Source organism: Ramlibacter sp., from assembly GCF_029866045.1.
In the GTDB taxonomy this organism is placed as follows: domain Bacteria; phylum Pseudomonadota; class Gammaproteobacteria; order Burkholderiales; family Burkholderiaceae_C; genus Ramlibacter.
Genome location: NZ_JARXAB010000180.1, coordinates 1 through 51,426, shown reverse-complemented (window position 1 = coordinate 51,426; position 51,426 = coordinate 1). Strand labels below are relative to the sequence as shown.

Genomic DNA, 51,426 nt, shown 5'->3' with positions numbered 1-51,426 from the left:
ACCGTAGACGGTTTGCATGTTGAACAGCACCTCCAGGATGCTGGCGCCGCCCCATCGGTCGCCCATGGCCAAGGGGCCCAGCGGATAGCCCAGGCCCAGCGTGACCGCGGTCTCCAGATCGGCAGGTGTGCAGATGCCCTGCTGGCAGATGTCACTGGCGAGGTTGACGATGCTGGCGACCACCCGCTGGGTCACAAAGCCGCCGGAGTCACGGATCACGCTCACCGGCTTGCCGTCGCGTGCGAAGAGGGCGTGGGCCGCATCGCGCATGTCCAGCCGCGTCGCCGGGTTGGTGGCCAGTACCCGGCGCCGTGTGGCGGCGTCTTCGATCAGCAGGTCGATGCCGACGGTACGTGCGGGGTCGTGCCGGTCGACGACCGCGACCGTGGTGACGTCAAAGCCGAGGGGCGCCACCAGGGTCAGGGCCTGGGGCGAGGGCGAGGCGCCGGTTTCGATGCGGGCGCCCAGGTCCTTGAGCAGTTGCAGCAGCTCGGCGCGCCGGGCTGCGCGCGGCGACACCCAGACGGGCGGGATTTCCGCCATCTGCGGCGTAGCCGGCTCGGGCGATACCTCGGCCTGGTTGTTTGTGTACCGATAGAAGCCTGCCCCTGTCTTGCGACCCACGATGCCGCCTGCCACGCGTTGGGCAGCGATCGCGCTGGGGCGGTAGCGGGGCTCCTCGTAGTACTGGTGGTAGATCGACTCCATCACCGGATGCGACACGTCCAGACCGGTCAGGTCCATCAGCTCGAAGGGACCGAGCCGGAAGCCGACCTGGTCGCGCAGGATGCGGTCGATGGTGGCGAAGTCGGCGATGCCCTCCGAGACGATCCGCAGGGCCTCGGTGTTGTAGGCCCGCCCGGCGTGGTTCACGATGAAGCCGGGCGTGTCATGGGCCTGCACAGGCGTGTGGCCCATCGCCCGCACCAGGGCCGCCAGGCGCTGGCAGACCTGCGGGTTGGTACGCAGCCCGGGGATGACCTCGACCACCTTCATCAGCGGCACCGGATTGAAAAAATGCAGGCCAACCAGGCGCTCAGGCCGCTGGACCCCTGCACCCAGGGCGGTGATTGACAGGGAGGAGGTGTTGCTGGCCAGCACTGCGTCTGGCGCAAGCAGCGTTTCCAGCGTCGCGAACAACTGGCGCTTGGCATCGAGGCGCTCGACGATCGCCTCGATGGCGAGGTCGCAGCCGGCCAAGCCCTCCAAGGCGTCGACGCCCTGCAGCTTGCCGCTGAGGCCCTCGACCTGGGCCGAATCGAGTTTGCCCTTCTCGCGCAGGCGCTCCCATTGGCCCTGTATGTAATGCCTGGCCGCGTCCGCCGCGCCGGCTTGCTGGTCAAAAAGACGTACCTGGCAGCCCGCTTGGGCAGCCATCTGGGCGATGCCCCGGCCCATTGCCCCGGTACCGATCACGGCGACTGTGAGGAAGTTGTGTTCCATACAGCGAATTATCGGGTGGGGTCGGGGCCATTTGGGCGGGGGCGCGTGGGGCCCGGTCGCGGAGGCGACCGGCCAGCCTTTCGGACTGCACGGCCGCTTCTGGGTGCAGGGGGCTAACAGTCAAAAAGATAAGTAAAGAATCGTTGCTTATTGGCTCATCTGTGTAAAAATAGCTACACAGATGAGCATTAATAACGTCTTACGTAGTCTTGCCCTCGCAGCGCTGCTGGGGGGCGCAGTGGCCAGTTCGGCACTGACCATCGGTCGGCACCAAGGGGCGGCGGTTCTGGGCCGTCCCCTCGAGGTTCTGGTGCCGATCGGTCTGGATGCCGGGATGGATCCAGCCGACCTCTGCGCGGAGGCTGAGGTGAGCTACGGAGACCTGCGGCTGGGATCCCGCCTGGTCGATGTACAGGTCTTGGGTGTCGGGGATGGCCTGCGTCTTCGGGTTCGGGCGGCGCAGCCGCTCGACGAGCCGTTTGCTACGGTTCAGGTACGGATCGGGTGCGCCCAGAAACTGACCCGACGTTTCATCCTGCTGGCCGAGGAGCCTGCCGCGGAAAGTCTGGCAGGGCCTGCCACGCCTGCGACTGTTGCGCCCGTTGCGACTCTTCCGGTTGATGCGGCACAGCACAGCCCGGCACCGAGTGCGAATGCGAATGCGGCTGCCGTCACGCCGCTTTCCCAGGATGCGGCCCAGCCCGCTCGAACCGCTGCGAGTGCGGCGGCACTTGCGCAACGGCCTGCGCCGATGCGCTCGGCGACGGCTGATCGTCCTCGACTCCAGTTAGACCCCCTTGCCATCGCACCCCTGACCGGTACTTCTGGGGCCAGTCCTGCCCCCGCTGCCCGGCCCTTGGGATCAGCCAGTGCCGCCAGTGCCGCCAGTGCGGCGCTAGGTGCGTCAAGCCCCGCGGAGGGCAACCGGGTGATGGCCCTCGAAGACGAGGTCCGCAAGCTACAGGACGCGCTGGCTCGCAGCCAGGCCAGCACCTCAGACTTGCGTGCCCAACTCGTTGAGAGCGAGCGCGGGCGTATGGCGAACCCGATGGTGTACGGCCTGGCGCTGGCCTGCCTGTTGTCATTGGGGTTGGCCGCGCTGGCGTGGCGGCGGGGGACGGCTGGCCGAGCCGCCGTTTGGTGGCAAGAGCCGGCAGGGCCCATCGGCGGCGCAGAGGACCCTGTCGCCCAGAGTGAGCCCAGCCCTGTTTCGCCAGGGCGGACTTCGGGCGTGAATTCAAACGGGTTCATGTCTCCCTCCGGCGGTGCTCCTGAGCCGCTGCGTCCGTCCTCTCTGATCGCCACCGGCCGGTTGCCGGGGATTGGTTCTGGGCCGAGCGCCGTGGCGCCAGCGCCCGACGAATTCGACCAGCGGCAGCCAGAGTCGCTGGCGGTCAGCACTTTGGAGCTGAGTGACATCCAGCAGGAGGCGGAGTTCTTTATTGCCTTGGGCGAGGACGACCGTGCCATCGAGGTGCTGCGTACACACATCGAAACCCATCCGAAGACCAGTGCCATGGCTTGGCTCGACCTTCTGGCACTCCACCACAAACTGGGGCGCCAGGAGGACTATGACAAGCTGCGGCATGACTTCGAGTGGCTGTTCAAGATTCGTTTGCCGAATTTCGACGCCTTCGATGATGACCCCCGCGGCCTTGAGGATCACCCGGTTTTACTCGCGCGCATTGAGGCCTTGTGGCCGGATCCGGCGGTGGTCGACCTGATCAATGACGGAATTGTCGAAGTGACAGGCGACGGCGCCTCCGGTCGTTCGCTGGGCTTGCAGGCCTACCGGGACTTGCTGTTCCTGCATCAAATTGCCCAGCAGCTTGGCTCTGCGAGCGGGGGCGCTCCCACCTCATCAGCCCTTCCCTGGACTTCTGTCGATAGGCCCTCCGCAGCAGCAATGTCGTCGCGGCTTGGCGCTGGCGGCAGTCGGCGGGCTTTGGATATCGACCTCGACGAGGTGCTGGCACAGCCTTCATCGGCTCCGGATCCGCGCCGAGACAGAAGGCCAGGGTCACCGCTCGGACCGGATCCGGACGAACTGATCAACTTTGATCTGGACACCGGTCCGGATGCCGCCAAGACGTTCGGTCGCGGCGGCGGGCGTGGCGGCGCCTGATCAAACCAGTGAGGGTCCGCGCCGTAGGGTGGGGTGCAGAGCGCGCCCCGCCCTGCACCAGGTTCAGCGGCGGACTTGGAGCGCCGCAGGGTTGACCACCTGGGTGGGTTGCCCTTGGATGAAATTCACCACGTTTTCGAAGGCAGCCCCAAAGTAGAGCTCGTAGGACTCCTGCTCCACATAGCCGATATGCGGTGTGCAGATGCAGTTCTCCAGGCGCAGAAGCGCATGCCCTTGCAGGATCGGCTCGCTCTCGAAGACGTCGATCGCCGCCATGCCTGGGCGGCCCCGGTTAAGGCCGGCGATGAGTGCATCCGGCTCGACCAACTCGGCCCGTGATGTGTTGACAAAAAGCGCGGTGGGCTTCATCCGGCTCAGATCCTCGAGGGTGACGATCCCCTGCGTCTCTTCGTTCAGGCGCAAATGGATACTGAGCACATCGGACACTGAAAAGAACTCGTCCCGGCTGGCTGCCGCGCTGTACCCGTCTGCTTCTGCCCGGCTGCGTGAGGCGTGACTGCCCCAGACCAAGACCTTCATCCCGAAGGCCTTGCCATAACCAGCGACCAACTGCCCGATCCGACCATAGCCCCAGATGCCCAATGTTTTGCCGCGCGAGACCTGCCCGAGACCGAAATTGGCGGGCATGGACGCCGCTTTCATGCCCGACTGCTGCCAAGCGCCATGCTTGAGCGTGGCAATGTACTGGGGCAGCCTGCGCATGGCGGCCATCACGAGCGCCCAGGTGAGTTCGGCTGGCGCGACCGGCGAGCCCACGCCCTCGGTGACGACAATGCCTCGATCCGTGCACGCCGCGACGTCGACATGGGGACCCAGGCGCCCAGTCTGGGAGATGAGTTTGAGCCGGGGCAGTTTTTCCAGCAGTTGTCGGCTGATATGGGTGCGCTCTCGAATGAGCACGATCACATCTGCATCGCGCAGCCGCACCGACAATTGGCCAATTCCCTTGACCGTGTTGGTATAAACCTTGGCCGGATAGGACTCAAGTTTGGCGGCGCAACGCAGCTTGCGCACCGCATCCTGATAGTCGTCAAGGATCACGATATTCATACGGGCAATTGTGCCCTGATCGCTTGTCCTCCGGCCGTCGCGGCCTGCTTACCCGAGGGTTCATCGAGCGAAATTCGCCCGATGACCGGTCGATCATCGAGCGCCAGCCTTCCAGCCAAGCGTCTGGACTCGGACGGCGGGCGTGGGGAAAGCGGTGACGCTTCCCTGGACCGAGTCAGCGAACGCCGGGCGCCGCTGGCCGCCAGCCCTTGCGGGCCGGGTGCAGCCGCAGCGGCCCGATCGGCCCACGCCAATGGCGGGCCGCAGGTGCAGGGGTGGTATGGGGCAGGCACCGAGCGAGTGCGTGATGGGGCTGGCGCACACGGCGGATCTCGCCAGAACCGCTCCCGTCTTCGGGGTGGCCGGTACAGCCCGGGTCCTGGTGGTCAGGCGCTGCGCTGCTGCCAGAAAGCCACTGAACTGCACGGTCGAGACCATGAAAGAGTTCGATGATGAGAGGAAGTGCGATTGCCATGTGAAGTCCTCGAACGAATCAAGAAGGGTGAGACACAGGCAGGATTGGCCGGAAAGGCGTCGCACAGGGTGATGGCCTCAAGGGACCATACGCCCGCCACCTGCGGAACGCCAAGAAACTGGGGGTCCTACATCAGCATGGTGTTGCGGATGAGACCGACTGCAAGCCCTTCGATTTCAAAGGGCTCACCGGGCTCCACCACGATCGTGGGGTAGTCGGGGTTCTCGGGATGAAGCTCAATCTGGTCACGGTTGCGCTTGAACCGCTTGACGGTGACCTCGTCACCCAAGCGGGCCACGACGATCTGGCCGTTCTTGGCGTCTTTGGTGGCCTGCACGGCCAAGAGGTCGCCGTCCATGATGCCTGCGTCGCGCATTGACATGCCTCGGACCTTGAGCAGGTAGTCGGGGCGGCGCTGAAACAGGCTGCTCTCTACATAGTAGGTTTGGTCCACATGCTCCTGCGCCAGAATCGGTGAGCCCGCCGCAACGCGGCCGATGAGGGGCAGCGCTAGCTGGGCGAGGCTTTGTAGGGGCAAGGAGAACTGCTTGATCCGGGACTCGTTGATGGCGCGCAGGGCTTCGCCGCGCAGGCGGATGCCACGGGAGGTACCACTCACAAGCTCAATCACGCCCTTGCGGGCCAATGCCTGAAGGTGTTCTTCTGCCGCGTTGGCGGATTTGAATCCGAGTTCAGCGGCGATTTCAGCCCGCGTGGGTGGCGCGCCTGTTCGAGCAATGGCGCTCTGGATCAGGTCCAGAATCTGCTGCTGGCGAGCGGTGAGCTTGGGCGTGTCGATCATGCGTGGCGCTCCTTAATTCTCAAGGGCCTGGCTGTGTGGACAATCTCTAGAACGGCTGGACAGTGACCGAGGCGAGTCTGCGTGTACGAGACACTCAAGACATGCTTGACACTGTTTTGATATCCAGTGCCTGTATTTTTAACCAGTTTTTCGGGAAGTGCAAGTGGCCAGCAAAAAAATCGTAGTTCTGGGCACCGGCGGCACCATTGCAGGCCTCGCGCCCGATCCGGGCCAGACGGGCGATGGCCAGCCGACCTATCGGGCTGGCCAGGTGGGTGTCGAACGGCTGCTGGCAAATATCCCAGCGCTCAAGGGCTTGCCACTGCTGGCTGAACAGGTGGCACAGGTCGATAGCAAGGACATGGGCCCTACGGTCTGGCAGACACTGGCTACCCGATGCGCTCATTGGCTAAGCGACGACGACGTCCAAGGCCTGGTAATCACCCACGGCACCGACACCCTGGAGGAGACTGCCTATTTTCTGCATCGGGTTTTGGCGCCGGAAAAGCCAGTTGTTTTGACTTGCGCCATGCGGCCGGCGGATGCGCTGGCGCCCGACGGACCGCAGAATCTTGTTGACGCGGTAGCGGTTGCCCGCAGTAGTGGCGCGCAGGGAGTTGTGGCCGTCTGTGCCGGGCAAGTCCATGGCGCCATGGACGTCGCAAAGGTGCACCCCTACCGCCTTGACGCCTTCAGCAGCGGTGATGCAGGTCCGATCGCTTGGGTTGAGGAGGGGCAGCTCCGCCGGTTGCGCCCTTGGCCGGTGGCGGCAGACAGACGCGCTGGCCAGCTCGCCGCTGCGGTGGCCCAGCATTCGCCGACCACCTGGCCTTTCGTGGAGATTGTGATCAATCACGCGGGTGCCGATGGCCGGCTCGTCGATGCGCTGGTGGGCGCCGGCGCACGCGGTCTGGTGGCTGCAGGAACCGGCAATGGCACCCTCTCGCAGGCGCTGGAGGCCGCGCTGTTACGGGCCCGCGAGTTGGGTGTGGAGGTGGTGCGGTCGACCCGATGCGCGTCGGGTCAGGTGGTTCCGCACCGTGGTGACGCTATCGCTGCCACTCCAGGACTTTCTCCGGTCAAGGCTAGGGTTGCGCTTTTGCTCGACCTTCTCGCGCGTTTGAGCGGAGCCCCCGCGCTCTGAAACCCGACGGCCAGGACCGTCCGGGACTCAGCCCGCCAATGCAGTCAGCGCGCGGGTGGTGATCTCTTCGACGCTGCCCATGCCACTGATGGCGCGATAGCGCGGCGCGCCCGTAGCGTCGGACTTGGCCCAATTGGAGTAGTAGTCGACCAGCGGCCGCGTTTGCGAAGCATAGACATCCAGCCGCTTCTTGACGGTGTCCTCTTTGTCATCGTCGCGCTGGACCAGAGGCTCACCCGTGATGTCGTCGACGCCCTCGGCCTTGGGCGGGTTGAACTTCAGGTGATAAGTGCGTCCCGAGGCCGGATGGGAGCGGCGACCACTCATGCGCTCGATGATGGCGTCGAAGGGCACGTCGATCTCGAGGACATAGTCGAGTTTGACGCCGGCCACGCGCATGGCCTCAGCCTGCGGGATGGTGCGGGGAAAACCGTCAAACAGGAAGCCGGCAGCGCAGTCGGCTTGCGCGATGCGTTCCTTGACCAAACCGATGATGATGTCGTCGCTGACCAGGGCCCCAGAGTCCATGACCTTCTTGGCGGCAAGGCCCAGCGGAGTGCCGGCCTTCACTGCTGCTCGCAGCATGTCGCCTGTTGAGATCTGAGGAATGCCGTACTTCTGGCAAATGAAGGTGGCTTGGGTTCCTTTGCCCGCGCCCGGCGCGCCCAACAAAATCAGTCTCATGGCTTGTCCTCGGAGAGTCTTGGAATACCTGTCTCACCGCCCTGGCTTGAAGTGCCAAAGCTTGTCACGGGAGGCAGTGCGCGCGCGTTGAGGCGCACCCCTGGCGGGTAACCCCACGCATCTTTTTCTAGGATAGCACGGGGTCCCGACGCGGTTCTTACCCGCTTGCCCTGTCCTGCTCGAACAGGGCCCGCACGCGCATCAGGTCATCGGGGGTGTCCACGCCCAGTCCTGGTGGATCCGTGGTGATATGAACCGCGATACGGTGCCCATGCCAGAGCGCACGCAGCTGCTCCAGGGATTCGCAGGACTCGATCGGCGCCGGGGGCAGACGGGGAAACTCCCGAAGAAAACCAACCCGGTAGCCATAAATCCCGACATGGCGCAGTGCCTGCGGATGGACCGGCAGTCCGGCTTCCCCAGGCGCCGAGCCGTCACGCCACCAAGGGATTGGCGCGCGGCTGAAATAGAGGGCGAGTCCTCTCGAATCGGTCACCACTTTGACTACATTCGGGTTACGAAACTCAGACACTTCCCGGATTGGGTGTGCCGCCGTGCTCATTGCTGCGTCGGGATGCAGATCCAGCAGCCCGGCCACCGCGTCGACGAGCCGCGGGTCAATCAGCGGTTCGTCCCCCTGGACGTTGACCACCTGGTCTTCGTCGGTAAGTCCGAGCAGCTCACAGGCCTCGGCCAGGCGGTCGCTGCCCGACGGATGGTCATGACGGGTCAGAAGCGCCTCGACACCGTGTTGGCCACAGGCGGCTAGGATCGAGGTGCTGTCGGTCGCCACCACGACGCGCGTGGCGGCCGATTGCCGAGCTCGCTGTGCCACCCGGACCACCATGGGCATGCCTGCAATGTCGGCCAGTGGCTTGTCCGGCAGGCGGGTGGAGGACAGTCGGGCCGGGATCAGGACGGTGAAGGGAGACGCCATGCTCACACCAGCGGTGTCCGCGGCGGCAAGCGCTCGAGTTCCTCGTCGGTGAGCACCCTGGCTTCGTTCTCAAGCAGGACGGGGATGCCATCGCGCACCGGATAGGCCAGACGGGCGCTGCGGGAGATGAGCTCCTGTCTCGCACGGTCCAAGTCCAGCGGGCCCTTAGTAACCGGGCACACCAGCAGATCAATCAGTTTGGGATCCATCGGACGATGATAGCTTTGGACGCAGGCGTTCATCGAGCGCAACCCAGAAGTCCTCGGCGATGCTGAGCTCCAGCGGCACAGCCCAGGCGTCGGGCCTGATTTGCCACAGCTTGACCGCATCCTTCTCGGTGCAGATCAGGCAGCCGCCAGGGGGCACGTCTGCACCGAGCCGGAAGTCATGGTGATCGGGCAAGGGGAGGGTGGCCGCTGGCGGACAGCCGGATCGGAGCAGCATGTCAAAAAAGGCCTGGGGCCTCGCAATGCCAGCCAGCGCGAGCGGTGATTGGCCTGCAAGGGTCGTGAGCGGCACCTGGCTGCCGTCAGCGGAGACGGCGTGTGTGGCAAGCCGTCGCCTGACCTCGAATGACCGGGGCGGGCCGGCCGGGTCTGGGTTACCCCTGGCTGCTGTGAGTCCCTCGGGGTGAAGCACGAAATCTACGGGCCTGGGCCAGGGCTCACGCAGCGGCCCTGCCGGAATCGGCCAGGCATTGCCGACGCCTCGCTCGTCGAAGACGCAGATCTCAATGTCTCGGGCCAGTGCCAGGTGTTGCAGGCCGTCGTCGCAAATCAGGACCTGGACCTCGGGGTGCGCTTCGAGCAGCGCGCGTGCGGCCTGCGCTCTCTTCTCGCCGACGAACACCGGAATACCTGCGCGCTGGGCGATGAGCAGTGGCTCGTCGCCCACCTCCTGGGGATTGGAGGCAGGGCTGACCTCGCGCAGGCCGTGACTCGCTCGCCCATAGCCGCGTGAGATGACGCCGGGTCGCATGCCCCGCTCAAGCAGGTGCCGCACCAGGGCCAAGACCACCGGCGTCTTTCCAGCGCCACCGGCGATCACATTGCCCACCACGATGACCGGGACCGAAATGCGCTCGGCCTGTCGCCAGCCCCAGCGATAGGTCGCTCGGTGCAGCGCCGCCAGCGCGGAATACAGAGCGGCCACAGGCAGGAGGGCGAGCGCAGGCAGGCCGCGTTGGGTCCAGATCGTTGGCAGGTCGGGGATACCGGGGATAGGCATGCAGGCGGGCAGTGGTGAGCACCGGCGGCGGGAGCCTACGAGCCTCAGGGCCGGGCGCCGGCCGGACGCTGCGCGGCGAAGGTGATCTGGCTAAAGCCCCCTCGGCGTGCCGCCTCGAGGACGGTGATGGTGGCCTGATGCGGTGAGGCCGCGTCTGCGCTGATGATGACCATGCTGTCCTTCCGTCCCGCTGCGGCAGCATCAAGAGCGGCCTGGACAGCCTCCACTCCCCGCCCAGCGACCGGGCTGCGGTTGATTGAGTAACGCCCATCGACGCTGATCGCCACGATGACCTCCTTGGGATAGTCCCGCGGCGCGTTCGCATCTGCTGTCGGGAGGCGTAGCTGCATCTCGGTGAACTTGCTGTAGGTGGTCGAGAGCATCAGGAAGATCAGGATGACCAGCAGCACGTCGATGAACGGGATCAGGTTGATCTCCGGCTCCTCGGTTCGGCGGGGATGGAATCGCATGATGGCGCTATTTAACGCTTGTGCAACTGAGCCAAATGGCGTGCGAAGCGCTCGGCGGCGAGCTCCATGACCAGCACGTAGCCGTCTACACGGGCTCGGAAGAGGCGCCAGAAGATAAGGGAGGGGATCGCGACGATCAGTCCGAATGCAGTGTTGTAGAGCGCTATGGAGATGCCCTGGGCGAGCTGTGCGGGGTTGCTGCCCGTGCTCCCCGGTGCCTGGGAGCCGAAGATCTCGATCAAACCGATCACGGTTCCCAGCAGGCCCAGCAGCGGTGCGGCGGACGCGATCGTGGCCAGGGCGCTCAGATAGCGCTCAAGTCGATGGGCGACCTCCCGGCCTGCTCCCTCCATGGCCGCCTGTAGATCCTGCGAATCGGCCCCCCGCTGGCCGGCAGCACGAAGGCCGCTGGCCAGCACCTCCCCAAGCGCCGAGTTTTGTGCCAGTTGCTCCACGACATCGGGCGGGGGAAGCCCGCGGCTGGACACCGCCAGCGCCTCCTCGAGCAATTGGGGTGGCACCACCCGCGCGCGCTGGAGGCTGATCATTCGCTCAATGACCAGGGCCAGGGCCACGACGGAGCAGGCAATCAGGGGCCAGATGGGCCATCCGGCGGCTTGTATGATGGAAAACAATAGGGACTCCGACGTGCGGGCGAGAAGCGGTGAAGGGCGGCGCGAGGCATTATCGGACAGCACGCCCGCGGTGTCGGTGCGCAACCTACCTGTTGTCGGTGAAATGCTCACATTTCCTGTGGATAAATATGTGCAGAACTGTGCGTGCATGTGCCGCCAAGCCGCGCCATTTGGGAAGTGTGACAGATCGGTCACAAATTCAGCAGAAAAAAAGCGTTTCAAATCAATGTGTTGCAACGAAAAACCGTCGTTTGCGCAGGGTTCTGTCGGGGCTGACCGACGGCTCTTGGTCGACTATTGCCTGTGGACTAATCAGAGCGAGTTGATGTGGTCTCTGGTATGAATTTTTCCCGATTTGTTGATCCTGCGGCAGTGATGACCTGGCTACGGTTGCCGCGGCGCAGCAGGCCGCAAGCCCTGCGTCCATGAGTACTGTCGAGCGCCGTGTCTGGCCAGTGGGCGCCTTGTGCCGTGCGGTGGCCGATGCGCTCGACGCCCGCTTCAACCCCGTGGCTGTCCGGGGCGAGCTCTCCGGCTTTACGCGGGCTGCGAGCGGGCATTGCTACTTCACCTTGAAGGATGCCCACGGGCAGATTCGCTGCGCCATGTTCCGGCGGTCAGCAGGTCTGCTGGATTTCCGCCCGCGCGACGGCGATAGCGTAGAGGCCTTGGGTCGGCTGGATGTCTATGACGCCCGCGGCGACTTGCAACTGATCGTCGAGAGCTTGTCCCGCGCCGGACAGGGCGCCTTGTTCGAGCAGTTCCTACAGCTCAAGGCAAAGCTGGAGGAGGAGGGCCTGTTCGACGCAGGGCGCAAACGGCCCTTGCCGGTGATGCCGCGGGGCATCGGCCTGGTCACCTCGCGGGGGGCGGCTGCCCTGCACGACGTGGCGACCGCGCTGCGCCGGCGCGTGCCCCATGTACCCGTCGTCCTCGCGCCCGCTGCGGTGCAGGGCGCACAGGCACCAGGCGAGTTGCTGGCCGCACTGACAGCGCTCTATGAGCTCGCGCAAACGGGCGTGATCGACGTCATTCTTCTCGTCCGCGGCGGCGGCTCCCTGGAGGATCTGTGGGCCTTCAACGACGAGCGACTGGCACGCGCCATCGTTGCCTCGCCGGTGCCCCTGATCTGCGGGGTGGGCCACGAGACTGATTTCACCATTGCCGATTTCTGCGCCGACATTCGTGCCCCGACGCCTACCGCCGCCGCGGAGTTGGTAGCCAGACCGCAGCAGGACTGGCTGGACGGGTTGGCGCTGGCGCAGGAGCGCCTGGCGTCTTCTGCCTTGCGCCGGCTGGATTCGCTCGCCCAGCGGCTCGACGTTGCAGCCTCGCGGCTGGGGCGCCCCTCGGGTCGCGTCGGCCTCCAGTTGCGGCAGCTCGAGCGCCACGCCCAGCGCCTGCGCCACGCAGCCCAGACCCGAATCGCCCTCAATGACCGACGTTTTGCCGTCGGGCTGGACCGGCTACGTCGGGCGGCACCTGGCCAGATCGAGCAACAGGCCAACCGACTGGACCGTGCAGGCCTGCGCCTGGCCGGTGTGGACCCAAGGCACGTTCTCCAACGCGGCTACGCACTTCTCACGCTGCCCGACGGTACTCTTCTGGCGCATGCTGCACAGGCGCAACCGGGCCAGCCCGTTCAGGCGCTGCTGGCCGACGGACGTCTCGATCTCACCGTCAAAAGAGCGGTCATGGATTAGTGCCTAAAATCCATCGTTGTTTTCCGATCTTCCAGACCCAGCAATACACCAAGAGGAACCCCATGGAGCACACCCTGCCTTCCCTGCCTTATGCGATCGACGCTTTGGCCCCCCACTACTCGAAGGAAACCCTCGAGTTCCACCACGGCAAGCACCACAACGCGTACGTGGTGAACCTCAATAACCTGCAAAAGGGCACTGAATTTGAGTCGATGTCCCTCGAAGAAATCGTGAAGAAGTCCGCCGGCGGGGTCTACAACAATGCGGCCCAGATCTGGAACCACACCTTCTTCTGGAACTGCATGAAGCCCGCTGGTGGCGGCGAGCCGACGGGTTCTTTGGCCGCGGCCATCAACGCCAAGTGGGGCAGCTATGCCGCGTTTCGTGAGGCCTTCGTGAAGTCGGCCGTCGGCAACTTCGGCTCGGGCTGGACCTGGCTGGTCAAGAAGGCTGATGGCAGCGTCGACATCGTGAATACTGGCGCCGCTGGCACCCCCCTGACCACCGCCGACACCGCCCTCCTCACGGTCGATGTCTGGGAGCATGCCTACTACATTGACTATCGCAATCTGCGTCCCAAGTTTGTTGAGACTTTCCTCGACAAACTGGTCAACTGGGACTTCGCCCAGAAAAACTTCGCCTGAGATAGCGCCACCGCTCATGGCTTGCGTTTGCAGGCCAAGATGCACAAAGGGCCGCGGATGCGGCCCTTTGTCATGGCGCGGTCTGTGACTGTTCAGCGGGCAAACGGGGCGCCGGAAAGGCGAGCGCCTGCCTTGATCCCGCGCTTGGCGAACCAGCCCTGATTCATCTCCAGAACGAAGCGAACCGGTCGCTCCGAGCAGTGGGAGTTGACAGTCTGTGGCTGCATGTCGGCCAAATTGACGATGGTTCCGTCATCGGCGATGAAGGCGGCAGTGAGTGGAATCAGAGTGTTCATCATCCAGAAGCATTGGGTTGACGGCTGCTCAAAGACAAAGAGCATGCCCTCGTGCATGGGCATCTCGCGTCGCCACATCAGGCCGACGCTACGCTGCTCGGGCGCCTGAGCTACCTGGGTGTCGATCTGGTACATCCCGGCCTGGAGCGTGATGCGCGGGAGATTCATCTGGGGCTGCTGGGCTCGGGCGGGTGCCGTCCACACCATCAGACTGATGGCAAGCATCAACGCTAGGGTTCGGGTGGTGATGGTCATGAGCGGATTGTCTCCGATGTGATCGGGCCTGAATCTGCCCTGTTCGCGCCAGCAAAATCCGGGGCTCGCCTGGGCCTCGGCTTCAAGGCGAGTGCGTGAGTTCGCCAGTGCGATTGGCCCTACGGACTGCAAAAAGAACAAAGGCCTGCGCGTGCGCAGGCCTTCGTGTCACAGCCGCCTGGGCGCGTGGCCTGGCCGGCAGTGGCGGGGACAGATGGCAGGATCAGGTGGCGTCGGCTTTCTTGGCCTTCTTCGCCTTCTTGGCCTTTTTCTCCTTCTTTTCCTTCTTCACTTCCGGTTTTGCTTCGGCCTTGGCTTCAGGCTTGGCAGCCGCCGCAGGGGTTGCGGCCGCTGCAGGAGCCGCCGGCGCTGGCGTGGGATTGGCTTGTGCGAACGCGGCTGCGGCGAACAGGGTGGCCAGGAGGCCGGAGATGAGTTTGATCATGGGGAGTCGTCCTTGAAGTGGCTCGGGGGCGCTGGCGATTAGCCTGGCCAACAGTTGTGGCTTCCACCAGCTACACCTTCAACGCCCTGTGACTGGGACCGTTGACCCCGCCAGAGAAATTGTTTCGCAAGCCATCGGTGAGCGGTGCCGAGGCCTTGCGGCGCAGGCCGCCCTTGCGACGAGGGCCCAGAGCGTAGGGACCAAAAAAAAGAGCCCGCCGTGAGGCGGGCTCTTTATCGACGTTGCCGACCGATTACTTCTTGGCAGAAGCGGCGGAAGCAGCGGGCTTGGCGCCGGAGGCGGCCTTGGCGGGGGCAGCTTGAGCGAAAGCGGAGGCGGCGAAAGCGGTGGCCAGAACGGCGGCGATGATCTTCTTCATGATGTTTCCTTTAGCAGTTGGATTGAAGTTGGGTACTCAGTCCTTCCGGCGAACCGGTAGGCCTCTCTCCAACGCGTATGTTACCGAAACCGTTGACATGGTCTTTACAGTAAAACCCGAGGGTACGCTCCTGAAAATGAATTCCCCGGTAAACGCACTTCAAAAAAAATAGTATCGGAGTATCAATTCGAGGTGATGCTGCCTTATCGGCAGTCCCAAAGTTTGCGCCTCTAAAATGAGCCTTCGTCTCCGGCAATGTCGGCTCATCGCCGCTTCGCCCTCCCACCCGCCAGCTTCGCCCCGAGGCTTCCTCCCCGTGTATCAGCACATCAAAGTACCGGCCCAGGGCCAGAGAATCTCGGTCAATGCCGACCTGTCGCTGAGCGTGCCCGACAACCCCATCATTCCTTTCATCGAGGGCGATGGCACGGGGCGGGACATCACCCCCGTCATGCTGAAAGTGGTCGATGCCGCGGTTGCCAAGGCCTACCGCGGCATGCGCAAGATCCATTGGATGGAGGTGTTCGCTGGCGAAAAGGCGACCCTTCTTTATGGTCCCGATGCATGGCTGCCCGAGGAGACGCTGCACGCTGTTCGCGACTATGTGGTCTCTATCAAGGGCCCGCTGACCGCGCCTGCCGGAGGCGATATCCGCTCCCTGAACGTGGCGCTGCGCCAGGAGCTGGACCTGTATGTGTGCCTACGTCCGATCCAGTACTTCAAGGGCGTGCCCTCCCCCCTGAAGGAGCCGGAGAAGACGCGCATGGTGATATTTCGCGAGAACTCCGAGGATATTTATGCGGGCATCGAGTACGAGGCCGAATCAGACAAGGCCAAGAAGCTGATCAAGTTCCTCGTCGATGAAATGGGGGTCAAGACAATCAGGTTCCCGGACACCTCGGGGATCGGTATCAAGCCTGTTTCTCGCGAGGGTACCGACCGCCTGGTTCGCAAGGCGATCCAGTACGCCATCGACAACGACAAGCCCAGCGTCACCATCGTCCACAAGGGCAACATCATGAAGTTCACCGAGGGGGGCTTCCGTGACTGGGCCTACGACCTGGCCCAGCGCGAATTCGGCGCGCAGTTGATTGACGGGGGGCCTTGGTGCAAATTCAGGAGCCCGAAGACCGGCAAGGAAATCGTGGTCAAGGATTCAGTCGCCGACGCATTTCTGCAGCAGATCCTCTTGCGCCCAGCGGAATACAGCGTGATCGCCACCCTGAACCTCAACGGCGACTACATCTCCGACGCTCTGGCGGCCCAAGTCGGCGGCACCGGCATTACCCCAGGCGCGAACCTGAGCGACTCGGTCGCCATGTTCGAGGCCACCCATGGCACGGCGCCCAAGTACGCCGGCAAGGACTATGTGAACCCCGGCTCCGAGATCCTGTCCGCAGAAATGATGTTGCGCCATATGGGCTGGAAGGAGGCGGCCGACCTCATCATCAGTTCCATGGAGAAGTCCATACTGAGCAAGAAGGTCACCTACGACTTTGCCCGCCTGATGGACGGTGCGACGCAAGTGAGCTGTTCTGGCTTTGGCAGGGTGATGATCGAGAACATGTAAGTCCCGGTGACCTGCCGCAAGACGGGTCATCGCCCTTGGACGGCTATCGCCCTTGAAAAAGAGGCCCGCTGACCCTGGCCGGGGCTTGATGCGCTGGTTCCTTGGGGGCGCGCCTCAAATGCCCGGTATCAGGTAGCCCGTGGTTGGTCAGCCTGGAACTGCGGAGCCCGAACTCGCGCGGGGCGCGGCGTGCGCGGATGAAGAGGCATGCTGTCCGAGGGGGCCGATGGCTCGGCGGTGGCCAGAACCGCTGCAGGATCTGCCTCAATGTTTTGTGCCATCTGGCCCTTGGGCCCCTGTATGACTTCGAAGCTGACCCGGGCCCCTTGCTTGAGAGTCTTGAAGCCATCCATAGCGATGGCGCTGAAGTGGGCAAAGATGTCGGTACCCCCGCCGTCGGGCTCGATGAAGCCAAAACCCTTTGCGTCGTTAAACCATTTGACAGTGCCAGTCGCCATTTGGGGACCCTCTCTTTGGCAGTTGGTGCTGGCTGGGTGCGATCCGTGGCCAGCGGGTGACAGTCGGCGCAGTGTCGTAGAGGCGCGCCGCCCTTGTCAATGATTTTCGGGTACTAAAGTTTTATTTGTGGCGGGGCCACGCGAGCGCTGGGCTTGGCCCTTCCGCCTTGAGTCGATGCCCCCGGCGCCGCCACAGCCTCAGGCTGAAGACGGTGCTCAGCGACGCCAGCGCGATCACCGCGGCCTGGCCGATGGCACGCTAAAGGCTTGCCCGTTCGTCCAACCGACCAAGCCTCTGAGCGGAGAGGGCCCGGAGGTCGATAGAATGAATTTCATGGCCAGCAAAAAACCGGTTCCTGCCCCCATTGCGCCCACGGAGAGACCGCGGGACGACGAAGGCGGCTCTCTGGTGCTCGAGCGCCTGACTCAGAAGACCGAGCCCCCCCAGATGTACCAGGTTGTCATGCTCAATGACGACTACACACCGATGGAGTTCGTGGTGGTGGTGATCCAGGAGTTCTTCAACAAGGACCGGGATACCGCGACCCAGATCATGCTCAAGATCCACCTCGACGGTAAAGCCGTTTGCGGGGTTTATTCCCGCGATGTCGCTGCAACCAAGGTGGATCAGGTTCAGGACGCGGCGAGGCAGGCAGGGCATCCCCTTCAATGTGTGAGTGAACCGGTCGATTGAATGAATATGCAGCCGATCCAGATTAAAGTGGGGTTGAACGCGAGTCGCTCATCCCCAGGTAGCAAGGCAAAGGAATTTTCATGATTGCCCAGGAATTGGAAGTCAGCCTCCACATGGCGTTTGTGGAGGCGAGGCAGCAGCGTCACGAGTTCATCACGGTGGAGCATCTCCTGCTCGCCTTGCTGGACAACCCAAGCGCGGCAGAGGTGCTGCGCGCCTGCGCGGCCAATATCGATGACTTGCGCAAGTCCCTGACCAACTTCATCAAGGACAACACCCCTCAGGTCGCCGGGACCGATGAGGTAGATACCCAGCCCACGCTGGGTTTCCAGCGGGTCATCCAGCGCGCGATCATGCATGTGCAGTCCACCGGCAACGGCAAGAAGGAAGTGACCGGCGCCAATGTGCTCGTCGCCATCTTCGGCGAGAAGGATTCGCACGCGGTTTACTACCTGCACCAGCAGGGCGTGACCCGCTTGGACGTTGTCAACTACATCGCCCACGGCATCAAGAAGAGCGACCCGCCCGAGCCCGCCAAGGGAAGCGAGTCGCCTGGTGGTGAGCAGGAGGCCGAGGCCAGCGAGAAGAATGAGAAGGCCTCCCCGCTCGAGCAGTTCACGCTCAACCTGAATCAGGCAGCCAAGGAAGGCAAGATTGACCCGCTGATCGGCCGCGAGTACGAGGTCGAGCGTGTCATCCAGATCCTGTGCCGCCGCCGCAAAAATAACCCGCTGCTGGTGGGAGAGGCGGGCGTAGGCAAGACCGCCATCGCCGAGGGCCTGGCCTGGCGCATTGTTCAGACTGACGTCCCTGAGATCCTTGCGGACTCCGTGGTCTATTCCCTGGACATGGGCTCGCTGTTGGCGGGCACCAAGTACCGCGGCGACTTTGAGCAGCGGCTCAAGGGCGTGCTCAAGTCGCTCAAGGACAAACCCAACGCGATCCTGTTCATCGACGAGATCCACACCCTGATCGGCGCAGGAGCAGCCTCTGGCGGCACCCTGGACGCGTCCAACCTGCTCAAGCCAGCCCTCTCCAGTGGCCAGCTCAAGTGCATCGGCGCGACCACTTTCACCGAGTACCGGGGCATCTTCGAGAAGGACGCGGCCCTGTCGCGTCGTTTCCAAAAGGTGGACGTTGTCGAGCCCACGGTCGAGCAAACGGTGGACATCCTCAAGGGTCTTAAGAGCCGTTTTGAGGAGCATCACAGCGTCAAGTACGCGCTGGCGGCGCTACAGGCGGCCGCTGAGCTCTCGGCGAAGTACATCAATGACCGGCATCTGCCTGACAAGGCCATCGACGTGATCGACGAGGCGGGCGCTGCCCAGCGCATCCTGCCACCGAGCAAGCGCAAGAAGACGATTTCGCGCAATGAGGTCGAAGAGATCGTGGCCAAGATCGCCCGCATTCCGCCGGCCAATGTGTCCAATGACGACCGTGGCAAGCTGCGGACCATTGAGCGCGACCTCAAAGCGGTGGTGTTCGGCCAGGACAAGGCCTTGGATGTGCTGGCCGGTGCAGTCAAGCTGGCGCGCTCGGGCTTGGGCAAGGGCGACAAGCCGATTGGCTCGTTTCTGTTCTCCGGCCCCACCGGTGTCGGCAAGACCGAGGCGGCCAAGCAGCTGGCCTACATCATGGGCATCGAGCTCATTCGCTTCGACATGTCGGAGTACATGGAGCGTCATGCGGTCTCTCGCCTGATCGGCGCGCCCCCGGGCTATGTTGGCTTTGACCAAGGCGGCCTGCTCACTGAGGCGGTCACCAAGAAGCCGCACGCGGTGCTGCTGCTCGACGAGATCGAAAAGGCACATCCGGACATCTTTAACGTGCTGCTGCAGGTGATGGACCACGGCACGCTGACCGACAACAACGGGCGCAAGGCCGACTTCCGCAATGTGATCATCATCATGACCACCAACGCGGGCGCCGATACCATGAATAAGGCCGCCATCGGCTTTACCAACCCGCGCGCGGCCGGTGACGAAATGGCGGACATCAAGCGCCTGTTCACACCGGAGTTCCGTAACCGCTTGGATGCCATGGTGAGCTTCAAGCCGCTGGACGAGCAGGTCATTCTGCGGGTGGTCGACAAGTTCCTGTTGGTGCTCGAGCAGCAGCTGTCGGACAAAAAGGTAGACGTCACTTTCACCGACAACCTGCGCAAGTTCCTGGCCAAGAAGGGCTTCGATCCGCTCATGGGGGCGCGTCCGATGCAGCGCCTGATTCAGGACACGATCCGCAAGGCGTTGGCCGACGAGCTGCTGTTCGGCCGTCTCACCGACGGAGGCCGCCTCACGGTGGACCTCGATGACAAAGACGAAGTTCTGCTGGACATCCAACCGCTGCCCAAGCGGGAAGGCAAGTCCAAGGCGGAGCCAGAAGAGGTCGGGACGGGCGGCGCCTGAGGTGCGCCCCTGTGCTGATTGAAAGAGCCGCCCACGGGCGGCTTTTTTCATGGCCGTGACCCGTCCTGCCAGGTCTTGACACCATTTTTTAAGAGAAAGGGCAAGTCAAATGGAAGCAGGTGTGCCAAAGACAAGGGGAGGGCGGGATCGGTGGCGCGGGCGGGGGCACGCGGGGGATCTGAAAAGTAGAATCAGTGCTTTGCACCATCGTCACTCATCCCTGGTCGGGGGCGAGGACGTGGCGCACCGACTCGACAAGGAACACTCCCGTGGCAGGTCACAGCAAATGGGCCAATATCCAACACCGCAAGGGCCGGCAGGATGAAAAGCGCGGCAAGGTCTGGACGCGGGTCATCCGCGAAATCATGGTCGCTGCCCGACAGGGCGGTGGCGACCTGAACGCCAACCCGCGGCTGCGTCTGGCGGTGGACAAGGCCAAGGCCGCCAACATGCCGGCCGACACGGTCAAGCGCAACATCGACAAGGCCACCGGCAATCTCGAGGGCGTGAACTACGAGGAAATCCGCTACGAGGGCTACGGCATCGGTGGCGCGGCGATCATCGTCGACACCATGACGGACAACAAGGTGCGCACAGTGGCCGAGGTCCGGCATGCCTTCAGCAAGTGCGGCGGGAACATGGGTACCGAAGGGTCGGTGGCCTTCCAGTTCCGCCACGTCGGCCAGATCATCTTGGCGCCTGGCACCTCCGAGGACCGGGTGATGGAAGTCGCGCTCGAAGCTGGCGCCGAGGACGTAGTGACCGACGAGGATGGCGCTATCGAGGTAATTGCCGGTCCGTCCGAATTCGAGCAGGTGCGCAATGCGCTCGACGCGGCCGGCCTCAAGCCTGAGGTTGCAGAGATCACCATGCGGCCGGAAAACACCATCCCATTGTCCGGCGACGAGGCCGCCCGCATGCAAAAGCTTCTGGACATGCTCGAAGACCTCGACGACGTGCAAGACGTGTTCCACAACGCCGAGATCTCCGAGTGAGGGCGGCGGCATGAAGGTTCTCGTGATCGGCTCGGGCGGCCGCGAGCATGCGCTGGCCTGGAAGCTGGCCCAGTCTCCCAAGGTGCAGGCGGTCTATGTAGCGCCTGGCAATGGCGGTACGGCGACTGACCCTTCTCTGATCAATCTGCCGATTACCGACATCGCCCAGCTGCGCCAATGGGCGCTTGACCAAAAGGTGGGCCTGACGGTGGTCGGCCCCGAGGCCCCGCTGGCGGCCGGGGTGGTGGACGCCTTCCGCGCTGCCGGCCTGCGCATCTTCGGCCCCACCCAGGCGGCCGCGCAGCTGGAAAGCTCCAAGGCTTTCTCCAAGGCCTTCATGAAGCGCCATGGCATTCCCACGGCAGCTTACGAGACCTTCACCGACCCGACCCTGGCTCACGCCTACGTGGACCGAATGGGCGCGCCCATCGTGGTCAAGGCCGATGGGCTGGCCGCTGGCAAAGGCGTGGTGGTGGCGATGACGGCTACCGAAGCGCATGAGGCGATCGATTTCATGTTGCTGGACAACACGCTGGGTGTCACCCACAACGCTGGCGGCGCCCGGGTGGTGATCGAGGAATTTTTGCAGGGCGAAGAAGCCAGCTTTATTGTCCTGTGCGACGGAAAAGATGTGACCGCCCTGGCCACCAGCCAAGACCACAAACGGCTGCAGGACGGCGATCAGGGCCCGAACACCGGTGGCATGGGCGCCTATTCGCCAGCATTGGTGGTCACGCCGGCCGTGCACGCCCGCGCCATGCGCGAGGTCATCTTGCCCACCATCCGCGGAATGGAAAGCGACGGTATCCCCTACACCGGGTTTCTTTATGCGGGCTTGATGATCGACGCCCAGGGCGCGGTCAAAACCCTGGAGTTCAATTGCCGCATGGGAGACCCGGAGACCCAACCCATCCTGATGCGGCTCAAGTCCAACCTGTTCGAAGTGATGCTGGCCGCCACCGGTGGCACTCTGGATCAGGTCGAGCTGCAATGGGACCGCCGCACAGCGTTGGGTGTGGTGATGGCGGCGGCCGGCTACCCGCTTTCGCCGCGCAAGGGCGACGTGGTGAGCGGCCTGCCCGCTGCCAGTGAGGACGCGATGGTGTTTCACGCCGGCACCCAGTGGCAGGACGACCAGGTGCTGACCAGCGGCGGCCGGGTGCTGTGCGTCACTGCTCTGGCCGACTCCGTCAAAGCGGCGCAGCAGCGCGCCTATGCGGTGGTGCGGGGGATCCAGTTTGACGGCGCCCAGTGGCGCACCGACATCGGCTTTCGGGCCGTCAAGGGTTAAGGGGTGAAGAGGCCAGGCGCTCCAGGCGTCCAAGGGCTTCCAGGGCTCAGGCACTTTTTCTGGGGCGCCAGCCAGTCAATGTTGATTTCGCAAGGGAAAACAAGCGCATGAATTCAGTCGCCGACGTCCAACGCTACCTCACCGGGCTTCAGCAGCGCATCACCGACGCATTGGAGGACATTGAGTCCGAGCAGGGTTCGGTCAAATTTCTCGCCGACGCCTGGACCAAGCCCGAGGGTGAGCGCCTGCAGGGCGAAGGTCTGACCAAAATCATGGAAGGCGGCGCGGTGTTCGAGCGCGCCGGCTGCGGTTTTTCGCATGTACGCGGGCCGCAGCTGCCGCCCTCGGCCACCCAGCACCGGCCCGAATTGGCGGGCATGCCCTTTGAGGCCATGGGCGTCTCGCTGGTTTTCCACCCGCGCAACCCCTATGTGCCGACGGTACACATGAATGTGCGCATGATTGCCGCCACCCCGGCCAGCGGCGCGCCGGTGGCCTGGTTCGGCGGCGGCATGGACCTCACGCCCTACTACGGCTTTGACGAGGACGTGGCGCATTTCCACCAGTCCTGCAAGGACGCGCTGGCTCCCTTTGGCGAGGACAAATACCCGCGCTTCAAGCGTTGGTGCGACGAGTATTTCTGCCTCAAGCACCGCAGCGAGCAGCGCGGCGTGGGCGGGGTGTTCTTTGACGACTTCTCCGAGCTGGGCCAAGCGCGCAGCTTCGAGATGATGCAGGCGGTGGGCAACACCTTGCTGGACGCCTACCTGCCCATCGTCCGGCGCCGCCAGGCCACGCCCTATGGCGAGCGTGAGCGCAATTTCCAGCTGTATCGGCGCGGCCGCTATGTGGAGTTCAACCTGGTCTGGGACCGGGGCACCCACTTTGGCCTGCAGTCGGGTGGACGCACCGAGTCCATCTTGCTGTCCATGCCGCCGCTGGCGAGCTGGGCCTACCAGCAGCGGCCCGAGCCCGGCACCCCCGAGGACGCGCTCTACACCCGCTACCTGGTCCCCCGGGACTGGGTCTAGGCCTCATGGCCCGGCGCATTGGCCTGTTCGGTGGGGCCTTCGACCCGCCCCACGTGGCGCATGCGGCCCTGGCGGCTCTCGCGATTGACCAACTCGGGCTCGACGCGCTTCACATCCTGCCCACTGGCCAGGCCTGGCACAAGGCCCGGGGTCTCACCCCGCCTGAGCACCGGGTGGCCATGGCCCGTCTTGCCTTTGCCGGTCTGCCCCAAGCGGTCGTTGACGAGAGGGAGGTCCGCCGCGAGGGACCGAGCTACACCGTCGATACTCTGCGTGAACTGCTGGCCGAGCAGCCCGGTTCGGCGCTGTTCCTGGTGATCGGCGCCGACCAGGCGCGGGCCTTTGACCGCTGGCGTGCGCCTGATGAAATCGCGGCCCTCGCTACAATCTGTGTCGCTGGACGTGCCCCAGAGGAGGCTGCCAACTTTCCGGACGCAGTGCCGTTTGCGTCGGCGAAGCAGGGGTCGGAGGCCGTCTCGTCCTATCCCCACCAACCTGTTCCGTTGGTTCCCTATCCCGTTCCCGGCGGTCGTTGGGTCGATCTGGCGCTGCCTCCCCTGGCGGTCAGCGCCACTGGCATCCGCCAGACCCTGGCCCAGGGACAGAGCCCCGAAGGGCTCCTCGATCCCACCGTCGCCCGTTATATTGCGCAACATCACCTTTACTCACCGACCTGATGACTGATTCCACCGCCGCCAAGAAAGACACCCAGCGCCTCCAGCGCGCCATCGTGGAGGGCCTGGAAGACGTGAAGGCGCAGGAGATTCAGGTTTTCAACACCGAACACCTCTCGCCCCTGTTCGAGCGGGTCATCATCGCCTCGGGCACCTCCAACCGCCAAACCAAGGCCCTGGCTGCCAGCGTCCGCGACGCGGTGCGCGAGGCGGGCTTTGGCAAGCCCCGTATCGAGGGTGAGGACAACGGCGAGTGGATCATCGTCGACTGCGGCGCCGCGGTCGCCCACATCATGCAGCCGGCTATTCGCGGCTACTACCAGCTCGAGGAGATCTGGGGCGACAAGCCCATACGTCTCAAGCTCGGTGCGCCCAAGCCTGCGGCGCCTGCACCGGTGCGCGCTGAGAGCGCCGGCAGCAAGAAGCAGGCGGCCCTTCCTTCCCTGCGTCGCAGCAGCGCCGCGCTCAAGGGCCAGCGGGCGGCCGATGAGGCGGCCAAAGATGGCAAGCCGGCACGCAAATCATCGGCCAAGCCCGCGGCCAAATCCGCCGCTCGTACTGCTGGCAAGTCGGCCGGCAAGCCGGCCGGGAAGTCCGGCTTGAACAAGGCGGCCACCAAGCCCGCCACCCCATCCCCGAGTGGCACGTCCGCCGCCAGCCGTCTTGCAGCCGGCAAGCCGGCACCTGCCAAAAAGGCTGCGTCACCTGCTGCCAAGAAGGCTGCGCCGGCCGCTAAGCGGGCAGTGCCTGCCGCCAAGAAGGCCTCCCCAGCCGCCAAGAAGGCCCGCTGACCGGCATGAAGCTCTGCGTGGTGGCCGTCGGCCAGCGCGTCCCCGACTGGGCGCAAACGGCCTGGGACGACTACGCCAAGCGCTTCCCGCCTGAATTGAAGCTGGAACTGCGCGCGGTGAAGACCGAGCCGCGCAGCTCCAAGACCCTGGAGACGCTCTACGCCGCCGAGCGTGAGCGCATCGAGTCCCAGATCCCCCGAGGCGCCCGGGTGGTAGTTCTCGACGAGCGGGGTACGACCCTGAGCACCCAGGCCCTGGCCGCCAAGCTGCGGGAGTGGCAACTCGGTGGCGATGATGTGGCGCTGGTGATCGGCGGCCCCGACGGGCTGCAGCCAGCGTTTCGCCAAGCCGCCCACGAACGCATTCGCCTGTCCGACCTGACGCTGCCCCATGCCATGGTGCGGGTGCTGCTGGTGGAGCAGTTGTACCGGGCCTGGTCGATCAACGCCGGCCACCCTTATCACCGCGAGTGAGCATGCCTTCGAAATCCACGCCCCTGGGCCGCGTTCGCCGTGGCAGCGCACTCCCGGTTCAAGCCAGCGCCGCCGCTCTGGGCGCGACACCCGGCTTCATTTACCTGGCCTCCCAAAGCCCACGCCGACGCCAACTGCTCGAGCAACTCGGCGTAGCCTATGAGTTGCTGCTGCCCACAGACGACGAAGACGCCGAGGCCCTGGAGGCGGTTTTGCCTGGCGAAGCACCTGCACGGTATGTCAAACGTGTCACCCGTCTCAAGCTCGAGGCGGCTGTCGCCCGGCTCGAGCGGCGTAGCCTGCCCTTGGCACCCGTGCTGTGCTCGGACACCACGGTGGCCCGCGGCCAGCAGATTTTCGGCAAGCCGCTTGACGACCGCGACGCCGCCCGCATGCTCGGTGCGCTTTCTGGGGCGACCCACCGGGTGCTGACCGCAGTGGCCCTGTGGACGCCAGCATCGCCCCTGCCTCACCCAGGAAAGGCCTTGCCCGCCCCGTTCCGAGTCCGTGCCCCTTTCTTCGCTGTCCCCGGGCCGGCGGGGCGCGGGATCGACACGGTGTGCGAATCCCGTGTGACTTTCGAGCGAATGAGCCCGGCGCAGATCGCGCGTTATGTGGCCTCGGGCGAGCCGCGTGGCAAGGCTGGCGCCTATGCCATCCAGGGCCAGGCGGCGATGCATGTGACCGGTATTCAAGGCAGCTACTCTGGCATCATGGGCTTGCCGATGCACGAGACCGCCGTCCTGCTGCGGCGCGTCGGCCTGCTGCCCTGAGCAGTCGCCGCAGATCCCGCCGGTCAATCGCCTGGCACCGACCTTCTGGACACATCGCATGGGCACAGCGCAAGACATCCTGATCAACTGGTCTCCGCAGGAGACCCGGGTGGCCGTCGTGGAAACCGGCGCTGTCCAGGAGCTGCACGTCGAGCGCACACTCGAGCGCGGCATCGTCGGCAATGTCTACCTTGGCAAGGTGGCCCGGGTGTTGCCAGGCATGCAGTCGGCCTTCATCGACATTGGCCTCGAGCGCGCCGCCTTCCTGCATGTGGCCGACGTCTGGCAGCGCCCCGCCGAGGGCGAGGCCTACGCTGGGCGGCAGGTGGTTGGCGCGGTGCCCATCGAAAAGCAGGTGTTCGAGGGCCAGTCCCTGCTGGTCCAGGTGATCAAGGACCCGATCGGCACCAAGGGCGCACGTCTGTCCACCCAAATCAGCATTGCTGGCCGCTTGCTGGTCTATTTGCCGCAGGACGACCATGTGGGCGTCTCGCAGAAGATCCCGCCGGCCCAGCGCGACGCGCTGCGTGCCCGGGTCCAGGCCCTGGTGGGCAAACCGGAGGATGGCGGTGGCGGCGGCTTCATCTTGCGTACCAATGCCGAGGAGACCAGCGACGCAGAAATGTCCGAGGACATTGCCTACCTGCGCAAGACCTGGGCTCGCATCCGTGAGGCGGCCGGCCTGCGTCCACCCACCAGCTTGCTGCATCAAGACCTGGACCTGCTCCAGCGTGTGCTGCGCGACCTGGTGACCGAGGAGACGCAGACGATCCGCATCGACTCGCGCGAGCAGTTCGTGCGCTTGCAGGCCTTTGGCCAAGAGTTCATGCCGCAGGCTGCGGTGAAGCTGCAGTTGTACAAGGGCGAGCGGCCGATCTTCGACCTCTATTCGATTGACGAGGAAGTCGCCCGTGCTTTGGGCCGTCGGGTTGACCTGAAGTCGGGCGGTTACATGATCGTGGACCAGACCGAGGCGCTGACCACGGTGGACGTCAACACCGGTGGCTACGTCGGCGCGCGCAATTTTGACGAGACCGTCTTCAAGACCAATCTGGAAGCGGCGCAGGCCATCGCCCGACAACTCAGGCTGCGTAATCTGGGCGGCATCATCGTGGTCGATTTCATCGACATGCAGCGCCCCGAGCATCGTGAGGCGGTGCTGGCGGAGTTGCGCAAGCAGCTTGCGCGGGATCGGGTCAAGACCATGGCGGGGGGCTTCTCCCAACTGGGGCTGGTCGAAATGACCCGCAAGCGCACCCGTGAGTCACTGGCGCATGCGCTGTGCGAGCCCTGTCCGGCCTGCCAGGGGTCAGGCCAGGTCAAAACCGCACGCAGCGTCTGCTACGACATCCTGCGCGAGATTCTGCGCGAAGCCCGCCAGTTCAACCCCAAGGAGTACCGGGTGGTCGCCGCGCCGCGGGTGGTGGAATTGTTCCTCGACGAGGAAAGCGCTCACCTGGCGGGGCTGTCGGACTTCATCGGCAAGCCGATTTCGCTGCAGGCGGACGGGACGCTGGGGCCAGAGCAGTACGACATCGTATTGTTGTGACGGCCGAGGGCTGCCCTCGCGCGCCCATCACCCCGTGTTGCCCCGTGTTGCCGACTCGGCCGCTAGCGTGATGCCGAGGAAGAGCGCGAGCAAATGCCCTTCTTGGAAAGTCGAAAAGTGTGAACTTGCCAAGCTGGTCGCGCACCAGCCCGCAAGCACCGCCAGGCCAGCGAGCCGGTAACTCCCACTGGGCTGCTGGCGCAACAGACTGACCAAGAAAACAAGAAAGATCCCAAGACCGACCAGCCCGTTCTCGGCAGCGATCTTGAGGTACTGGTTGTGTGGATCGGTCGTCGGCATCGCCGAGGCACCGCTGCGGCCCACCACCAGTTGCCCCTGGACCTTTGCGTAGCTCCCTGTCCCCCAACCGAAAACCGGTCGTTCGGAGATCAGGGTCACCGCATCGCGCCAGAAGTACACGCGCAAGCCCATGGAGGTGCCCTCCTTGACCTGCGACTCATAGTTGCGAATTTCGGTCAGGGCCAGGTCGATCCGCTGGCGCGCCACTGGGGAGGCCGTGACCAGGGCAAGCCCCAGTCCTGCGATTGCCAAGGCGCCAGCCAGGGCCCGGGTGAGCGACAGGCCCATTTGCAGAAGGCTGCCCAGAACGAAGGCGGCGGCGGCGGCCAGCAGGACGAGGTAGCCGCTGCGCCCCTCGGTGACCACGGTCGTGGCCACGAGCAGCAGCAGGGCGCTGGCCCCCCACAATCTGCGCCAGCGGCCGTTTTCAACCCGCCAGAGCGCGCCGCACGCCACAAGTGCGGCGGTGAAGGTCATGCCCTGGGTAGCGTAATTCCGGAACAAGGTGACCGCCACCGGGAAGTGCTGGCCTGAGGCCACGGTCTGCTGGATCGACATCAGCACCACGGCTAAAGCGCCCAGGGCAGTGACGCCAGCAAAGGTCCGCAGGGCGATCCGCTTCCAGTGCACATCGTCGAACAATGCGGCTGCAATGGCCATGAAACCCAAGGTCCGCCAGGCCCAGAGTTGGTTCAGGCCCTCCCGCCATCCTGAGGCGCTGTACAAAATGCCTGCGGCCAGCAGCAGCAGAAGCAGTGCCGAACCCTTGACCATCGGCTGCTGCCAGGTGCGGGCGATCCGCTGCCGGATGGCGCCAGACCCGAGGGCCACGACCAGCAGCAGGACCAGAAAAAGATTGGCCAGTGCCGGTGAGCGCATGAGCGTCACAAGTGCGAGGATCACCAGAATCCGCGCCACCAGGAGGGGGTTGAAGCGCTGGGTCACTTGGGCATCCGACCCAGGCGCGCCTGCAGCCGCACGAGAAACCCTCGCAGTTTGTGTCGCTGGAATTTGTTCCACCTGTTCCTCAAAATGTTGAAGCTGCGGCTGTGCTTTTTGCGCTGCCCGTCGAGCGCACTGTCGAAGAGTCCCACGACACTGCCTTGCTCGACGAGAGGCCGAGTCAGCCAGTACTGCCGGGTCCCGAGCATCGGATCGAGCTTGCGCATGAACAGGTCGAGGGCGAGGTCGATCTTGTGTTCGTCGACCCATGCAAGGCGGCGGCGCAGGGCTTCGGCATCGCACACATAGCCCTCAGCGGTGGCAATGGGCAACTCGACCAGCGGTCCTTGCGTCAGGAAGAAGCGATCCGGGACCTTGGTGTCATGCCCGCCAAGGAAGATGAGCCATCCCGGCTCGAGCTTGTCAGCGGCCTCCATGGCCTGAACGAATCGCGCGTTGAAATCGGGGTCTAGCAGGGCATCGTCCTCCAGAATGAGGATCCGCCGGTGGCCACGGGCCAGCGCCAGGCGCCAGGTGTCGAGGGTCTTGAGGACCAGGGACTGCGCACCACGCGAGATATCGCTGCCTGACGCGAAGGTGCGCGCAACGACCTCTGGGGCCATTTGGTCGGCGTCGTGTTCGAGCATGAACTCGAAGTCAATCCCATGTCGGCCCAACTCCGACTTCATGTGGGCGATGCGGTCTGCGAACGATCTGACCGTCATCACGTACACCGCGTCGACGACGCGGTTCACTGGGCCCAAATCCGGCTTGCTTACCAACTCCAATTCAAATTCCTTTTGGATTGCGGGTGAGACTCGCCCGATCAACGGGTTTGTCTACTGCTCGACTTGGCCATGATAGCCATCGCCTGTGCCAGGACGAAGTCGGGCGTGATGGACTCCAGGCAGGCGCTGGGACTGTGGTGGTGATCTTCGCAGCCTGCGCGTCCGCAGGGGACGCATTCTTGGGGGCCCTGAAGCAAGGTGATGTTGTTCAGGGTTTGCATGGCGGCATGTCGGACGATGTGAATGGGCCTGCCTGCATCCTCTGGCCAGGGTGCCCAGCGCTGCGGGTTGGTGGGCCCGAACACGGTCAGCACCGCCGCGCCTGAGGCGGCCGCCAGGTGCGTGATCGAGGTATCGGGTCCGATGTAGAGGGCGCAATCCGACAGCAGGGTGACCAATTGGCCAAAGTCCAACTGCCCGCTGGCATCGATCAAGTCTGGCGAATCAACCTTGGCTCGCAAGGCGCCGATGCATTGCTGGTCGCGGGGACTGGACGAGCCAGTCAGCACGACCTGATGGCCCTCGCACAGCAGTCCCTGGACCAATTTGCAGAAATGTTCGACCGGCCACTGCTTGTATCGCCATATGGAGGGCACATGGACAACGATGGGGGCGGGCCTCAGCCTGGCGGCCAATTCGGCGGGCAGGGGACGTGGTGGTGGCGGCACCACCTGCGTGAAGGCCTCGCCCTTGACCAGCCAGGGGTCGAGGAGCCGGACTTTTTCTGTGACCACATGGACTTCGCCCCGATCGCCTGCACTCGTCACCGCGTGATCGAGCAGTCGGGTCTTCCACCAGTTGCTGCCACCGGACTCGGGCAGGAGCCCGCTGCGGCAGGGGGCGGCGATCCAGCCCAGGAGGTGCGCCCGGTCACCCGGCTGCGACACCAAGGCCAGGTCGTAGCGACGCCAGAGCTGGCGCAACAGGCGCCAGGCGCCGCCCCATCCGAGGCGGGCCGGGGTAGCGAGGCATTGGTCAATGTCCGGGTTGCCCTTCAGGATGGCCAATTGACCCTCGAAACCGAGGACGTCGATACGGGCTTTCGGCCAGCGCTTTCTGGCTGCATGGACCAGGGGCGTGGTGAGAAGGACATCGCCGATCTGGCGGGTTGCGATGATCAGGACGCGGTTCATCCAGCGACCGCAAGGGCGGGGGGGCGTGCAGTGCCAGCTTGTATCGCGTGCAGGCTGGCGTACAGCCCGTTCATGGCGAGCAGTTGCGGGTGCGTCCCGGACTCGACGACGCGTCCCTGATCGAGCACGAGGATATGGTCCACGTGCTCGATGGTGGACAGGCGGTGGGCGATGATCACTGTGGTGCGGCCGGTCATCAATCGCTTGAGGGCCTCCTGGACCAGCCGCTCGGAGGCTGCATCCAGGGCCGAAGTGGCTTCGTCCAGGATCAGGATCGGCGCATCCTTGTACAGGGCGCGCGCGATGGCCAGGCGTTGGCGCTGGCCGCCGGAAAGCTCGGTGGCGTTGTGGCCGGTGATGGTGTCGAGCCCCTGGGGCAGGCCATCGACGAGATCAGCCAGGTTCGCGGCGTCGAGGCAGTGCCTGACACGGACCAGGTCTGGCACCTCTGACATGGAAATGTTGCGGGCCAGCGTATCGTTGAACATCACCACATCCTGCGACACCAGTGCGAACTGGCGGCGCAGGGTGGCGAGATCCCACTGCGACACGTCGACGCCATCGAGCTCCACGCTCCCGGCGTCGGGGACGACGAAGCGTGGCAGCAGGTTCGCCAGCGTCGTCTTGCCTGAGCCAGAGGGCCCCACCAGTGCAACCACCTGGCCGGGTGCGATCGACAGATTCAGACCATCCAGTGCCACGGTCTGGTCCTCTCGATAACGCACACGGACTCCGCGCAGGTCGACACGGCCCTGGCACTGAAGCGGGGCATGTCCACCGCCGGACTCGGCCGGCGTCAGTTCGATCAGATCGATGCCACGCTGGACCGCGGCCAGCCCGCGGGCGATCGGTGTCGCGGCCTCAGACAGGCGTTTGATGGGGGCGAGCAGCATGAGCACCGCGGTAATGAAGGAGGCGAACGTGCCCACGGTGATGCCCGCGCGCGATTGCCACAGCGCAATGGCGATGACCATCGACAAGGCCAGCGCCGCCAGCATGTGCGTCAGAGGCGTGATCGCTGCCGACGCCGCTGCGGCCTTGAGCGCAAGCCGGCGCAGGACCAGGCTCAGCCCCCGAAAGCGCTCGGCTTGCCCCTCCTGGGCGCCATGCAGGCGCACGACCCGGGCTGCAAGCACGTTTTCCTCGACCACATAGGCCAGGTCGTTGGTGGCGGTCTGGGTGCTGCGCGCGATGCGGTAGAGGCGCTTGGACAAAGTGCGCATGATCCAGCCGACGCCTGGTACCACCATGAACACGACCAAGGTGAGTTGCCAGTTCAGGTAGACCAGGTAGCCCACCAAAGCCAGCAGCCCCAGGGCGTCCTTGAGCAGGCCAATGACGGAATTGACCAGCAGTTGCGCCCCGTTCTGCACCTCGAAGACAACTGTGTTCGACAGGGAGGTCGCGCTCTCCTTTCCGAACAGGGCCAGGCGCGCGTCCAGGATGCGGCCAAACATCGCCCGCCTGAGGGCGAGCAGCCCGTCCTGGGTGATGCGCGCCAAGGCCAGGTCGGCCAGGAAGCCCGCCGTCCCGCGAACCGCAAACAGCCCCAGCAGGGCGGCTGGAACCATCCACAGCGCAATACCTTCTCCTGCAAACCCTTGGTCCAGCAGCGGCTTGAGCAGGGCAGGGACCAGAGGCTCGGTCGCGGCGGTGACCACGGTGGCCAGTGCGGCCAGCACCCAGAACCGGCGTGTCCCTCGGAAGTAGGGCAGCAGCCAGCGCACGGTTTTCAGGTTCAACCCCATCAACCGGATACTCCTGCTTGCCGTCTTTCCCACTGCCAGGCATGCGTCACGATGCTTTTCAGGTCGGGCAGCCGCGGGGACCAGCCCAACTCGGCCCTGGCGCGCGCTGAGTCGGCCACCAGCACCGGCGGGTCACCCATGCGGGCGGGATCGTCCCGCACCGGGATCGGGTGACCGGTGACCTGGCGAGCGGTGGCGATCACCTCGTTGACTGAATGGCCCAGGCCATTGCCCAGATTGAAGGTCCCGCTGGCGCCGCCGGCCTCTAGGCGCTGGAGCGCCAGCAGGTGGGCTTCGCACAGGTCTTGCACATGGATGTAGTCGCGGATGCAGGACCCGTCGGGGGTCGGGTGCCCGGACCCGAAGCGGGCGATCTCCGCCCGCCTTCCTGAGGCCACCTGCAGCACCAGCGGGATCAGGTGGGTCTCGGGTTCGTGCCGCTCACCGAGGCTACCTTCCGGATGCGCGCCCGCGGCATTGAAGTAACGCAGAACGATATGGCGCAAGCCATGTGCCGCCTCATAGTCTTGCAGCAGGTGTTCCACCGCCAGCTTGCTATGGCCGTAGGGGTTGATCGGCTGGGTGGGATGGTCCTCAGGGATGGGAACCTGTTGCGGGTTGCCGTAGACAGCAGCGGTGGAGGAGAAGATGAAACGAGGCACTTGTGCCGCGACCAGCGTGTCGAGCAGGGACAGGGTCTGGACCAGGTTGTTGCGCCAGTACTTGCCTGGATGCTGCATGGACTCGCCGACCAGACTGGAAGCGGCGAAGTGCATCACGCAGGCGGGGCGGGTTTCACGCAGCAGGGCAGCCATGAAGGCGGCGTCGCCGATATCGCCTTGGTGCAACTCGGCGCCCTGTACGGCGTCCGCATGGCCGGTCGACAGGTTGTCCACCACGATCGGCCGATAGCCCTGCTCGCGCAGCATGCGCACCATGTGCGAGCCGATGTAGCCGGCGCCGCCAGCCACGATCACAGGGGTGCGGGAGTCCATGGAGGGGATGCAATAATTGCCCGCCGGGAGACAGCCCGGACAGTTCGCTTGATTATGCCGCCTCGGCATGTTCAAACCGTTCGTTCTGCAGCCCAGCCCGTTCTGTCTGTCCATGCCGCGCTTGTCCGTCACCATCATCACAAAAAACGAAGCCCAGCACATTGCGGATTGCATTCGCTCGGCCCGCTTCGCCGATGAGGTGGTTGTGGTGGATTGCGGCAGCACCGACGCCACCGTCGACTTGGCCCGCGCAGAAGGCGCGATCGTGTTCGAGATGGACTGGGCAGGCGACGGCCCGCAAAAGAACCGCGCCATTGACCGCGCCACGGGCGACTGGTTCTTCTCTCTGGATGCCGACGAGCGCATCCCCCCCGCACTGGCGACAGAAATCCGCCGCGCCATTGAGCGCGAGGATGTTGCCGGATTTCGAGTGCCCCGGCTGTCGGCCTACTGCGGACAGTTCATGCGTCACGGTGGCTGGTGGCCAGACTTCAATATCCGCCTCGGGCGCCGGGGCCAGGCCCGCTATAGCGAGACCGAAATCCACGCCACCGTCCGTGTCCAGGGGAGCGTGGCTGATCTCAGTTCGCCTCTCATTCACTTCAGCTTCCCCGACCTGGAGTCGGTCCTGGACAAGCTCAATCGCTATTCCAGCGCGGGAGCTCGTGACATGGCCGCGCGCGGGAAGCGGGTGAGTTTTTCTCGCGCGGTGGTCAGCGGCGGCTGGGCCTTCATCCGAACTTATTTTCTCCAGGCCGGCTTTCTTGATGGTCGGCGCGGCTTCATGCTGGCTGTCTCCAACGCTGAGGGCACCTACTACCGCTACCTCAAGCTGTGGCTCATGCAGCAGCCGCCGATGTCCAGGGATCTGCCTCGCTGATGCGCATTGGCTTTGTTGTCCTGACCTACAACCGCAGCGATGCCCTTGTGGCTCTGCTGCGTAGCCTGGCCCCGCAACTGTCGGCCGAAGATTTGCTGGTGGTCGCCGACGACGGCTCCCGAGAGGAGCACGTGCAGGCGCTGAGGGCGGGCTTGCCAGTCTCGAGGGGCCCGGTTTGGCATGCTTGGCATCCCGATACAGGTTTCACCGCCTCAAAAGCCCGGAACCTGGGCGCCCGGGTGGCGCATGAGGCCGGCGCCGACTACATCGTTTTTCTCGATGGGGACTGCATACCAGGCCCCGGCTTCGTGCGAGCCCATCGCGCACTGGCCCGCCCCGGGGCGTTCGTCAATGGCAGCCGTGTGTTGCTGAGCCCAGCGTTCACCGATCAGGTGTTGGCCGGTGAGGTCGATCCCCTGGCGCTTTCGGCCGGGGACTGGCTGCGCCTGCGCCTGTCGGGACAGGTCAACAAGTTGGGCCATTTGCTTCATTGGCCCGGCCTGCCCGGACGCGTGCAAGCGCGCTTTTCCTGGAAGGGGATCCGCAGTTGCAACTTCGGGTTGTGGTGGTCCGACTTGGCTACAGTCAACGGTTTCGATGAGACTTTTGCCGGATGGGGGCATGAGGATGCCGACCTCGTCTTGAGGCTGCACAATCAGGGCTTGGTGCGCAGGAATGGCTACTTGGCGTCCGAAGTTTTTCATCTTTGGCACAGGGAGCAAGCCCGCGATCGAGAGTCAGTCAACCGCTTGCGGGTAGAAAATCGCAGAAGCGAAGGGACCCGCTTGGCTGCGGTAGGCTTGAACCGGCCTGACCTGCTTGCCGAGGCTCGGGTGACTTTGCTGCAGTCCGAAGGAGATAGATGCGAATGAACACATTGCTATTCAAAAGGCGCCGCCAGACCTTGGCGCTTATTGGTGCCGGCCTCTCAGCCCCCGCACTGGCCCAGTTCCGCGTCGAGGTCAGCGGCGTCGGCCTCACCCAGTTGCCGATCGTTGTCGCGCCCTTTCGCGGCGAGGAGGGTGCCCCACAGAAAATTTCAGCCATCATCCGCGCCGACCTGGAGCGCAGCGGCCAACTGCGTGGGATTGATGTGCCTGGTCTGCTGGTCGACGAGTCTTCCCGGCCCGACCTTGCAGCTCTGCGCCAGCGCGGTGCCGACGCCCTCACTGCGGGCAGCGTGACACGCCTGGCCGACGGCCGCTGGGACATCCGTTTTCGCCTCTGGGATGTGGTCAAGGGTGATGACCTGAGCGGACAAAGCTATGCGGTGACCGCAGGTGACCTGCGTTTGGCGGCCCACCGCATTGCCGACTACGTCTACGAAAAGCTCACGGGCGAACGTGGCGTGTTCTCTACCCGCATTGCCTACGTGACCCGCGGTACCAACCGCTTCAACCTTTGGGTGGCCGACGCGGACGGCGAAAACGCGCAGTCGGCCTTGGCCAGCCCTGAGCCCATCATCTCTCCGGCCTGGGCGGCCAACGGGAACCAGTTGGCCTATGTCTCCTTCGAGTCCCGCAAACCGGTCGTTTATGTGCACGAGGTGGCCAGCGGCCGCCGGCGTCTGCTGGCCAACTTTCGCGGTTCCAACAGCGCTCCGGCCTGGGCTCCCGACGGCCGCAGCTTGGCCGTCACTTTGTCCCGGGAGGGCGGTTCACAGTTGTACCTCATCAGCGTCGAAGGCGGTGAGCCGCGCCGTCTGATCGAGTCATCCGGCATCGATACCGAGCCCGTGTTTTCTCCCGACGGCCGCAGCATTTATTTCGTGAGTGACCGTGGTGGCGCCCCCCAGGTCTACCGGGTGAGCGCCAGCGGTGGAACGCCCGAACGCGTCACTTTCAACGGCAGCTACAACATCTCGCCGGCGCTCAGCCCCGATGGCAAGACGCTGGCCTATACATCCCGGGTGGGGAGCGGCTTCAAGCTGCAGGTGATGGACTTGGCCTCCGGCAACGCCACGGCCATCACCGAAACCACCGCCGATGAGAGCCCGAGCTTCGCGCCCAATGGTAAACTTATCGTTTACGCCACTCGCCAGGGTGACCAGGAAGCGCTCATGACAACCACCTTGGACGGCCGTATCAAGGCCCGTCTGGCGGGTCAGGGTGGGGATCTGCGGGAGCCCGACTGGGGTCCGTTCGCGCGTTAAGCCGAGCCACCATGCAGATCAGCCGCGCAATGGGCGAGAGTTATGATTAAAACAGGCAACATTCGGGTGGGCCCCGCGGGGTGGCTCATACGCACAGATAACAAAAGGAGTGATTGAATGAACCGAGGAACGAATTGGCTGGTGGCTCTCGTTGCCATAGCGGCAATGGCAGGCTGCGCGTCAGGTGTCAAGCTCGATCCCCCGGCTGCGCCTGTGGTCGAGCGCAGTGCGCAAGCTCCTTTGACACCCCTCACCCAGCCACCCATAACGCCCCGTGCGGGCGCAGGTGCTGGTGCCGGCACCGGTGCAAATCCCAGTGGTAATGCCAATGCAAATCCCAATGCCAGCCAGTCGCAGGTCATGCCTGCGGCGCCCGTCGCCTCTGCAAGCACTGCTGCCGGCCCAGTTTCAGTGGCTCGACTGATCCAGTTCGACTACGACAGCTTTGTGATCAAGCCAGATTTCCTGACCTTGATCGAAGCCCATGGCCGCTTCTTGAAGGCCAACCCGGGTCGGCGTATTGCGATCGAAGGCCATACCGACGATCGCGGTGGCCGAGAGTACAACCTGGCCTTGGGCCAGAAGCGGGCCGAGGCGGTGCGCAAGGCCCTCGGCCTTGCTGGCGCGAGCGACAGCCAGATGGAGGCGGTGAGCTTTGGTAAAGAAAAGCCTGCCAACACCGCCGCTACGGAGGCCGCCTTCGTAGAAAACCGCCGCGCTGAAATCGTCTACCGCTGATGGCAGCCTGGGCCATTCTCTCCAAGGGGGTCCAGCGTGCCGCCCTCGGCGCAGTGATGGCCTTTGCGCTGTCTGCGCCAGCGCATGCGATTTTTGCCGACGACGAGGCACGGAAGGCCATCCTTGACCTGCGTGAGCGGGTCGCGGCGCAGCAACAGCAATTGACGGAGCAGCGCCAACAGATGGAGGCGCAGCGCCAGCAAATGGCGGAGCAGCGCCAACAGATGGAGGCGCAGCGCCAGCTGATCGAATCCCAGCGGCAGCAGCTGGTCAACTTACGCGGCAGTCTTGACCAACAAGTCAATGCTGCCGGCCAGCGCTTGGCCGAAGAGGGCAGCCGGTTGAGTCGTAGCCTGCTCGACCTCCTCCAGCAAATCGAAGGCTTGCGGGCCGAGCTTGCAAAGCTGCGCGGCACAGATGAACAGCTGGCGCGCGAGGTGTCTCGGGTGGCGGGTGAAATTTCCGAATTCCAGCGCCGGCAGAAGGACATTGCCCAGGGCGTGGATGAACGCCTGCGCCGCTTCGAGCCCGTCAAGGTCACGGTGGATGGCCGTGAGTTCATGGTTGAGCCTTCAGAGCAACGCGCCTTCGACGCCGCCATGGCCGTTATGCGTCGAGGCGACATCGCGGGGGCCGGCAAGGGATTTGCAGATTTACTAAGCCGCTACCCACAATCTGGCTACCGTGGCAGCGCTTTGTTCTGGCAAGGCAACGCCTTGTACACCGCCCGCGACTGCAACGGTGCGCTGACCGCCTTCCGGGGGCTGATACAGGCAGCACCCGAGCATTCGCGTGCTCCTGAGGCAACGCTCTTAATCGCCGCTTGCCAGGTCGAACTCAAAGACGTGCCTGCGGCACGCGAGACGCTCAGACGCCTGCTTGCCGACTACCCGCAGTCCGAGGCAGCGCCCACCGCGCGTGAGCGACTGTCCCGCCTGAACTGACCTTCAGGGTCCTCATCTGCCGGTGAACACCGACGAGCAGGCCGACCTGCAGCGCCGCTTCGGCGGGCTGGATCGCCTGTATGGCGTCAGAGGCGCTGCCGCGATCCGCGCCGCTCATGTGGCGGTGGTCGGCGTCGGAGGGGTCGGCTCCTGGGCGGCTGAGGCGCTGGCCCGAAGCGGGGTTGGAGAGATCACCCTCATTGACCTCGACCATGTGGCCGAGTCCAACATCAACCGCCAGATCCACGCCCTCACCGATACCGTGGGACAGGCCAAGGTGCAGGCTATGCGTGATCGCATTGCAATGATCCATCCTCACTGCGTCGTTCATGGCGTCGAGGAATTTGTCGAGCCGGAGAACTGGCCCCAACTTCTTCCTGCAGGCGTGCAGGTTGTCATCGACGCCTGTGACGCGATGCGTGCCAAGGAGGCCATGGCCGCCTGGGCATTGCATACCCAAAACATGCTCGTCACCGTGGGCGCCGCCGGGGGCAAGCGCCTGGCTCATGCGGTGGAGATCGACGACTTGTCGCGCAGCACCCATGACCCGCTGTTGGCGCAGCTGCGCTATCGCTTGCGCAAGGCCCACGGCGCTCCCCGTGAGGGCAAGGCCATAGGCATCGCCTGTGTCTTCAGCCGCGAGGCGGTGGCCCCGCCCGATCCGTCTTGCGCGGTGGAGGGCGACGGCAGCCTTAATTGCCACGGCTATGGCTCGGTCGTCACCGTGACCGCCACCTTCGGTCAGTGCGCGGCCGGATGGGTGCTCGATCGCCTGGCGAACACGGCGCGCTGAGCGCCTGGTGTGATGGTGGCGCCCCGGGTAAGGGGAGAAACGGCCATCAATTCCGCTATACTCCGAGGTTGCGCTGATGAGTGGTGCCCTTCGAAAGGTGTCGCTGATTGGCCGACCGGACAGGCAAGACAGCGTCAGTTGTCTTGCCTCTGGGGGACGTTAGCTCAGTTGGTAGAGCAGCGGACTTTTAATCCGTTGGTCGCAGGTTCGAATCCCGCACGTCCTACCAATATTCATGCGGGTTTGCTGCTCATGAAGGGGCAGCAAACCTTCCGCAATTCAGGGGGCTGTTCCGCAAAATCATCGGATCGGCAAAGGGAAATGACCTAAACGTCATTTCCCTTTTTCATTTCCCCTCTTTATTCCCCAAGGCCTTTGCGCTTGGCCGACGGCGTGCCATCGACACGGGGTGACGCACTCACACCTTCAGCCATCGGCTGGTCGCGGACTTGCATCCCCCCGGCACTGCGCAAGTGATGGTCAAGCGCCCTGCGCGCTGCCTGCCGGTGCTCACTCGTCTCCAGGTCGTCGATGCAATTCATGATCAGGCTTGCCGCGTGGACCTGATCCCAGTGGACATCCGCTCCACCCGCTCCCCCCAGCCAGCTGATTGCTTCGCGATTGCCAAGACAGGTGATCAATTGAGCCATCATGAGATAGGGGGCAGGCTCCGGTTGCTCTGCCCAGGCTTGCAGGAGTGCCGAGGCAACTGCGTGCATCCGTGCGGCCGCTGCAGTGGTAGGAGGCAGCGCATGGCCGCAGCTATCAATCGCGGCGGCGAGGCAGCGTGCGATGGCACCCTGAAACTGGTCGGGATTTTTTCCCTTCAGGTGACTCACCACGCGGCCCAGCCTGCCCAAAGGGGATGCACCCACGCGCAGGAAGGCGTCCAGACTTCCCTGGAGTACCTGGAAGCTGCGCTCGTGGGGCAGGGCCGTGAACAGCAGGCTCGGGCAGGCGCGGCTGGCCAGGTCGCAGAGCAGCCATTCCAGCACGGCCTGGTCGGCACTCGCGCTGGCGCCTCCTGCATAGCGCGCTGCCAGCAAGCTGCTGACAACGCTCCGTCGCAGGCCGTCACTGAGGGAGGGCTGGGCAGCGCTGAGGTCCATGAGGTTGAACAACAACTCCATCGGTGCCTCCTGGCCACCGAGGCTGTGAACCAATGGCATGAGGTTGATGCGCTTCGAGACCTCGGGGGCTAATCGCAGGGTCTCTATCGCCTGCAAGCCCTGGAGCCAGGCCTTGCGAAATCGGAAGTAGATGGCGGCGGGCATGACGGCGCCCCCGAGACGGTGGCCCATCACGGCCAAGTGCCCGACGATAGTGTCGACGGCCAGTCGTCCCAACTGCTCACGGTCTGGGCCTTGAAGGCGGGCACTCAGCACCTCGCATCCCAGCCCGGCATAGGCAGCCAGCGCCCCGGAACTTCCCGCACGTGGCTGGCCATCGGACTGAGCGAGGTTGCGGCTGAAGTGCTGGAATCTTTCAATCAACCGTTCCAGATCTGCCCAGCAGGCAGGCGGCAACTGGGCGGTGCGGGCGTGAAGAGGCGCCGATGGGCCGGAGAAGTCTTCCGCCATGGTGGCCGGGTGAAAGCCCTGCGCCGCGGCACTGGACGAGTGTTCTGGCGCTGATGCGGCACTGCTTTGACTCCCGAGGCGGGCCTTGGTCGCCATTGCGCGGCTGGCGACCTCGGGGTCGAAGTCATAGCCCCAGGTTGGGAGGGCGGCGCTGTCCGGCTGGTCGCCAGCGCCAAAGGCCTTTCGGTCAGAGACGGAGCGCACCAAGGACCTGCCCGAACTTGCCGGATGCGGTACCGCGCAGCTGGGTCCGAGGGAGAGAAAAGGCGGGGGCTTGCGTTGGCATGCGGGATTCATGGGCGGCTCCTGGAGTGGGGCGCGAGTATTCGCCCCACCCGCAGGCCGTTCTGACCGAGGGCTGATTCGCCGCGTCTTGTTGGCCTCTTCGAGGCCAACTGTGTGAAATTTGTCCGGGCGAGCCAGTACCTCAGTCCAGCATCACCGTCTCTGTGTAGTAGGGCAGGTGGCACGCCCATCCCTTCTCCCGTTCGATCCGCTGGCGCAGCGTGTCGGCGGCAACGGGTTCACCGTGGGTGATGAAGGTGCGCCTCGGTGCTTGGGCCAGGCCCGAGAGCCAGGCCAGGATCTCGCTCGCATCGGCGTGCGCCGAGAAGTAGTCGAGTTGCACCACCTCGGCCCGCAGCGGGACCTCTTTGCCGAAGATGCGCACGCTGGTGGCGCCGGCCGCCAGGGCGGCGCCACGTGTGCCGCCGGCTTGGTAGCCCACCAGCACGATGGTGTTTCGCTTGTCTGGCGCAAAGGCCTGCAGGTGATGCAGTACCCGGCCACCCGTGGCCATGCCGCTGGCGGCCACGATGATCATCGGGCCCTTGCGGGCGTTGAGCGCGCGGGAGTCGTCGGGCGTTTCGACGAAGGTGGTGCCATTGACCACGGCCTCGCATTCGTCAGAGGTCAGGCGCAGCTGCTCCGGATGGCGCAAAAATACCTCGGTGGCAGCGGCGGCCATGGGGCTGTTCAGATAGACCGGCAGGTGGTGAATGGCCCCGCGCACCTTGAGCAGGTGAATGGCGTAGAGCAGCGCCTGGGCCCTGCCAACCGCGAACGCCGGAATCACCACCACGCCGGTGCGGGCCGTGGTGCGGTTGATGGTGTCGGCCAGGGCCCGCAGCACATCGCCATCCACATGTTCGCGGTCGCCGTAGGTTGACTCGATCACCAAATAGTCGGCGGACTCCGGGGTGACCGGCGGTTTGAGGACGAGGTCGTTGGGCCGCCCCAGGTCGCCAGAGAACAGCAGGGACCGCTTTCCGTCATCGAGCCGTACAAAGCTCGAGCCCGGCATGTGACCGGAGTGGGACAGGCGGGCCTTCAGGCCCGGCAGGGGCGCGAAGTCCTTCTCGCTAGGTACCGGCTTCAATTGGCTCAGGCAGCGCAACGCATCCTCACGGCTGTACAGGGGCATGGCGGGTTGGTGCTTGCTCGTGCCGTGGCGGTTGGCGAACTCGGCCTCTTCCTCCTGCAGGTGACCAGAGTCGGGCAGCAAGATGGCGCACAACTGCGCCGTGGCCGTCGTGCAGTAGACCGGGCCCTTGAAGCCCTGTCGTGCCAGCAACGGCAGGTAGCCGCTGTGGTCCAGGTGGGCGTGGGTGAGGACGACGGCGTCGATGTCGGACGCTGGCACTGGCAAGGGCGACCAGTTGCGCAGCCGTAGCGGCTTGTAGCCCTGGAACAGGCCGCAATCGACCAACAGGCGCCGGCCGCCGTGGGTCACCAGGTACTTGGAGCCAGTGACCGTGTCGGTCGCACCGAGAAATTGGAGCTGCATGGCCCCAATCTAGCCACGGCGCATCGGTCCTGACTTGACTTGGAACAAACGGATCAACCCTGGCTGCCCGGGTGCCTCAGGCGGGGTCGGGCAAATTCAGGCCTTAGCTACGCCGCTTCCGGGGACTGGTTGCCATGTGATGCGCTGCATAACAGCACCCGCCTCTGGCTCCCCGAGCGACTTCAAGCAGCCTGCGCGGCCTCGATCTCGCCGGAGAGTTCCAGCCAGCGTTCTTCCAACTGGGCCAACTCCTCGCCGACCCCTTTCAGGCGCCTTCCGGCCTCGGCGATTTCTGCCGGTGAGAGACCGCGCGAAAGCTGGGCTTCCAGCCCGGCCTTTTCCGTCTCCAATTCGGTCATGCGGCGCTCGGCTTCACCCTGCGCCTTCTTGAGCGGGCGCAAGGTGGCAGCCAAGGCCTGGCGGGCTTGTGCGCTTTGTTGGCGAGACCCGCCGGGGGAGGCTTGCGGTGCGGGGGGCGCCTGGGCCGCGGAGGTCACCTGGTGCGCCGGCGCAGGCTCGGCGGTGGCCGGTGGCGATGCGAGGCTGGACTCCGCTGGGATTGCCGCTGTAGTGGCCGCTGGAGTGGTCGTTTTGGCTGTGGCCGTGGCGGCCTGCTGCCGCGCCACCTCGCGCAGGCGGCGCGATTCTTCCAGCAGGTACTTCTGGTAATCGTCCAGGTCGCCGTCGAAGGGTTTGATGCCGCCGCGGCCGACCAGCCAGAACTCGTCGCAGACCGCGCGCAGCAGGGCCCGGTCGTGGCTCACCAGCATGACCGTGCCCTCGAACTCATTGAGCGCGATCGACAACGCTTCGCGGGTGGCCAAGTCCAGGTGGTTGGTCGGTTCGTCCAGCAGCAGCAGGTTGGGGCGTTGCCAGACGATCATGGCCAGCACCAGACGGGCCTTCTCGCCGCCGCTCATGGTGCCCACCGGCTGGCTCACCATGTCGCCGCTGAAGTTGAAGCTGCCCAGAAAGTTGCGCAGCTCCTGCTCGCGCGCCTGCGGGCCCACGTCGCGCGCCAGGCGAATCATGTGCATCAGGGGGTGGTCGGGCGGGCTGAGAACGTCCAGCTCTTGCTGCGCAAAGTAGCCGATGTTCAGGCCCTTGCCCTCGGTCAGCGTGCCCGCCAGCAGGGGCAGGGTGTGGGCAATCGTTTTGACCAGGGTCGATTTGCCCTGGCCGTTGGCACCCAAAATGCCAATGCGCTGGCCGGCCAGCACCGAGCGGTCTACCTTTTGAACGATGGTGGTGGCCGTGCCGTCTTCGGCCCGGTAGCCGAAGGCGGCGTCCGAGATGGCCAGCATCGGGTTGGGCAGGTTGTCCGGCTCCTTGAACTCGAAGTTGAAGTCGGCGTCGGCCAGCACCGGTGCCACTTTTTCCAGGCGCTCCAGCGCCTTGACCCGGCTCTGGGCCTGCTTGGCCTTGCTCGCCTTGGCCTTGAAGCGGTCGATGAACTTTTGCAGGTGGGCAATCTTGTCCTGCTGCTTGGCAAAGGCCGACTGCTGCAGTTCGAGCTGTTGGGCCCGCAGAAGCTCGAACGCGCTGTAGTTGCCGCCGTAGCGGGTGAGGCGCTGGGCGTCGATGTGCACGGTGACGGTGGTCACCGCGTCCAGAAATTCGCGGTCGTGGCTGATGACGATCAGCGTGCCGGCATAGCGTTGCAGCCAGGCTTCGAGCCAAACCAGGGCGTCGAGGTCCAGGTGGTTGGTCGGCTCGTCCAGCAGCAGCAGGTCCGACGGGCACATCAGGGCACGCGCCAGTTGCAGGCGCATGCGCCAGCCGCCAGAGAAGCTGTTGACGGGCCGGTGGAGTTGCTCGGTGGTGAAGCCCAGGCCCAGGATAAGCGCCTGCGCGCGGGGCACCGCGTCATGGACTCCGGCGTCATGCAGGTCGGCATGGGCCTGGCCCACGGCCATGCCGGCATCGGCATCGTCGGGGAACTCGTGCAGGCGGGCCTCTGCCTCATCTAAGCGCGCTTGCACCGCCATGAGGCGGGTGTCACCCGCCAGCACGAAGTCGGTAGCCGGCTCGTCGGTCTCGGGCATGTTCTGGGCCACCTGGGCCATTTGCCAATGCGCTGGGCGGCTGAACTCGCCGCCGTCCTCGTGCAGGCTGCCGTCGAAGAGGGCGAACAGGGTGGACTTGCCGGCGCCATTGCGGCCGACCAGGCCTGCCTTTTCGCCGGGGTTGAGGGTGAGGGAGACCTTGTCCAGCAGCACCTTGGTGCCGCGGCGAAGGATGACGTCGCGAAGGGTGATCATGCAGGCGCGTTTTCTGCCCAGTTTTCTACTCGAAGGCCCGGGACCCGTGCGAATTCGCGCACGTTGCTGGTCACCAGGGGAACGTCCAGCGCAAGGGCTTGCGCGGCAATGAGCTGGTCGATGGCGCCGATCGGTGTGCCCTGTCTGGCCAGGTGGGCGCGCAGGCTGGCGTAGTGCCAGGCGCAGGCTTCGTCATAAGCCACGATTTCCAGGGGCGCGAGGAACTTTTGCAAGGCTGCGCGGTTCCGTTCAGAGCCACTTTTGGCCACGCCAAAGGCAAGCTCGGAGGCGGTCAGCGCCGACACGCCGATGTCCCCGACCGCGTGCTGCCGAAATCGTTGCAGCACCTGGGGAGGATTGACCTTGATGAGGTAGATGCAGATGTCGGTATCGAGCAGGTACTTCACCCACCATCTCCCGCTGGCGCGGCCCAGTCCTCGCGCACCTGCTCCGGGGGTTGTTCGCGCCGAAGGTCCAGACCGGGCTCGAACTCGGTGAGGGCCTGCTCCATCAGGGACCAGGGGTCGTCGACCGGCAGCAGCAGGACGCCGTTACCAAAGCGCTTGATCGCCACCTCGGCACCTTCAAAGCGGAATTCCTTTGGCAGGCGTACGGCCTGGCTGCGGCCAGAGGCGAAGAGGCGGGCGGTCTGCATGAGGCGTCCTTGATAACTACCGTTGGTAGCTACCATTCTAGGTGAAGGTCTCGGCCAGTGCTTCTCGGGTCAGGAGCAGCACATGGTCTTCGCCAGCCGAGGTGTCCAGCCAGACCACCTCCAGCTGCGGGAAGGCGGCTTCGAAGAATGCGCGCTCGTTGCCGATCTCCAGCACCAAGACCGCATCGTCGTTCATGTGGGCCGGCAACTCCCGCAGCAGGTGGCGGATGAAATCCATGCCGTCGGCACCGCCGGCCAGGGCCAGCGCGGGCTCGGCCCGGTATTCGGCCGGCAAGGCCGCCATGCTGCCCGCGTTGACATAGGGCGGGTTACACAGAATCAGGTCGTAGCGGCCAGGGACTGCGCTCAGGCCATCGGACTCCATCAGCCGAACCCGCGAGGCCAGCCCGTGCTTGTCCACATTGATCCGGGCCACCGCCAGGGCGTCTGCGCTGATGTCGGCGCCATCCACCCGCACCTCGGGCCAGGCCATGGCCGCCAAGATGGCCAAGCTCCCGTTGCCGGTGCACAGGTCCAGGACCTGGCGCGTTTCTTCCCCCAGCCAGGGGTCGATGGACGCGTCGGCGATCAGTTCGGCGATGAAACTGCGCGGGACGATGGCGCGTTCATCCACATAGAACGGCACGCCCTGCAGCCACGCTTCCTGCGTGAGGTAAGCAGCCGGCTTGCGGGTGGCGATGCGTTCGCCCAGCAAGGCTTTGACCGCGGCCTGGTCTGGCGCGGTGACCTCACGCGTCGCCACGCCATCGAGATCGTCCAGCGGCAGCCCCAGCCGCCACAGCACCAGCCACGCCGCTTCGTCAAAGGCATTGGCGGTGCCGTGGCCGAAGGCGACGCCCGCGGCTTCGAGCCGGCGCGCAGCGGCCTCTATCAATTGCAGGATGTTCATGGACGGTACCGTGCGACGCGGACAGGCTTCAGGCCAGGGCCTCGAGCCCTTCGAGCGTACGCCGGTAGATGTTTTTCAGCGGCTCGATATCGGCCACCGTCACATGCTCGTCGATCTTGTGGATGGTGGCGTTGACCGGGCCGAACTCGATCACCTGCGGGCAAATGCGCGAGATGAAGCGGCCGTCGCTGGTGCCGCCGGTGGTGGACAGCTCGGTCTTGACACCGGTCTCTGCCTCGATGGCGCCCTGAATGGCAGCGACCAACTCGCCCGGCGGCGTGATGAAGGGCTGGCCGCTCAGGGCCCAGGTCAGCTCGTAGTCGAGCCCGTGCTGCGCCAGGATCGCTTCGACCCGCTGGCGCAGGCTGGCGTCTGTGCACTCGGTGGAAAAGCGGAAGTTGAAGTCGATGACGACCTCGCCCGGAATGATGTTTGATGCGCCGGTGCCACCATGGATGTTGGACACCTGGAAGCTGGTGGGCGGGAAGAACGCGTTACCGCGGTCCCATTCGATGCCGGCCAGTTCGGCCAGCGCCGGCATGGCGTCGTGAATCGGGTTGCGCGCCAGCTGCGGGTAGGCGATGTGGCCCTGAATGCCTTTGACCTTCAGCTTGCCCGACAAGCTTCCTCGGCGGCCGTTCTTGATCATGTCGCCCAAGCGGTCCACCGAGGTGGGCTCGCCGACGATGCACCAGTCGAGCCGCTCGCCGCGGGCCTGGAGTGCCTCGCAGACCTTCACCGTGCCGTCGACGCTGGGGCCTTCCTCGTCGCTGGTGATGAGGAGTGCAATCGAGATTTTCGGGCTCGGGTGCGCCGCCAGGAACTCCTCGGCGGCCACCGTGAAGGCGGCGATGGAGGTCTTCATGTCGGCGGCGCCGCGTCCGTACAGCTTGCCGTCCCGGTGCTCGGGGGTGAAGGGGTTGCTGGCCCATTGCGCCAACGGGCCGGTGGGCACCACGTCGGTGTGGCCGGCAAAGACCAGGGTGCGTGGGCCGCTGCCCGCGCGCTTGGCCCACAGATTGGTCACGCTGAAATCCGCCGGGCCATAGGCCATCGTCTCGCAGGCGAAGCCCAGTGGCGCCAGTCGGACCTGCAGCACTTGCTGGCAACCGGCGTCGTCGGGCGTGACCGATCGGCGGGCGATCAGCTGCTCAGTGAGGTAGACGGTGGGCGTCATGCGGTACGAATCTGTGTTGGCCCAGTGGTGCCAGTCTCAGTCGCGCAGCAGATCGTTCAGGCTGGTCTTGGCCCGGGTCTGGGCATCGACGCGCTTGACGATGATGGCTGCGTACAGGCTGTACTTGCCGCCGTCCTTGGGCAGGCTGCCGGAGATCACCACCGAGCCGGCCGGGATGCGGCCGTAGGTGACTTCGCCTGTGGCGCGGTCGTAGATGGGGGTGCTTTGGCCGATGTAGACGCCCATGGAGATGACCGAGTTTTCCTCGACGATCACGCCCTCGACGACTTCGGAGCGGGCGCCGATGAAGCAGTTGTCTTCAATGATGGTCGGGTTGGCTTGCAGGGGCTCGAGCACGCCGCCGAGGCCCACGCCGCCGGACAGGTGCACGTTTTTGCCGACCTGGGCGCAGGAGCCGACGGTGGCCCAGGTGTCGACCATGGTGCCTTCATCGACATAGGCGCCGATGTTCACGTACGAGGGCATCAGGATGGCGCCCTTGGCAATGAAGCTGCCGCGACGCGCCACAGCCGGTGGCACCACCCGCACGCCGGTCGCGGCCATTTCATCGGCGCTCATGCCGGCGAACTTGGTGGGCACCTTGTCGTAAAAGCCGAGGTCGCCCGCTTCGATGAGGGCGTTGTCTTTCAGGCGGAAGGACAGCAGCACCGCCTTCTTGATCCACTGGTGCACCGTCCACTGGCCCACGCCCTCGCGGGTGGCCACGCGCAGCTGGCCTTTGTCCAGGGAGGCCAGCACATGCTCCACCGCGTCGGCGACTTCCTTCGGTGCGGACTTGGGGGAAATGTTGGCGCGGTTGTCCCACGCGGTGTCGATGATTTGCTGGAGTTGCTGGCTCATGGTGCTTCGGCGGTTAAAGGTTTGAATTGGAGAAGTGAAGTCGGAAAACTGAAGTCGGGAAACTCAAGTCGGCAAAGCGGTGGCGGAGCGGGAAGGGCGGGTGTCTAGTGGGCCAGGCCGGTGTTGTCATGCCGGCGTTGGCGCTGTCTCAACGCGGCGACCGCCTTTCGCGCACGAAGCGCGCAATTCGCTGGGCAGCCTCTAGGCATTCGGCGGTGTCGGCCACCAGAGCCATCCGCACGCGCCCGGCGCCGGGGTTACGGCCGGCGACCTCGCGCGCGAGGTAGCTGCCAGGCAAAACCGTCACATTGTATTGAGCCAGCAAGTCGCGGGCAAAGTCCTCGTCGCTGCCTTGCACGCCCGCCCAAAGGTAAAAGCTGGCGTCGGGCAGAGCGACGTCCATCACGTCGGCCAGTACCGGGGTTACCTCGGCGAACTTCTGGCGGTACATGGCGCGGTTGTCGACCACATGGGCCTCGTCGTTCCAGGCCGCCACGCTGGCTGCTTGCACCACCGGGCTCATGGCGCCGCCGTGGTAGGTGCGGTAAAGCAGGAACTGCTTGAGGATGGCCGCGTCGCCGGCCACGAAGCCTGAGCGCAGCCCGGGCACGTTGCTGCGTTTGGACAAGCTGGTAAAGGCCACCAGCCGGCGGAAGTCGGTTCGTCCCAACTGGGCTGCAGCCTGCAGGCCGCCCAAGGGGGGCTCGTCCCGGAAGTAGATCTCGCTGTAGCACTCGTCGGAGGCGATGACAAAGCCGTAGCGGTCCGACAGATCGAACAGACGCTTCCATTCCTCCAGCGGCATGACCGCGCCGGTGGGGTTGCCGGGCGAGCAGACGAACAGCAAGCGTGTGCGGGCCCAGACGTCCTCGGGCACCTGGTCCCAGTCGATGGCGAAATTGCGCGCCGGATCACTGGGCGCATAAAAAGGCGTCGCACCCGCGAGCAGGGCGGCGCCTTCGTAGATTTGGTAGAACGGATTGGGGCAGGCCACCACCGCGTCATGGGCGGGGTCGACCACCGTTTGGGCGAAGGCGAACAAAGCCTCCCGCGAGCCGTTGACCGGAAGCACTTGCGTGGCCGGGTCCAGCGTCAAGCCATAACGGCGCGCCAGCCAGCCGGTGCAGGCCTGCTTGAGGGCGGGCTCGCCTGCGGTGGCCGGGTACACCGACAGGCCCGCCAGGCTTTCCATCAGCGCCTTCTCGATGAAGGCAGGCGTGGGGTGCTTGGGCTCCCCGATCCCCAGGCTGATGGGCCGCAAGTCGCGGGGGGGTGTGACACCGGCGAACAGGTGCCGCAGGCGCTCAAAGGGGTAGGGCTGCAGCTTATGCAGAAGCGGATTCATCCCCGGATTATCGACGGCACGGGTCGGGGCTCGGCGCCCCTTCTCTCAAGGCCTGCGTCACCCACCTGTGAGCGCCGATCCGGGTGTAGTACGTAAGTGCTGATCATCCGCCCGGCGGCACCCACGCGTGGGCGGCTCGGGAGGGTGCGCACGGTATCATTCCGCCAGACTCCGAGTCATTCCTGCGGCCGGCATTCCGGCCCGTTTTCACAGGCCTCCCGTGCGACTCACATCGATCAAGCTTTCCGGCTTCAAGTCTTTTGCCGATCCCACCAATTTCATGCTGCCCGGCCAATTGGTCGGCGTGGTCGGCCCCAACGGTTGCGGCAAGTCCAACATCATGGACGCGGTGCGCTGGGTGCTGGGCGAGTCGCGCGCCTCCGAGTTGCGCGGCGAGTCCATGCAAGACGTGATTTTCAACGGCACCAATACCCGCAAGCCGGCCTCCCGGTCCTCGGTCGAACTGGTGTTTGACAACGCTGACCACCGCGCCGGCGGCCAATGGGCGCAGTTTGTTGAAATCGCGGTCAAGCGGGTTCTGACCCGCGACGGCACCAGCAGCTACTACATCAACAACCAGCCGGTTCGCCGGCGCGATGTGCAAGACGTGTTTCTGGGCACCGGCCTGGGCCCACGGGCATACGCCATCATTGGTCAGGGCACCATCTCGCGCATCATCGACTCCAAGCCCGAGGAACTTCGTCTGTTCCTGGAGGAGGCCGCGGGCGTGTCTAAGTACAAAGAGCGCCGCCGCGAGACCGAGAACCGCTTGTCCGACACCCGCGAAAACCTCACCCGGGTGGAAGACATCCTGCGCGAGCTCAACGCCAACCTCGACAAGCTCGAGAAGCAGGCCGAGGTGGCCGCGCGATACCAGCAGCTTCAGGGTGACGCCACCCTCAAGCAGCAGCAGCTGTGGTTTCTGCGGCGTGCCGAAGCTGAGGTCGACCAGGGTCGCATCAAGCAGGACGCCGACAAGGCAGTCAACGAGCTCGAGTCTCGTATCGCCGACCTGCGCCGGGTCGAGAGCGACCTCGAGACCATTCGGCAGGCCCACTACGCTGCCGGTGATCAGGTCAACCAGGCCCAGGGCGCGCTCTACGAGGCCAGTGCCGAGGTGGGGCGCCTGGAGGCCGAGATCCGTTTTGTGGTCGAGGGCCGGCAGCGCGTCGAGCAGCGCTTGCAGCAGCTCAAGGAGCAGACCGAGCAGTGGGCTACCCGTCGGGATGACGCCGCCGGCGAGGTGGAGACCCTGGCCGAGCAGGGCCTGGCCGCCGAGGAGCAGGCGATGCTGCTGGCGGCCCAGGTGGAGGACCAGGCGCAGCAGTTACCTGATCTCGAAGAGGCCCTGCGTCAGGCCCAGGCCCGTGCCACCGAGCAGCGCGCCAGTGTGGCCCAGGTGCAGCAGCAGATCCAGGTGCTGGCCGCCGATCAGCGCAACATCGAGGAGCAATCCAACCAGCTCTCCCTGCGGCGCGAGCGCTTGGTGGCAGACCGCAGCGCCCTGGCCGCCCCCGACGAGCAGCGCCTGACCCTCCTCCAACAGCAGCTTGCTGCTGCCCAAGAGGCCGCCCAGGCGGCCGAGGCTCGCTTGCACGAGCTGCAAGAGCAGGTGCCAGCGCTGGATGAAAGCCGTCGCGGCAAACAGCAGTCCCTCAACGAGCAGACCTCGCGCCAGGCCGACCTGTCGGCCCGCCTGGACGCCCTCAAGGCCTTGCAAGAGAAGGTGCAGACCGACGGCAAGCTGCGCCCCTGGCTGCAGCGCCATGGCCTGGACCACCTTCAGGGCCTGTGGAGCAAGATCCACATCGAGCAAGGCTGGGAGAACGCCCTGGAGGCGGCGCTGCGTGAACGCCTGGCCTCGCTGGAAGTGTCGCGGCTGGACATGGTGCGCGCCTTTGCCGGCGATGCGCCGCCCGCCAAACTCAGCTTTCACACGCCGCCAGCCGCCGCCTTGCCCGAGGGGCAGGCCGGGCTGCCGCGTCTGGCCGAACTGCTG

The 51,426-nt window shown here is 64.9% G+C and carries 51 protein-coding genes and 1 tRNA gene; 23 read left to right on the top strand and 29 right to left on the bottom strand.

Annotation, left to right across the window (positions count from 1 at the left end):
* Positions 1 to 1,443, bottom strand: a 1,443-nt coding sequence (locus QE494_RS18185) for a 3-hydroxyacyl-CoA dehydrogenase (RefSeq protein WP_300045851.1), incomplete at its 3' end; no start/stop codon positions are given.
* Positions 1,444 to 1,642: 199 nt separating this feature from the next.
* Entirely contained in the window at positions 1,643 to 2,077 is a 435-nt protein-coding gene (locus tag QE494_RS18180) for a hypothetical protein (protein ID WP_300045849.1), read from the bottom strand.
* 615 nt (positions 2,078 to 2,692) lie between these two features.
* Here QE494_RS18180 and QE494_RS18175 point away from each other — a divergent pair.
* Complete coding sequence (locus tag QE494_RS18175) at positions 2,693 to 3,568, top strand: FimV family protein (RefSeq protein ID WP_300045847.1); 876 nt, start codon at positions 2,693 to 2,695, stop codon at positions 3,566 to 3,568.
* Between the two features lie 63 nt (positions 3,569 to 3,631).
* Here the strand turns inward: QE494_RS18175 and QE494_RS18170 are convergent, their stop codons facing one another.
* The 3 genes from QE494_RS18170 to lexA all read right to left on the bottom strand — a co-directional run bounded on the left by QE494_RS18170 (position 3,632) and on the right by lexA (position 5,916).
* Positions 3,632 to 4,639 carry a D-2-hydroxyacid dehydrogenase family protein gene (locus QE494_RS18170; RefSeq protein ID WP_300045845.1) on the bottom strand — a complete coding sequence of 336 codons (1,008 nt, stop codon included), beginning with the start codon at positions 4,637 to 4,639 and terminating at the stop codon, positions 3,632 to 3,634.
* Between the two features lie 175 nt (positions 4,640 to 4,814).
* Entirely contained in the window at positions 4,815 to 5,114 is a 300-nt protein-coding gene (locus QE494_RS18165) for a hypothetical protein (protein ID WP_300045843.1), read from the bottom strand.
* Between the two features lie 127 nt (positions 5,115 to 5,241).
* Positions 5,242 to 5,916 (bottom strand): transcriptional repressor LexA, encoded by a 675-nt coding sequence (lexA, locus tag QE494_RS18160; RefSeq protein WP_300045840.1) that lies wholly within the window; start codon positions 5,914 to 5,916, stop codon positions 5,242 to 5,244.
* Between the two features lie 163 nt (positions 5,917 to 6,079).
* Between lexA and QE494_RS18155 the strand changes: the two genes are divergently transcribed.
* On the top strand, positions 6,080 to 7,060 hold the full coding sequence (locus tag QE494_RS18155) for an asparaginase (protein WP_300045837.1): 981 nt from the start codon (positions 6,080 to 6,082) through the stop codon (positions 7,058 to 7,060).
* Between the two features lie 27 nt (positions 7,061 to 7,087).
* On the opposite strand, the gene adk is transcribed toward QE494_RS18155, so the two are convergent.
* From adk to QE494_RS18125, 6 genes are all read right to left on the bottom strand, one after another.
* Positions 7,088 to 7,744 (bottom strand): adenylate kinase, encoded by a 657-nt coding sequence (gene adk / locus QE494_RS18150; protein WP_300045835.1) that lies wholly within the window; start codon positions 7,742 to 7,744, stop codon positions 7,088 to 7,090.
* Between the two features lie 157 nt (positions 7,745 to 7,901).
* On the bottom strand, positions 7,902 to 8,687 hold the full coding sequence (kdsB, locus tag QE494_RS18145; RefSeq protein ID WP_300045833.1) for a 3-deoxy-manno-octulosonate cytidylyltransferase: 786 nt from the start codon (positions 8,685 to 8,687) through the stop codon (positions 7,902 to 7,904).
* Positions 8,684 to 8,890, bottom strand: a complete 207-nt coding sequence (locus QE494_RS18140) for a Trm112 family protein (protein ID WP_300045831.1) — start codon at positions 8,888 to 8,890, stop codon at positions 8,684 to 8,686. Before QE494_RS18140 ends, kdsB begins: the two co-directional genes overlap by 4 nt.
* The gene (gene lpxK / locus QE494_RS18135) at positions 8,871 to 9,908 is read right to left on the bottom strand and encodes a tetraacyldisaccharide 4'-kinase (protein ID WP_300045829.1); all 1,038 of its coding nucleotides are present in this window, start codon (positions 9,906 to 9,908) and stop codon (positions 8,871 to 8,873) included. Before lpxK ends, QE494_RS18140 begins: the two co-directional genes overlap by 20 nt.
* Positions 9,909 to 9,952: 44 nt before the next feature.
* Complete coding sequence (locus QE494_RS18130) at positions 9,953 to 10,378, bottom strand: biopolymer transporter ExbD (RefSeq protein WP_300045827.1); 426 nt, start codon at positions 10,376 to 10,378, stop codon at positions 9,953 to 9,955.
* A gap of 11 nt (positions 10,379 to 10,389) precedes the next feature.
* Positions 10,390 to 11,013, bottom strand: coding sequence for a MotA/TolQ/ExbB proton channel family protein (locus QE494_RS18125; RefSeq protein WP_300045824.1), 624 nt, complete (start codon positions 11,011 to 11,013; stop codon positions 10,390 to 10,392).
* 425 nt (positions 11,014 to 11,438) lie between these two features.
* Between QE494_RS18125 and xseA the strand changes: the two genes are divergently transcribed.
* Together xseA and QE494_RS18115 are read left to right on the top strand one after the other, a co-directional pair.
* Positions 11,439 to 12,716: an exodeoxyribonuclease VII large subunit gene (gene xseA, locus QE494_RS18120; RefSeq protein ID WP_300045822.1), complete on the top strand. Its 1,278-nt coding sequence runs from the start codon at positions 11,439 to 11,441 to the stop codon at positions 12,714 to 12,716.
* Between the two features lie 62 nt (positions 12,717 to 12,778).
* Positions 12,779 to 13,360 (top strand): superoxide dismutase, encoded by a 582-nt coding sequence (locus QE494_RS18115; protein WP_300045820.1) that lies wholly within the window; start codon positions 12,779 to 12,781, stop codon positions 13,358 to 13,360.
* A 92-nt stretch (positions 13,361 to 13,452) separates the two neighbouring features.
* Here QE494_RS18115 and QE494_RS18110 read toward each other — a convergent pair whose 3' ends face one another.
* The 3 genes from QE494_RS18110 to QE494_RS18100 all read right to left on the bottom strand — a co-directional run bounded on the left by QE494_RS18110 (position 13,453) and on the right by QE494_RS18100 (position 14,735).
* Positions 13,453 to 13,881 carry a DUF192 domain-containing protein gene (locus QE494_RS18110; RefSeq protein ID WP_300045854.1) on the bottom strand — a complete coding sequence of 143 codons (429 nt, stop codon included), beginning with the start codon at positions 13,879 to 13,881 and terminating at the stop codon, positions 13,453 to 13,455.
* 253 nt (positions 13,882 to 14,134) lie between these two features.
* Positions 14,135 to 14,356, bottom strand: a complete 222-nt coding sequence (locus tag QE494_RS18105) for a hypothetical protein (RefSeq protein ID WP_300045818.1) — start codon at positions 14,354 to 14,356, stop codon at positions 14,135 to 14,137.
* 253 nt (positions 14,357 to 14,609) lie between these two features.
* Positions 14,610 to 14,735, bottom strand: coding sequence for a hypothetical protein (locus QE494_RS18100; protein WP_300045817.1), 126 nt, complete (start codon positions 14,733 to 14,735; stop codon positions 14,610 to 14,612).
* Positions 14,736 to 15,051: 316 nt separating this feature from the next.
* Between QE494_RS18100 and icd the strand changes: the two genes are divergently transcribed.
* Positions 15,052 to 16,305, top strand: a complete 1,254-nt coding sequence (gene icd, locus QE494_RS18095) for an NADP-dependent isocitrate dehydrogenase (RefSeq protein ID WP_300045815.1) — start codon at positions 15,052 to 15,054, stop codon at positions 16,303 to 16,305.
* Positions 16,306 to 16,433: 128 nt separating this feature from the next.
* On the opposite strand, the gene QE494_RS18090 is transcribed toward icd, so the two are convergent.
* Entirely contained in the window at positions 16,434 to 16,763 is a 330-nt protein-coding gene (locus QE494_RS18090) for a cold-shock protein (protein WP_300045813.1), read from the bottom strand.
* 325 nt (positions 16,764 to 17,088) lie between these two features.
* On the opposite strand from QE494_RS18090, the gene clpS reads away from it, so the two are divergent.
* The 10 genes from clpS to rng all read left to right on the top strand — a co-directional run bounded on the left by clpS (position 17,089) and on the right by rng (position 27,439).
* Positions 17,089 to 17,457 carry an ATP-dependent Clp protease adapter ClpS gene (clpS, locus tag QE494_RS18085; protein ID WP_300045810.1) on the top strand — a complete coding sequence of 123 codons (369 nt, stop codon included), beginning with the start codon at positions 17,089 to 17,091 and terminating at the stop codon, positions 17,455 to 17,457.
* An 80-nt stretch (positions 17,458 to 17,537) separates the two neighbouring features.
* Positions 17,538 to 19,862, top strand: a complete 2,325-nt coding sequence (gene clpA, locus QE494_RS18080) for an ATP-dependent Clp protease ATP-binding subunit ClpA (protein ID WP_300045808.1) — start codon at positions 17,538 to 17,540, stop codon at positions 19,860 to 19,862.
* A 269-nt stretch (positions 19,863 to 20,131) separates the two neighbouring features.
* Complete coding sequence (locus QE494_RS18075; protein ID WP_300045806.1) at positions 20,132 to 20,857, top strand: YebC/PmpR family DNA-binding transcriptional regulator; 726 nt, start codon at positions 20,132 to 20,134, stop codon at positions 20,855 to 20,857.
* A gap of 10 nt (positions 20,858 to 20,867) precedes the next feature.
* On the top strand, positions 20,868 to 22,148 hold the full coding sequence (gene purD / locus QE494_RS18070) for a phosphoribosylamine--glycine ligase (RefSeq protein WP_300045804.1): 1,281 nt from the start codon (positions 20,868 to 20,870) through the stop codon (positions 22,146 to 22,148).
* A gap of 107 nt (positions 22,149 to 22,255) precedes the next feature.
* Complete coding sequence (gene hemF, locus QE494_RS18065; protein ID WP_300045802.1) at positions 22,256 to 23,179, top strand: oxygen-dependent coproporphyrinogen oxidase; 924 nt, start codon at positions 22,256 to 22,258, stop codon at positions 23,177 to 23,179.
* Positions 23,180 to 23,184: 5 nt separating this feature from the next.
* Positions 23,185 to 23,856, top strand: a complete 672-nt coding sequence (nadD, locus tag QE494_RS18060; protein WP_300045800.1) for a nicotinate (nicotinamide) nucleotide adenylyltransferase — start codon at positions 23,185 to 23,187, stop codon at positions 23,854 to 23,856.
* Positions 23,856 to 24,644, top strand: coding sequence for a ribosome silencing factor (rsfS, locus tag QE494_RS18055; protein WP_300045799.1), 789 nt, complete (start codon positions 23,856 to 23,858; stop codon positions 24,642 to 24,644). Before nadD ends, rsfS begins: the two co-directional genes overlap by 1 nt.
* A gap of 5 nt (positions 24,645 to 24,649) precedes the next feature.
* The gene (rlmH, locus tag QE494_RS18050) at positions 24,650 to 25,117 is read left to right on the top strand and encodes a 23S rRNA (pseudouridine(1915)-N(3))-methyltransferase RlmH (protein WP_300045796.1); all 468 of its coding nucleotides are present in this window, start codon (positions 24,650 to 24,652) and stop codon (positions 25,115 to 25,117) included.
* Between the two features lie 2 nt (positions 25,118 to 25,119).
* Positions 25,120 to 25,890, top strand: a complete 771-nt coding sequence (locus QE494_RS18045; RefSeq protein WP_300045794.1) for a nucleoside triphosphate pyrophosphatase — start codon at positions 25,120 to 25,122, stop codon at positions 25,888 to 25,890.
* Between the two features lie 58 nt (positions 25,891 to 25,948).
* Positions 25,949 to 27,439 (top strand): ribonuclease G, encoded by a 1,491-nt coding sequence (gene rng / locus QE494_RS18040; RefSeq protein ID WP_300045792.1) that lies wholly within the window; start codon positions 25,949 to 25,951, stop codon positions 27,437 to 27,439.
* Positions 27,440 to 27,466: 27 nt separating this feature from the next.
* Here the strand turns inward: rng and QE494_RS18035 are convergent, their stop codons facing one another.
* The 5 genes from QE494_RS18035 to galE all read right to left on the bottom strand — a co-directional run bounded on the left by QE494_RS18035 (position 27,467) and on the right by galE (position 33,345).
* Positions 27,467 to 28,684, bottom strand: coding sequence for an O-antigen ligase (locus QE494_RS18035; protein ID WP_300045790.1), 1,218 nt, complete (start codon positions 28,682 to 28,684; stop codon positions 27,467 to 27,469).
* The gene (locus tag QE494_RS18030; RefSeq protein WP_300045789.1) at positions 28,681 to 29,436 is read right to left on the bottom strand and encodes a hypothetical protein; all 756 of its coding nucleotides are present in this window, start codon (positions 29,434 to 29,436) and stop codon (positions 28,681 to 28,683) included. The genes QE494_RS18035 and QE494_RS18030 overlap by 4 nt, the downstream gene beginning before the upstream one ends.
* Positions 29,437 to 29,507: 71 nt before the next feature.
* Positions 29,508 to 30,602 carry a glycosyltransferase family 9 protein gene (locus QE494_RS18025; protein WP_300045787.1) on the bottom strand — a complete coding sequence of 365 codons (1,095 nt, stop codon included), beginning with the start codon at positions 30,600 to 30,602 and terminating at the stop codon, positions 29,508 to 29,510.
* Complete coding sequence (gene msbA, locus QE494_RS18020) at positions 30,599 to 32,350, bottom strand: lipid A export permease/ATP-binding protein MsbA (protein ID WP_300045785.1); 1,752 nt, start codon at positions 32,348 to 32,350, stop codon at positions 30,599 to 30,601. The genes QE494_RS18025 and msbA overlap by 4 nt, the downstream gene beginning before the upstream one ends.
* A complete protein-coding gene (gene galE, locus QE494_RS18015; protein WP_300045783.1) occupies positions 32,350 to 33,345 on the bottom strand; it encodes a UDP-glucose 4-epimerase GalE in 996 nt (331 codons plus the stop codon). Before galE ends, msbA begins: the two co-directional genes overlap by 1 nt.
* 67 nt (positions 33,346 to 33,412) lie before the next feature.
* Between galE and QE494_RS18010 the strand changes: the two genes are divergently transcribed.
* The 7 genes from QE494_RS18010 (at position 33,413) to QE494_RS17980 (ending at position 39,081) form a co-directional block, all read left to right on the top strand.
* Positions 33,413 to 34,225 (top strand): glycosyltransferase family 2 protein, encoded by an 813-nt coding sequence (locus tag QE494_RS18010; protein WP_300045781.1) that lies wholly within the window; start codon positions 33,413 to 33,415, stop codon positions 34,223 to 34,225.
* On the top strand, positions 34,180 to 35,097 hold the full coding sequence (locus tag QE494_RS18005; RefSeq protein ID WP_300045779.1) for a galactosyltransferase-related protein: 918 nt from the start codon (positions 34,180 to 34,182) through the stop codon (positions 35,095 to 35,097). Before QE494_RS18010 ends, QE494_RS18005 begins: the two co-directional genes overlap by 46 nt.
* On the top strand, positions 35,094 to 36,377 hold the full coding sequence (gene tolB / locus QE494_RS18000; RefSeq protein ID WP_300045777.1) for a Tol-Pal system beta propeller repeat protein TolB: 1,284 nt from the start codon (positions 35,094 to 35,096) through the stop codon (positions 36,375 to 36,377). Before QE494_RS18005 ends, tolB begins: the two co-directional genes overlap by 4 nt.
* A 117-nt stretch (positions 36,378 to 36,494) precedes the next feature.
* On the top strand, positions 36,495 to 37,115 hold the full coding sequence (locus QE494_RS17995) for an OmpA family protein (protein ID WP_300045775.1): 621 nt from the start codon (positions 36,495 to 36,497) through the stop codon (positions 37,113 to 37,115).
* Positions 37,115 to 38,059 carry a tol-pal system protein YbgF gene (gene ybgF, locus QE494_RS17990; RefSeq protein WP_300045773.1) on the top strand — a complete coding sequence of 315 codons (945 nt, stop codon included), beginning with the start codon at positions 37,115 to 37,117 and terminating at the stop codon, positions 38,057 to 38,059. Before QE494_RS17995 ends, ybgF begins: the two co-directional genes overlap by 1 nt.
* 22 nt (positions 38,060 to 38,081) lie before the next feature.
* Positions 38,082 to 38,852, top strand: coding sequence for a tRNA threonylcarbamoyladenosine dehydratase (locus QE494_RS17985; RefSeq protein ID WP_300045771.1), 771 nt, complete (start codon positions 38,082 to 38,084; stop codon positions 38,850 to 38,852).
* Positions 38,853 to 39,005: 153 nt separating this feature from the next.
* Positions 39,006 to 39,081, top strand: a tRNA-Lys gene (locus tag QE494_RS17980).
* 130 nt (positions 39,082 to 39,211) lie between these two features.
* Here the strand turns inward: QE494_RS17980 and QE494_RS17975 are convergent.
* The 9 genes from QE494_RS17975 to dapC all read right to left on the bottom strand — a co-directional run bounded on the left by QE494_RS17975 (position 39,212) and on the right by dapC (position 49,427).
* Positions 39,212 to 40,729: a hypothetical protein gene (locus tag QE494_RS17975; RefSeq protein WP_300045769.1), complete on the bottom strand. Its 1,518-nt coding sequence runs from the start codon at positions 40,727 to 40,729 to the stop codon at positions 39,212 to 39,214.
* A 130-nt stretch (positions 40,730 to 40,859) separates the two neighbouring features.
* A complete protein-coding gene (locus QE494_RS17970) occupies positions 40,860 to 42,218 on the bottom strand; it encodes an MBL fold metallo-hydrolase RNA specificity domain-containing protein (protein ID WP_300045767.1) in 1,359 nt (452 codons plus the stop codon).
* A gap of 182 nt (positions 42,219 to 42,400) precedes the next feature.
* Positions 42,401 to 44,479: an ABC-F family ATP-binding cassette domain-containing protein gene (locus QE494_RS17965; RefSeq protein WP_300045765.1), complete on the bottom strand. Its 2,079-nt coding sequence runs from the start codon at positions 44,477 to 44,479 to the stop codon at positions 42,401 to 42,403.
* Positions 44,476 to 44,886 (bottom strand): type II toxin-antitoxin system VapC family toxin, encoded by a 411-nt coding sequence (locus QE494_RS17960; protein ID WP_300045763.1) that lies wholly within the window; start codon positions 44,884 to 44,886, stop codon positions 44,476 to 44,478. Before QE494_RS17960 ends, QE494_RS17965 begins: the two co-directional genes overlap by 4 nt.
* Entirely contained in the window at positions 44,883 to 45,134 is a 252-nt protein-coding gene (locus QE494_RS17955) for an antitoxin (RefSeq protein WP_300045761.1), read from the bottom strand. The genes QE494_RS17960 and QE494_RS17955 overlap by 4 nt, the downstream gene beginning before the upstream one ends.
* 37 nt (positions 45,135 to 45,171) lie before the next feature.
* Entirely contained in the window at positions 45,172 to 46,044 is an 873-nt protein-coding gene (gene prmB / locus QE494_RS17950) for a 50S ribosomal protein L3 N(5)-glutamine methyltransferase (RefSeq protein WP_300045759.1), read from the bottom strand.
* 28 nt (positions 46,045 to 46,072) lie between these two features.
* A complete protein-coding gene (gene dapE, locus QE494_RS17945; RefSeq protein WP_300045756.1) occupies positions 46,073 to 47,221 on the bottom strand; it encodes a succinyl-diaminopimelate desuccinylase in 1,149 nt (382 codons plus the stop codon).
* A gap of 36 nt (positions 47,222 to 47,257) precedes the next feature.
* Positions 47,258 to 48,082: a 2,3,4,5-tetrahydropyridine-2,6-dicarboxylate N-succinyltransferase gene (gene dapD, locus QE494_RS17940; RefSeq protein WP_300045754.1), complete on the bottom strand. Its 825-nt coding sequence runs from the start codon at positions 48,080 to 48,082 to the stop codon at positions 47,258 to 47,260.
* A gap of 148 nt (positions 48,083 to 48,230) precedes the next feature.
* Entirely contained in the window at positions 48,231 to 49,427 is a 1,197-nt protein-coding gene (gene dapC, locus QE494_RS17935; RefSeq protein ID WP_300045751.1) for a succinyldiaminopimelate transaminase, read from the bottom strand.
* A gap of 220 nt (positions 49,428 to 49,647) precedes the next feature.
* On the opposite strand from dapC, the gene QE494_RS17930 reads away from it, so the two are divergent.
* A partial coding sequence (locus QE494_RS17930) for a chromosome segregation SMC family protein (protein ID WP_300045750.1) occupies positions 49,648 to 51,426 on the top strand: 1,779 nt, incomplete at its 3' end.

Excerpts from the sequence above, each read along its gene's own strand:
- rlmH (WP_300045796.1), top strand. The coding sequence starts at position 24,650 with ATGAAGCTCTGCGTGGTGGCCGTCGGCCAGCGCGTCCCCGACTGGGCG.
- QE494_RS18105 (WP_300045818.1), bottom strand. The coding sequence starts at position 14,356 with ATGATCAAACTCATCTCCGGCCTCCTGGCCACCCTGTTCGCCGCAGCC.
- QE494_RS18010 (WP_300045781.1), top strand. The coding sequence starts at position 33,413 with ATGTTCAAACCGTTCGTTCTGCAGCCCAGCCCGTTCTGTCTGTCCATG.
- dapE (WP_300045756.1), bottom strand. The coding sequence starts at position 47,221 with ATGACGCCCACCGTCTACCTCACTGAGCAGCTGATCGCCCGCCGATCG.
- rng (WP_300045792.1), top strand. The coding sequence starts at position 25,949 with ATGGGCACAGCGCAAGACATCCTGATCAACTGGTCTCCGCAGGAGACC.
- dapC (WP_300045751.1), bottom strand. The coding sequence starts at position 49,427 with ATGAATCCGCTTCTGCATAAGCTGCAGCCCTACCCCTTTGAGCGCCTG.
- QE494_RS17965 (WP_300045765.1), bottom strand. The coding sequence starts at position 44,479 with ATGATCACCCTTCGCGACGTCATCCTTCGCCGCGGCACCAAGGTGCTG.
- tolB (WP_300045777.1), top strand. The coding sequence starts at position 35,094 with ATGAACACATTGCTATTCAAAAGGCGCCGCCAGACCTTGGCGCTTATT.
- galE (WP_300045783.1), bottom strand. The coding sequence starts at position 33,345 with ATGGACTCCCGCACCCCTGTGATCGTGGCTGGCGGCGCCGGCTACATC.
- lexA (WP_300045840.1), bottom strand. The coding sequence starts at position 5,916 with ATGATCGACACGCCCAAGCTCACCGCTCGCCAGCAGCAGATTCTGGAC.
- QE494_RS17955 (WP_300045761.1), bottom strand. The coding sequence starts at position 45,134 with ATGCAGACCGCCCGCCTCTTCGCCTCTGGCCGCAGCCAGGCCGTACGC.
- msbA (WP_300045785.1), bottom strand. The coding sequence starts at position 32,350 with ATGGGGTTGAACCTGAAAACCGTGCGCTGGCTGCTGCCCTACTTCCGA.
- QE494_RS18045 (WP_300045794.1), top strand. The coding sequence starts at position 25,120 with ATGCCTTCGAAATCCACGCCCCTGGGCCGCGTTCGCCGTGGCAGCGCA.
- QE494_RS18130 (WP_300045827.1), bottom strand. The coding sequence starts at position 10,378 with ATGCGATTCCATCCCCGCCGAACCGAGGAGCCGGAGATCAACCTGATC.
- QE494_RS18175 (WP_300045847.1), top strand. The coding sequence starts at position 2,693 with ATGTCTCCCTCCGGCGGTGCTCCTGAGCCGCTGCGTCCGTCCTCTCTG.
- lpxK (WP_300045829.1), bottom strand. The coding sequence starts at position 9,908 with ATGCCTATCCCCGGTATCCCCGACCTGCCAACGATCTGGACCCAACGC.
- dapD (WP_300045754.1), bottom strand. The coding sequence starts at position 48,082 with ATGAGCCAGCAACTCCAGCAAATCATCGACACCGCGTGGGACAACCGC.
- hemF (WP_300045802.1), top strand. The coding sequence starts at position 22,256 with ATGAATTCAGTCGCCGACGTCCAACGCTACCTCACCGGGCTTCAGCAG.
- QE494_RS17975 (WP_300045769.1), bottom strand. The coding sequence starts at position 40,729 with ATGAATCCCGCATGCCAACGCAAGCCCCCGCCTTTTCTCTCCCTCGGA.
- QE494_RS18170 (WP_300045845.1), bottom strand. The coding sequence starts at position 4,639 with ATGAATATCGTGATCCTTGACGACTATCAGGATGCGGTGCGCAAGCTG.
- purD (WP_300045804.1), top strand. The coding sequence starts at position 20,868 with ATGAAGGTTCTCGTGATCGGCTCGGGCGGCCGCGAGCATGCGCTGGCC.
- nadD (WP_300045800.1), top strand. The coding sequence starts at position 23,185 with ATGGCCCGGCGCATTGGCCTGTTCGGTGGGGCCTTCGACCCGCCCCAC.
- clpA (WP_300045808.1), top strand. The coding sequence starts at position 17,538 with ATGATTGCCCAGGAATTGGAAGTCAGCCTCCACATGGCGTTTGTGGAG.
- adk (WP_300045835.1), bottom strand. The coding sequence starts at position 7,744 with ATGAGACTGATTTTGTTGGGCGCGCCGGGCGCGGGCAAAGGAACCCAA.
- QE494_RS18090 (WP_300045813.1), bottom strand. The coding sequence starts at position 16,763 with ATGGCGACTGGCACTGTCAAATGGTTTAACGACGCAAAGGGTTTTGGC.
- xseA (WP_300045822.1), top strand. The coding sequence starts at position 11,439 with ATGAGTACTGTCGAGCGCCGTGTCTGGCCAGTGGGCGCCTTGTGCCGT.
- ybgF (WP_300045773.1), top strand. The coding sequence starts at position 37,115 with ATGGCAGCCTGGGCCATTCTCTCCAAGGGGGTCCAGCGTGCCGCCCTC.
- QE494_RS18140 (WP_300045831.1), bottom strand. The coding sequence starts at position 8,890 with ATGGATCCCAAACTGATTGATCTGCTGGTGTGCCCGGTTACTAAGGGC.
- QE494_RS18100 (WP_300045817.1), bottom strand. The coding sequence starts at position 14,735 with ATGAAGAAGATCATCGCCGCCGTTCTGGCCACCGCTTTCGCCGCCTCC.
- QE494_RS18025 (WP_300045787.1), bottom strand. The coding sequence starts at position 30,602 with ATGAACCGCGTCCTGATCATCGCAACCCGCCAGATCGGCGATGTCCTT.
- clpS (WP_300045810.1), top strand. The coding sequence starts at position 17,089 with ATGAATTTCATGGCCAGCAAAAAACCGGTTCCTGCCCCCATTGCGCCC.
- rsfS (WP_300045799.1), top strand. The coding sequence starts at position 23,856 with ATGACTGATTCCACCGCCGCCAAGAAAGACACCCAGCGCCTCCAGCGC.
- QE494_RS17970 (WP_300045767.1), bottom strand. The coding sequence starts at position 42,218 with ATGCAGCTCCAATTTCTCGGTGCGACCGACACGGTCACTGGCTCCAAG.
- QE494_RS18115 (WP_300045820.1), top strand. The coding sequence starts at position 12,779 with ATGGAGCACACCCTGCCTTCCCTGCCTTATGCGATCGACGCTTTGGCC.
- prmB (WP_300045759.1), bottom strand. The coding sequence starts at position 46,044 with ATGAACATCCTGCAATTGATAGAGGCCGCTGCGCGCCGGCTCGAAGCC.
- QE494_RS18110 (WP_300045854.1), bottom strand. The coding sequence starts at position 13,881 with ATGCTTGCCATCAGTCTGATGGTGTGGACGGCACCCGCCCGAGCCCAG.
- QE494_RS18165 (WP_300045843.1), bottom strand. The coding sequence starts at position 5,114 with ATGGCAATCGCACTTCCTCTCATCATCGAACTCTTTCATGGTCTCGAC.
- QE494_RS17995 (WP_300045775.1), top strand. The coding sequence starts at position 36,495 with ATGAACCGAGGAACGAATTGGCTGGTGGCTCTCGTTGCCATAGCGGCA.